Annotated in this window: 44 protein-coding genes, 1 tRNA gene and 1 pseudogene (1 of these 46 running past the window's edge); 27 read left to right on the top strand and 19 right to left on the bottom strand. The window is 53.0% G+C overall.

What is annotated here, in order from left to right:
- The 6 genes and pseudogenes from ghrB to CJP72_RS17530 all read right to left on the bottom strand — a co-directional run.
- Nucleotides 1-66, bottom strand: the start of a protein-coding gene (ghrB, locus tag CJP72_RS17555; protein ID WP_162382630.1) for a glyoxylate/hydroxypyruvate reductase GhrB. 909 nt of this gene lie to the left of the window's left edge; only the first 66 of its 975 coding nucleotides appear in the window; the start codon lies at nt 64-66; its stop codon lies off the left edge, out of view.
- Nucleotides 67-88: 22 nt separating this feature from the next.
- Nucleotides 89-1,369 (bottom strand): annotated as a pseudogene (locus CJP72_RS17550) (MFS transporter).
- A 65-nt stretch (nt 1,370-1,434) separates the two neighbouring features.
- Complete coding sequence (locus CJP72_RS17545; RefSeq protein ID WP_162382629.1) at nt 1,435-2,373, bottom strand: sugar kinase; 939 nt, start codon at nt 2,371-2,373, stop codon at nt 1,435-1,437.
- Between the two features lie 3 nt (nt 2,374-2,376).
- Complete coding sequence (locus CJP72_RS17540; protein ID WP_162382628.1) at nt 2,377-3,126, bottom strand: sugar phosphate isomerase/epimerase family protein; 750 nt, start codon at nt 3,124-3,126, stop codon at nt 2,377-2,379.
- Between the two features lie 100 nt (nt 3,127-3,226).
- On the bottom strand, nt 3,227-4,243 hold the full coding sequence (locus CJP72_RS17535; protein WP_162382627.1) for a LacI family DNA-binding transcriptional regulator: 1,017 nt from the start codon (nt 4,241-4,243) through the stop codon (nt 3,227-3,229).
- 183 nt (nt 4,244-4,426) lie between these two features.
- A complete protein-coding gene (locus CJP72_RS17530; RefSeq protein WP_162382626.1) occupies nt 4,427-5,089 on the bottom strand; it encodes an OmpA family lipoprotein in 663 nt (220 codons plus the stop codon).
- A gap of 157 nt (nt 5,090-5,246) precedes the next feature.
- On the opposite strand from CJP72_RS17530, the gene CJP72_RS17525 reads away from it, so the two are divergent.
- Nucleotides 5,247-7,580, top strand: coding sequence for a molybdopterin guanine dinucleotide-containing S/N-oxide reductase (locus tag CJP72_RS17525; RefSeq protein ID WP_162382625.1), 2,334 nt, complete (start codon nt 5,247-5,249; stop codon nt 7,578-7,580).
- Here the strand turns inward: CJP72_RS17525 and CJP72_RS17520 are convergent.
- Together CJP72_RS17520 and tag are read right to left on the bottom strand one after the other, a co-directional pair.
- Nucleotides 7,549-7,989 (bottom strand): N-acetyltransferase, encoded by a 441-nt coding sequence (locus tag CJP72_RS17520; RefSeq protein ID WP_162382624.1) that lies wholly within the window; start codon nt 7,987-7,989, stop codon nt 7,549-7,551. The two genes, CJP72_RS17525 and CJP72_RS17520, sit on opposite strands and share 32 nt — an antisense overlap.
- On the bottom strand, nt 7,967-8,548 hold the full coding sequence (gene tag / locus CJP72_RS17515) for a DNA-3-methyladenine glycosylase I (RefSeq protein WP_162382623.1): 582 nt from the start codon (nt 8,546-8,548) through the stop codon (nt 7,967-7,969). The genes CJP72_RS17520 and tag overlap by 23 nt, the downstream gene beginning before the upstream one ends.
- Before the next feature lie 156 nt (nt 8,549-8,704).
- Here tag and CJP72_RS17510 point away from each other — a divergent pair, with 156 nt between their 5' ends.
- The 11 genes from CJP72_RS17510 to CJP72_RS17460 all read left to right on the top strand — a co-directional run bounded on the left by CJP72_RS17510 (nt 8,705) and on the right by CJP72_RS17460 (nt 21,040).
- Nucleotides 8,705-9,409, top strand: a complete 705-nt coding sequence (locus CJP72_RS17510; RefSeq protein ID WP_162382622.1) for an autotransporter outer membrane beta-barrel domain-containing protein — start codon at nt 8,705-8,707, stop codon at nt 9,407-9,409.
- Between the two features lie 252 nt (nt 9,410-9,661).
- The gene (locus CJP72_RS17505) at nt 9,662-10,864 is read left to right on the top strand and encodes an L-lactate MFS transporter (protein WP_162382621.1); all 1,203 of its coding nucleotides are present in this window, start codon (nt 9,662-9,664) and stop codon (nt 10,862-10,864) included.
- A 275-nt stretch (nt 10,865-11,139) separates the two neighbouring features.
- Nucleotides 11,140-12,831, top strand: coding sequence for a kdo(2)-lipid A phosphoethanolamine 7''-transferase (eptB, locus tag CJP72_RS17500; RefSeq protein ID WP_162382620.1), 1,692 nt, complete (start codon nt 11,140-11,142; stop codon nt 12,829-12,831).
- A gap of 91 nt (nt 12,832-12,922) precedes the next feature.
- Nucleotides 12,923-12,999: transfer RNA gene (locus CJP72_RS17495), tRNA-Pro, on the top strand.
- 101 nt (nt 13,000-13,100) lie between these two features.
- On the top strand, nt 13,101-13,370 hold the full coding sequence (locus CJP72_RS17490; protein WP_162382619.1) for a hypothetical protein: 270 nt from the start codon (nt 13,101-13,103) through the stop codon (nt 13,368-13,370).
- 578 nt (nt 13,371-13,948) lie between these two features.
- On the top strand, nt 13,949-15,556 hold the full coding sequence (gene dppA / locus CJP72_RS17485) for a dipeptide ABC transporter periplasmic-binding protein DppA (protein WP_162382618.1): 1,608 nt from the start codon (nt 13,949-13,951) through the stop codon (nt 15,554-15,556).
- Between the two features lie 162 nt (nt 15,557-15,718).
- Complete coding sequence (gene dppB / locus CJP72_RS17480; protein ID WP_162382617.1) at nt 15,719-16,738, top strand: dipeptide ABC transporter permease DppB; 1,020 nt, start codon at nt 15,719-15,721, stop codon at nt 16,736-16,738.
- Between the two features lie 9 nt (nt 16,739-16,747).
- Nucleotides 16,748-17,650: a dipeptide ABC transporter permease DppC gene (gene dppC / locus CJP72_RS17475; RefSeq protein WP_162382616.1), complete on the top strand. Its 903-nt coding sequence runs from the start codon at nt 16,748-16,750 to the stop codon at nt 17,648-17,650.
- A gap of 10 nt (nt 17,651-17,660) precedes the next feature.
- Nucleotides 17,661-18,644: a dipeptide ABC transporter ATP-binding protein gene (gene dppD, locus CJP72_RS17470; protein ID WP_162382615.1), complete on the top strand. Its 984-nt coding sequence runs from the start codon at nt 17,661-17,663 to the stop codon at nt 18,642-18,644.
- On the top strand, nt 18,641-19,645 hold the full coding sequence (gene dppF, locus CJP72_RS17465) for a dipeptide ABC transporter ATP-binding subunit DppF (RefSeq protein WP_162382614.1): 1,005 nt from the start codon (nt 18,641-18,643) through the stop codon (nt 19,643-19,645). The genes dppD and dppF overlap by 4 nt, the downstream gene beginning before the upstream one ends.
- A gap of 180 nt (nt 19,646-19,825) precedes the next feature.
- A complete protein-coding gene (locus CJP72_RS17460; protein ID WP_162382613.1) occupies nt 19,826-21,040 on the top strand; it encodes a sigma 54-interacting transcriptional regulator in 1,215 nt (404 codons plus the stop codon).
- A 42-nt stretch (nt 21,041-21,082) separates the two neighbouring features.
- Here CJP72_RS17460 and CJP72_RS17455 read toward each other — a convergent pair whose 3' ends face one another.
- Both CJP72_RS17455 and megL read right to left on the bottom strand, forming a co-directional pair.
- Nucleotides 21,083-22,381 carry an aromatic amino acid transport family protein gene (locus CJP72_RS17455; RefSeq protein WP_162382612.1) on the bottom strand — a complete coding sequence of 433 codons (1,299 nt, stop codon included), beginning with the start codon at nt 22,379-22,381 and terminating at the stop codon, nt 21,083-21,085.
- Nucleotides 22,382-22,510: 129 nt separating this feature from the next.
- A complete protein-coding gene (gene megL, locus CJP72_RS17450; RefSeq protein ID WP_162382611.1) occupies nt 22,511-23,707 on the bottom strand; it encodes a methionine gamma-lyase in 1,197 nt (398 codons plus the stop codon).
- A gap of 435 nt (nt 23,708-24,142) precedes the next feature.
- On the opposite strand from megL, the gene CJP72_RS17445 reads away from it, so the two are divergent.
- On the top strand, nt 24,143-24,250 hold the full coding sequence (locus CJP72_RS17445) for a type I toxin-antitoxin system toxin Ldr family protein (RefSeq protein WP_162382610.1): 108 nt from the start codon (nt 24,143-24,145) through the stop codon (nt 24,248-24,250).
- Nucleotides 24,251-24,333: 83 nt separating this feature from the next.
- Here the strand turns inward: CJP72_RS17445 and bcsG are convergent, their stop codons facing one another.
- From bcsG to bcsE, 3 genes are read right to left on the bottom strand one after another with little or no spacing between them, the layout of a single operon-like run.
- Complete coding sequence (bcsG, locus tag CJP72_RS17440) at nt 24,334-26,013, bottom strand: cellulose biosynthesis protein BcsG (protein ID WP_162382609.1); 1,680 nt, start codon at nt 26,011-26,013, stop codon at nt 24,334-24,336.
- Complete coding sequence (gene bcsF, locus CJP72_RS17435; RefSeq protein WP_162382608.1) at nt 26,010-26,201, bottom strand: cellulose biosynthesis protein BcsF; 192 nt, start codon at nt 26,199-26,201, stop codon at nt 26,010-26,012. The genes bcsG and bcsF overlap by 4 nt, the downstream gene beginning before the upstream one ends.
- On the bottom strand, nt 26,198-27,757 hold the full coding sequence (bcsE, locus tag CJP72_RS17430) for a cellulose biosynthesis c-di-GMP-binding protein BcsE (protein WP_162382607.1): 1,560 nt from the start codon (nt 27,755-27,757) through the stop codon (nt 26,198-26,200). Before bcsE ends, bcsF begins: the two co-directional genes overlap by 4 nt.
- A gap of 289 nt (nt 27,758-28,046) precedes the next feature.
- On the opposite strand from bcsE, the gene bcsR reads away from it, so the two are divergent.
- From bcsR to CJP72_RS17385, 9 genes are all read left to right on the top strand, one after another.
- Nucleotides 28,047-28,235: a cellulose biosynthesis protein BcsR gene (gene bcsR / locus CJP72_RS17425; RefSeq protein ID WP_162382606.1), complete on the top strand. Its 189-nt coding sequence runs from the start codon at nt 28,047-28,049 to the stop codon at nt 28,233-28,235.
- 11 nt (nt 28,236-28,246) lie between these two features.
- Nucleotides 28,247-28,999, top strand: coding sequence for a cellulose biosynthesis protein BcsQ (gene bcsQ / locus CJP72_RS17420; RefSeq protein WP_162382605.1), 753 nt, complete (start codon nt 28,247-28,249; stop codon nt 28,997-28,999).
- A complete protein-coding gene (gene bcsA / locus CJP72_RS17415) occupies nt 28,996-31,614 on the top strand; it encodes a UDP-forming cellulose synthase catalytic subunit (RefSeq protein ID WP_162382604.1) in 2,619 nt (872 codons plus the stop codon). Before bcsQ ends, bcsA begins: the two co-directional genes overlap by 4 nt.
- 10 nt (nt 31,615-31,624) lie before the next feature.
- Nucleotides 31,625-33,976, top strand: coding sequence for a cellulose biosynthesis cyclic di-GMP-binding regulatory protein BcsB (bcsB, locus tag CJP72_RS17410; RefSeq protein ID WP_162382603.1), 2,352 nt, complete (start codon nt 31,625-31,627; stop codon nt 33,974-33,976).
- A 6-nt stretch (nt 33,977-33,982) separates the two neighbouring features.
- Nucleotides 33,983-35,089, top strand: a complete 1,107-nt coding sequence (bcsZ, locus tag CJP72_RS17405) for a cellulose synthase complex periplasmic endoglucanase BcsZ (RefSeq protein ID WP_162382602.1) — start codon at nt 33,983-33,985, stop codon at nt 35,087-35,089.
- Nucleotides 35,071-38,553: a cellulose synthase complex outer membrane protein BcsC gene (gene bcsC, locus CJP72_RS17400; protein ID WP_162382601.1), complete on the top strand. Its 3,483-nt coding sequence runs from the start codon at nt 35,071-35,073 to the stop codon at nt 38,551-38,553. The genes bcsZ and bcsC overlap by 19 nt, the downstream gene beginning before the upstream one ends.
- A gap of 81 nt (nt 38,554-38,634) precedes the next feature.
- On the top strand, nt 38,635-40,623 hold the full coding sequence (hmsP, locus tag CJP72_RS17395) for a biofilm formation regulator HmsP (protein ID WP_162382600.1): 1,989 nt from the start codon (nt 38,635-38,637) through the stop codon (nt 40,621-40,623).
- A 175-nt stretch (nt 40,624-40,798) separates the two neighbouring features.
- Nucleotides 40,799-42,085, top strand: a complete 1,287-nt coding sequence (locus CJP72_RS17390; protein WP_162382599.1) for a dicarboxylate/amino acid:cation symporter — start codon at nt 40,799-40,801, stop codon at nt 42,083-42,085.
- Between the two features lie 222 nt (nt 42,086-42,307).
- Nucleotides 42,308-43,804 carry a M16 family metallopeptidase gene (locus tag CJP72_RS17385; RefSeq protein ID WP_162382598.1) on the top strand — a complete coding sequence of 499 codons (1,497 nt, stop codon included), beginning with the start codon at nt 42,308-42,310 and terminating at the stop codon, nt 43,802-43,804.
- Nucleotides 43,805-43,909: 105 nt separating this feature from the next.
- Here the strand turns inward: CJP72_RS17385 and CJP72_RS17380 are convergent, their stop codons facing one another.
- On the bottom strand, nt 43,910-44,839 hold the full coding sequence (locus tag CJP72_RS17380) for a sugar kinase (protein ID WP_162382597.1): 930 nt from the start codon (nt 44,837-44,839) through the stop codon (nt 43,910-43,912).
- Between the two features lie 231 nt (nt 44,840-45,070).
- On the opposite strand from CJP72_RS17380, the gene pdeH reads away from it, so the two are divergent.
- On the top strand, nt 45,071-45,838 hold the full coding sequence (gene pdeH / locus CJP72_RS17375) for a cyclic-guanylate-specific phosphodiesterase (protein WP_162382596.1): 768 nt from the start codon (nt 45,071-45,073) through the stop codon (nt 45,836-45,838).
- Between the two features lie 594 nt (nt 45,839-46,432).
- A complete protein-coding gene (locus tag CJP72_RS17370; protein WP_162382595.1) occupies nt 46,433-47,029 on the top strand; it encodes a hypothetical protein in 597 nt (198 codons plus the stop codon).
- A gap of 67 nt (nt 47,030-47,096) precedes the next feature.
- Here CJP72_RS17370 and CJP72_RS17365 read toward each other — a convergent pair whose 3' ends face one another.
- The 3 genes from CJP72_RS17365 to CJP72_RS17355 all read right to left on the bottom strand — a co-directional run bounded on the left by CJP72_RS17365 (nt 47,097) and on the right by CJP72_RS17355 (nt 50,701).
- Entirely contained in the window at nt 47,097-48,419 is a 1,323-nt protein-coding gene (locus tag CJP72_RS17365; protein ID WP_162382594.1) for an MFS transporter, read from the bottom strand.
- Between the two features lie 273 nt (nt 48,420-48,692).
- Nucleotides 48,693-49,721, bottom strand: coding sequence for an inner membrane protein YhjD (yhjD, locus tag CJP72_RS17360; protein ID WP_162382593.1), 1,029 nt, complete (start codon nt 49,719-49,721; stop codon nt 48,693-48,695).
- Nucleotides 49,722-49,801: 80 nt separating this feature from the next.
- Nucleotides 49,802-50,701 (bottom strand): LysR family transcriptional regulator, encoded by a 900-nt coding sequence (locus tag CJP72_RS17355; RefSeq protein ID WP_162382592.1) that lies wholly within the window; start codon nt 50,699-50,701, stop codon nt 49,802-49,804.
- A gap of 119 nt (nt 50,702-50,820) precedes the next feature.
- On the opposite strand from CJP72_RS17355, the gene CJP72_RS17350 reads away from it, so the two are divergent.
- Nucleotides 50,821-51,579, top strand: coding sequence for an SDR family NAD(P)-dependent oxidoreductase (locus tag CJP72_RS17350; RefSeq protein WP_162382591.1), 759 nt, complete (start codon nt 50,821-50,823; stop codon nt 51,577-51,579).
- 59 nt (nt 51,580-51,638) lie between these two features.
- On the opposite strand, the gene CJP72_RS17345 is transcribed toward CJP72_RS17350, so the two are convergent.
- Nucleotides 51,639-52,166 (bottom strand): GNAT family N-acetyltransferase, encoded by a 528-nt coding sequence (locus CJP72_RS17345; protein WP_162382590.1) that lies wholly within the window; start codon nt 52,164-52,166, stop codon nt 51,639-51,641.
- Between the two features lie 267 nt (nt 52,167-52,433).
- Here CJP72_RS17345 and CJP72_RS17340 point away from each other — a divergent pair, with 267 nt between their 5' ends.
- Nucleotides 52,434-54,020, top strand: a complete 1,587-nt coding sequence (locus CJP72_RS17340; RefSeq protein ID WP_162382589.1) for an STY4199 family HEPN domain-containing protein — start codon at nt 52,434-52,436, stop codon at nt 54,018-54,020.
- Between the two features lie 8 nt (nt 54,021-54,028).
- On the opposite strand, the gene CJP72_RS17335 is transcribed toward CJP72_RS17340, so the two are convergent.
- Nucleotides 54,029-55,678 carry an alpha,alpha-trehalase gene (locus CJP72_RS17335; protein WP_162382588.1) on the bottom strand — a complete coding sequence of 550 codons (1,650 nt, stop codon included), beginning with the start codon at nt 55,676-55,678 and terminating at the stop codon, nt 54,029-54,031.
- Between the two features lie 1,029 nt (nt 55,679-56,707).
- Between CJP72_RS17335 and CJP72_RS17330 the strand changes: the two genes are divergently transcribed.
- Entirely contained in the window at nt 56,708-57,613 is a 906-nt protein-coding gene (locus CJP72_RS17330; RefSeq protein WP_202882580.1) for an AAA family ATPase, read from the top strand.
- Nucleotides 57,614-57,671: the final 58 nt, after the last annotated feature.

Genomic DNA, 57,671 nt, shown 5'->3' with positions numbered 1-57,671 from the left:
GTGTGCTTCCAGGCGATGCAGTAAATCGTCAGGCAACGCTTTGTAGAGAATAATGGACGGCTTCATGCGGATCTCCGTGAGTTGAAATTTACGCGTGGCGGGCGCCAACCGGCAACTGATGATTATTGGCGGGTTTAACGATTAAAGTTAGCCATACTGAGGCAAAAAGCGCCACCCCCATAAAAATGTAAGAGGCGGAAGGATTGCCGGTTGCGCCATTGAGATAGCCTACAAACCACGAACCGAAGAATGAACCCAGCGCCCCCATGCTGTTGATCAGCGCCATTGCGCCACCGGCAACGTTACGTGGCAGCATTTCGGGAATGATGGCGAAGAATGGGCCATACGGCGCATACATGGCTGCGCCCGCAATCACCAGCAGGGTATAAGAAACCCAGAAATGATTTGCACCTACGGCCCAGGAGCCGATAAAGGCAAAGGCGGCAATCAGTAGCAGCGGCCAGACAAACAGCTTACGGTTCTGTAGTTTATCGGATGCCCAGGAGGCAAGGATCATGGCTGCGGTGGCTGCCAGATAGGGCACAGACGAAAGCCAGCCGACTTCTACCATCCCGAGATTAGCGCCACCGCTGCGGATAATTGACGGTAGCCACAGCACGAAACCGTACACCCCAATACTCCAGGTGAAATATTGCATACACAAGAGGATGACATTGCGTGAACGGAAGGCCTCACTGTAGTTACGCACGGCTTTAATGCCCTGTTGCTCTTTTTCCAGTTGTGCCTGAAGTGCCGCTTTCTCTGATTCTGTTAACCAGCCAACCTGGGATGGTTTGTCTTTCACCAGTATCCACCAACAAAACGCCCAAATAACAGCGGGAAAACCTTCAATAATGAACATTTCACGCCAGCCAAGCGCCTGGATCAGGTAGCCGGATACCACGGACATCCACAGCACGGTGACCGGGTTACCGAGGATTAAGAAAGTGTTGGCGCGTGAACGCTCGGATTTGGTAAATCAGTTGCTGATATAAATCAGCATGGCGGGCATGACGGCGGCTTCTACCACGCCCAGAATAAAACGAATGGCGGCAAGCATTGGAATGTTGCTGACCATCCCGGTAAGCGAGGCGCATCCGCCCCACAAAATGAGGCAGACAAAAATCAATTTGCGCACGCTGCGACGTTCAGCGTAAACCGCGCCAGGGATCTGGAAAAAGAAATAACCGAGGAAGAAAAGGGCGCCCAGCAGGGAAGAGACCCCCTTCGTGATGCCAAGATCTTCGTTAATCCCTGCGGCGGAGGCGAAACTAAAATTCGCGCGATCAAGGTACGCCAGACTGTACGTGATAAACACGATGGGCATGATGTACCACCAACGTTTTGCTGCATTTGTTGAGCTATTCATAGGCCTGCCTATTTGGTTCAGGTTCTGACGCCTCTGCGATGTAGGGTGCAGAGAAGGGTCTGGGGTTATTCCCCTAATTGTTCACGAGTGGGTAATCCTTCGCTGTCGCCCTGAACCTGAATGGCCAGTGCGCCAATCTTATTGCCCCGGGTGACTGCCTGATGCAGTGTGCACCCTTCCAGCAGAGCGCTGATGATGCCTACCGCAAAGCCATCACCGGCACCAACGGTATCGACAACGTTGTCGACCTTCACCGGGGCAACACAGCCTTGTTCACCATCGGCAGTTTTATACCAGGCGCCGTCAGCACCGGTTTTCACCACCACGGCGTTCACGCCGTGGCGAAGGTAGAAATCGGCGATGCCTTCCGGTGTCTGTTCCCCGGTTAAGATCATTCCTTCTTTTAAGCCCGGTAACACCCAGTCCGCCTGGAAAGCGAGGTGGTTGAGTTTTTCCACCATCTCCGCCTCGCTGTTCCACAGCACCGGACATAGGTTCGGGTCAAAAGAGAGTGTTTTACCTTGTGCTTTCATGGTGCGAGCGGTATGAGCCAACAGCGCGTAAGAGGTCGCAGACAGCGCTGCCGCAACACCGCTTAAATGAAGATGGCGGGCGCTGGAGAAGTACGTGTCGTTATAGTCTTCGGGGCTGAGGTAGCTGGCAGCCGAACCTTTGCGGAAGTATTCCACAATGGGATCGGTTCCATTTTCGGTTTTAGATTTGAGCTGAAAACCGGTCACGTGATGCTCATCAAGGGTGACGCATTGCGCATTAATCCCCTCTTTTTTCAGCGAGTTCAGAACAAAACGGCCAAAACTGTCATTGCCGACGCGGCTCACCCAGCCCACCTTCAATCCCAGGCGTGCAAGACCGGTTGCCACGTTAAGTTCGGCGCCTGCGACACGTTTAATAAAGCGATCGACATCGGCCAAATCACCCGGCTGGGTCGCGACAAACATGGCCATCGCTTCGCCAATGGTGATGACATCCAGAGCATTTTTCATGCGTTACTCCTTACGTAACAAATCGACATAGCGGCGGGTTACGGCCGTTAAATCTTGTCCTTGCAGCGGGAACTCAATACCGCGCGGCACATCTGCAGGCAGTGCGTTTAACAGCGCCAGCCAGCGGGGATCGCCTACATCAGGTGCGATGGCGCGAAAACTATCCTGATAAGGCTCGGCAGCTTTGACATGGATATAGCCAATAGCGTGCGACAGCAGGCGTGCAGCTTCCTCGGGTGAGTCGCCCACCCATAACCAATTGCCCATATCGAAGGTGAGCGAGACAGGCAGATTCAGCGTCTGACACGCCGTGTTAAAGTGTTGCATTGGGCGAAGTTGCCCACAGACGGTTTGATCGTTTTCCACCACCAGGGCCATGCCGCTGTTTTCCAGCCATTCCTGCAGGCGGCTCAGTTCCTCCTGGCGCGTAAAATGCCCCAGTGAAACTTTTAACCACAGCGCTTGCAGGTGTTGAGCTTCGTTGAGCAGGGCGGGCAGTAGGGGGTTGAGCGTTCCATCCTCAAGAAACAACGGTTCCGGTGCGGAGTAACAGGCCAACAGACCAAAAATTTCAATGGCGGAAGCCAGTGTTGGCAGTGCTTTCAGTTCGGCCGGGGTCAACATTTCACGACGGATCTCGACGCCGTCTGCTCCGGCTTCCGCAATCACGGGCAGAATAGCGGCTTGTCCGCCTGCCGCATGAACATGTTCATAGCCATAGGCGGCAGTGACTACCATAATTTTTCTCTGCATAGTAACTCCAAATCTAACGCGCTTTTTAATACGCTAGATGGAACCGGTTCCAAAGAAAAGTTCAGGATTGCGAAATTATGATCGGCATCACGAAGGTTAATTAACGGGCGGTAGAGCCGCGGACGATCAGCTCGCCAGAGAAGACTTGCTCGTGGATTGTACCCGCCCCGCCTTCAATCCGGCGCACCACCTGTTCAACGGCGGCAAAACCAATCTGCCAGGTCGGTTGTTTCAGGGTGGTAATACCTACGCCTGCCAGTTCCGCCCATTCCAGCTCGTCAAAGCCGAGCAGACCGATGTCGCTGCCCCAGTTAAGGCCAATACGTTTGAGCGATCGGGCCACCTGCAACGTGAGCGCGCCATTGGCGGAGATAACGGCTTTACGCATGCCCCGGTGCTGCTGATGGAACTGGCGCAGGGTATTATCCAGTTGGTTATTTTCTGCCAACGCGACCTCGGCGTTTTCGGCAACCACGCCGGGATAACGCGCCAGCGTTGCGTGGAATGCGCTCAGACGTTCGCGGCGAGTGTTGACCATACCCAACGGTTCGCTGAGAAAGAGCAGCGCTTCAAAGCCCTGTTCTATGAGATGTTCGGTGGCGGTAGTCGCCGCTTGCGTGTTATCCAGTCCCACAACATCGCAGGCGAAGTCGGGGATTTTTCGGTCAATGAGTACCATCGGGAGCGCGGATTGTTGCAGGCGATTCAGCCCTTCTTCACGCATGCCGACCGCATTCACCACAATCCCTTCCACCTGATAGCTGCGCAGAAGGTCAAGATAGTGCAGCTCCTGATCAACTTCGTTATTGGTATTGCAGACCAGCGGGGTAAAGCCTTTTTCGCGGCATGCTGCTTCAATCCCACTCAATACGTTCACAGAATAGGGATTGGTAATATCGGCGATGATCAGACCAATCAGGCGGGTACGCCCATGCTTAAGGCCCCTGGCCATCAGGCTGGGGCGATAGTCGAGTTCAGCAATCGCTTTTTCAATTCGAGCCAGCAGCGCGTCGGACAGCAGATGCTTTTCGCCATTAAGATAACGCGAAATGCTGGTCTTACCCGTTTTTGCGGCTTTTGCTACGTCGCTGATGGTGGCCCGTGTTGATTTGCTCATCGCTGATTTCCCTGAATTTGGTGACAACACCTTAACGCGAAAACCAATGATGGCAAGTGCTTCATGCCGGATAAGAATGTAAGCCGGATAAGGCGAAGCCGCCATCCGGCGATGTGCCCGGTGGCGTTGTCGCTTACCGGGCCTACGGGATGGATGCGGCCTGTCTCCATCCGGCAACAACCATTACTGAATCGGGCTTAAGGTGATTTCGACGCGGCGGTTCTGCGCTTTGCCTTCTGCGGTGCTGTTGCTGGCAATTGGGTTTGCCGGACCCATACCGCTGGTGCGGATACGGTTTGCTTCAACGCCCTGGGTGATCAGCGAACTGGCCACTGAGTCTGCGCGTTGTTGTGACAGACGCATGTTCAGATCCTGACTACCGGTGCTGTCGGTGTAACCAATGACGTTGACTGCCGTTTTATTGTACTCTTTCAGTACCATCGCGACGCCTGTCAGGGTATTTGCACCCGCTGGTTTCAGGGTAGCGCTGCTGCTGTCGAAGGTCACATTATTTGGCATGTTCAGGATGATGTTATCGCCACTACGCGTCACACTCACGCCCGTTCCCTGCATTTTCTCGCGCAGTTTTGCTTCTTGCGCGTCCATGTAGTAGCCAATACCGCCACCTAATGCTGCTCCCGCTGCGGCACCAATCAGTGCGCCTTTACCGCGATCTTTCTTGGATGAGGAGAGGGCGCCGACGCCCGCGCCAACCAGCGTACCAATACCTGCGCCAATACCGGCTTTACCCGCTTCGCGCTCGCCGGTGTAAGGGTTTGTTGTGCAGCCAGATACCGCCAGGGCGCCGCTCACGATGGCAGCAATCACAAATACACGTTTCTTCATCTTAATTCCTTAATGACTTTTTATTCTTTACCACAGCGACCGTGGCGATTGATTATGACGCGTGAACATGAAGAAAATTCCAGGGAAGACTCTGAAATTTGTAAGTAACATTGAACGCAACAATAAAAAAGCCGCCACACCTGCAGGAGCGCCTCACTTGTCCAACGCATCATCACGCTATTCAGTACTCACCGCTGCCCACTGGGGACCCCTGCTGGTCGAGACAGATGGTAACACCGTCTTTTCGTCCCGTGGAGCGTTACCCACATCGCATCCTAACTCGCTGCAAACCGTCGTGCACGATCAGGTACACAGTAAAACCCGCGTCCGTTTCCCGATGGTGCGTAAAGGATTCCTCGCTTCGCCAGAATGCCCGAAGGGCGTACGTGGACAGGATGAATTTGTCCGCGTGAGCTGGGATGAAGCGCTGGATCTGATTCATGCGCAGCACAAACGCATTCGCGACAACTCTGGCCCGGCGTCGATTTTCGCCGGTTCGTACGGTTGGCGCTCGAACGGCGTACTCCACAAAGCGGCGACGTTGTTGCAGCGCTATATGGCGCTTGCTGGCGGGTATACGGGACATCTGGGGGACTATTCCACCGGTGCCGCACAGGCCATTATGCCGTATGTGGTCGGAGGAAATGAGGTCTATCAGCAGCAAACCAGTTGGCCGATGATACTGGAGCACAGCGATGTTGTGGTGTTGTGGAGCGCTAATCCGCTGAATACGCTGAAAATTGCATGGAATGCGTCGGATGAGCAGGGCATCGCGTATTTTGATGCGCTGCGTCAAAGCGGCAAACGACTGATCTGTATCGATCCCATGCGATCGGAAAGTGTCGATTTCTTTGGCGAAAAAATGGAGTGGATCGCCCCGCATATGGGCACGGATGTCGCGCTGATGCTGGGCATTGCGCATACGCTTATCGAAAACGGCTGGCATGATGAAGCCTTTCTGGCGCGCTGTACGACCGGTTATGAAAAGTTTGCTGACTACGTGCTGGGCGTGAGCGACGGTACCGCAAAGACCGCAGAGTGGGCTGCGGAAATTTGTGGTGTATCGGCGATGAAAATTCGTGAACTGGCAGAGATTTTTCATCAAAACACCACTATGTTGATGGCCGGTTGGGGCATGCAACGCCAGCAATTTGGCGAGCAAAAACACTGGATGATCGTCACGCTTGCCGCCATGCTTGGGCAGATTGGCACGCCCGGCGGCGGTTTTGGTTTTTCTTATCACTTTGCCAATGGCGGCAACCCGACGCGCCGCGCTGCGGTACTGGCTTCCATGCAAGGAAGCCTCAAGGGCGGCACCGATGCGGTGGATAAAATTCCGGTGGCGCGCATTGTGGAAGCGCTTGAGAACCCCGGCGGGTTTTACCAGCATAACGGCATGGACCGTCACTTCCCGGATATTCGCTTTGTCTGGTGGGTGGGCGGGGCGAACTTTACCCACCATCAGGACACCCATCGTCTGATCCAGGCCTGGCAAAAGCCGGAACTGGTGGTTATCTCTGAATGTTTCTGGACGGCGGCGGCAAAGCACGCGGATATTGTGTTGCCTGCCACGACGTCCTTTGAACGCAACGATTTAACCATGACCGGGGATTACAGCAACCAGCACCTGGTGCCCATGAAGCAGGTTGTGTCGCCGCGTGATGAAGCGCGCAATGATTTTGATGTGTTTGCCGCGTTATGCGAGCGCTGGGAGGCGGGCGGCTCCGCGCGTTTTACCGAAGGGAAAAGCGAGCTGGAGTGGCTGGAGGCATTTTACAACATTGCCGGTAAACGTGGCGCCAGCCAGCAGGTGACGCTGCCCCCGTTTGCGTCGTTCTGGGCGGAGAATACCTTCATTGAAATGGCGGAACACCCGGCCAATGCGCAGTTTGTTCGCTTCGCCGATTTTCGTCGTGATCCGCAGGCATATCCGCTAAAAACTGACAGCGGCAAAATCGAGATCTACTCCCGGCGAATTGCCGGTTACGGTTATGCCGATTGCCCGGGACACCCGACGTGGCTGGCGCCGGACGAATGGCACGGCAACGCCGAAGCGGATCAGTTACAGGTGTTGTCTGCGCATCCTGCGCATCGCTTACACAGCCAGCTCAACTACAGTTCATTGCGCGAGCGGTACGCCGTTGCCGGGCGTGAGCCGATCACCCTGCATCCACGGGATGCTCAGGCGCGGGGAATCGCCGATGGCGACACGGTGCGGGTCTGGAATCAGCGTGGGCAAATTCTGGCGGGCGCAGTGGTGACGGAGGGGATTAAACCTGGAGTTATTTGTATTCATGAAGGGGCGTGGCCAGACCTGGATTATACAGTGGGGGGAATGTGCAAAAATGGCACGGTAAATGTGTTAACCAAAGATATCCCCAGCTCGCGGCTGGGGAATGGTTGTGCAGGAAACACCGCACTGGCGCGGGTGGAGAAGTACACCGGACCGGCGTTGACGCTTACGGCGTTTGATCCGCCCGCCAACTCATGATCCACGTCGGATGCTGGGTATCTTCCTGCCATGCGCTGTCTTCAATACGAAAACCCATCGCATGGTAGAAATTCACGGCAGACTGATTTTTCTGGTACACCTCCAGACTGAGAACCGGAAAGCGCTGTTGAACGAACTGGACCAGCGCTTTACCGATCCCGCTTCTGATGGCCTCTGGCGCGACAAACAGCGCTCCCAGAAACCTCGCCTCCATCACGCTGGCAAAACCTTTCAGAATGCCGTCTTCTTCCCATACCCAGGTTTGCGCAGCAGGCAAATAGACATCCCGCACAATCTGCTCGCTTTCCTGCCAGTAGCGCGCTTCAATGAACGGGTGGGCGTACTGGGTGCTCTTCATCCATAGCGCCAGTAACGGCGCCATATCGTTACTCTGAGACTCGCGAATCATGAGATTCTCCCGGATGGCAAAAACAGCCGGTCACATGGTCATTGACCAGTCCGCATGCCTGCATAAAGGAGTAGCAGATGGTGGTTCCGACAAACTTGAACCCACGTTTTTTTAACGCCTTAGAGAGCGCATCGGACGCGGGGGTGGATGTGGGGATCTCGCTCAGCTCGGCGGCACGCGTTACCTGTGGCGGGTTATCAACAAATGACCAGACAAAATCAGCAAACGGTTCACCGTTTTGTTCCATGGCAAGGTAAGCCCTGGCATTGCCGATAATGGCCTGAATTTTTCCGCGATGGCGAATGATACCGGCATCCTGGAGCAGGCGTTCGACATCCTCTTCCTGCATGGCCGCTACGCGAACGGGGTCAAACTGATAAAAATTAGCGCGATAGTTCTCACGTTTTTTCAACACCGTTATCCAGGACAACCCAGCCTGTTGCCCCTCCAGGCAGATCATTTCGAACAGTTTTTTACCATTGGTTTCGGGGACGCCCCATTCCTTGTCGTGATAAGCAATGTAAAGGGGATCCTGATTGACCCAGCCGCAACGCTGCATATTCTTCCTCGCTTTTGACTACCGTAAATATTTCATTCGGCTCGCCTTGACGCGCCAGCTAAAAAGACAATATTTAATACAGGGCGAAGTTGCCCGATATCCTTCACACAATGACAATAATATCGCCGAATTCGGCTCTTCTCTGGAGTCGCGTTGATGATTATAAAAAAATGCAGTGGTCGCCGGGCGTTATGCGTGACGGCGAGCGTAATAGTCTGTTCGTTTTACATCAACACAGCTTATGCCTGGCAACAAGAATATATCGTTGATACCGTTTCGGGTCATACGACAGAACGTTATACATGGGATAGCGATCACCCACCAAGTTATAACGATATTCTGGCAGAACGTATTAGCGCTGCTCAGCATTCGCCTGGGCTGGAGGTCAGTCTGGCGGATGAATCGCCGATAGAATCGACCAGCGGTATGAGCATGGGCTGGAACATTCCTGTCTCGGAGCAGGTTACAACAGGGCCAATTGCCGCCCTGCATTACGACGGTTCGACCACCACGGCGTACAACGAATTTGGCGACAGCGTGACGACGCAAACGCTGACCGATCCCTTGTGGCATGCCAGTGTCAGTACGCTAGGCTGGCGAGTTAATTCGCAGTTTGGCGACGTACGTCCCTGGGCGCAAATTAGCTACAACCAGCAATTCGGGGAAAATATCTGGAAAGCGCAATCGGGGTTAAGCCGTATGACCGCAACAAGCCAGGAGAATAACTGGCTGGATGTGACCGTGGGCGCGGACATGTTGCTGAACCCCCATATGGCGGCATATGCAGCACTCTCGCAGGCGGAAAATAGCGCGAATACCAGTGACTATCTTTATACCATGGGGGTAAGCGCCAGATTTTGATCAATATAGACACGTAATTAAAACAATTTATTTACGTGTTGTATTCAATGTTTACACCGTTCTCAGCGATAGTGTGTACTAACTGACTCAAAAAAATCAGCACATCGCTTATTTGTCTCGTCATTCATTCCACAATCCAGGCATTTCATTCCGTCCTGATGGCATTTCATGCCGTTTTTTCCCTGCATAAAAAGCACTTCGTTATTGTGGTCAGCAGTGAATGACTCCATTTGTTTATGCAGGAAAACGGCCATGAAAAATTCTGATTATCAGCGCACCCGTTGGTTAACGCTTATCGGCACCATCATTACGCAATTTGCGTTAGGTTCTGTTTACACCTGGAGCCTGTTTAATGGCGCACTCTCTGAAAAACTGAATGCGCCCGTCAGTCAGGTCGCGTTCTCATTCGGTCTGCTGAGCCTGGGACTTGCGATCTCTTCTTCCGTTGCCGGGAAGCTTCAGGAGCGTTTCGGCGTGAAACGCGTCACGATGGCGTCCGGGATTATGCTGGGTGTGGGGTTCTTCCTGACCGCCCACTCTGACAACCTGATCATGCTGTGGCTGAGTGCCGGTGTGTTGGTCGGCCTGGCGGATGGCGCTGGGTACCTGTTAACCCTCTCCAACTGTGTGAAGTGGTTCCCGGAGCGCAAAGGCCTGATTTCTGCTTTTGCAATTGGTTCTTATGGTCTGGGCAGCCTGGGCTTCAAATTTATCGATAGCCATCTTCTGGCAAGCGTCGGTCTGGAAAAGACATTCATGATTTGGGGCGCTATTGCACTGGTGATGATTGTCTTTGGCGCCATGCTGATGAAAGACGCACCGAATCAGGAAGTTAAAGCGAAAAATGGTGTGATGGAGAACGACTACACGCTGGCGGAGTCCATGCGTAAACCTCAGTACTGGATGCTGGCGGTGATGTTTCTGACAGCGTGCATGAGTGGTTTGTATGTCATTGGCGTGGCGAAAGATATTGCTCAGGGTCTGGTGCATATGGATGTGGCGACGGCGGCAAATGCGGTGACGGTTATCTCTATTGCCAACCTGTCTGGTCGTCTGGTGCTGGGTATCCTGTCTGACAAAATGTCCCGTATCCGGGTCATCACGATCGGTCAGGTCATTTCACTGGTGGGTATGGCGGCGCTGCTTTTCGCCCCGCTGAATGAGGTGACGTTCTTTGCGGCTATCGCCTGTGTTGCTTTCAACTTTGGCGGCACGATCACCGTGTACCCATCGCTGGTCAGCGAGTTCTTCGGCCTGAACAATCTGGCGAAAAACTACGGTGTCATTTACCTGGGCTTTGGTATCGGCAGTATCTGCGGTTCGCTGATTGCGTCCCTGTTCGGTGGGTTCTACATCACCTTCTGCGTTATCTTCGCGTTGTTGATTATCTCTCTGGCGCTCTCCACGACGATTCGCCAGCCGAAACAAGAAAGACTCGAAGCGGTGCATGCGTAACCCTCGCACCTGATAAACATGTTGAAAAAGGCCAGCGTAATCGCTGGCCTTTCGTATTTCCTGTCTGTTGTCACTGATAATTTGTGCATTGATTCTTGCATTTTTGTAAATCTATGCTGTGATCACACACTTTGTAGACACTTTTTCCGCTTCTTGTGGTCTACTTAGCCGCGCTTGTAGATTGTCCTGATACTACTACTTCCGCATGTTCACCTGTCCGGTCAGTTTGATCGTTGCGCAGGCAGTTTTAATCCCGACTCCCAGGGTTTGTTTGCATGAGATACATTAAGTCGATAACGCAGCAAAGGCTTAGCTTCTTGCTGGCGCTTTATATCGGTCTGTTTATGAATTGTGCCGTATTTTACCGTCGCTTCGGTAGCTACGCCCAAGAATTTACCGTCTGGAAAGGACTCTCTGCGGCTGTCGAGTTGGCGGGTACTGTTCTCGTCACGTTCTTTTTACTTCGCATTCTCTCGCTGTTTGGCCGACGAGCCTGGCGTGTACTCACTACGCTGGTCGTGCTCTTTTCCGCTGGCGCCAGTTATTACATGACCTTCCTGAATGTGGTCATCGGCTACGGCATTGTGGCTTCTGTCATGACCACCGATATTGATTTATCGAAAGAGGTTGTGGGGCTGCAATTCATTCTCTGGCTGGTGGCGGTGAGCATCCTGCCGCTGTTTTTTATCTGGAGCAACCGCTGCCGCTACACGCTATTGCGTCAATTGCGCACGCCGGGTCTGCGCGTTCGCAGCGTGGCCGTTGTCGTGCTTTCCGGACTGATGGTCTGGGCGCCAATTCGTTTGCTTGATGTACAGCAGAAGAAAGTTGAGCGGGCGACGGGGGTCGATTTACCCAGTTATGGCGGCGTGGTGGCAAACTCTTACCTGCCATCAAACTGGCTATCCGCGTTGGGTTTGTACGCCTGGGCGCAGGTGGATGAATCCTCTGATAATAAGTCGTTAATGAACCCTGCCAGGAAATTCACCTATGTTGCGCCAAAAGACATCGATGACACGTATGTGGTGTTCATCATTGGCGAAACGACACGCTGGGATCACATGGGTATTTTCGGCTATGAACGAAATACCACACCGAAGCTGGCTCAGGAGAAAAACCTGGCTGCATTCCGTGGTTACTCATGCGACACCGCGACGAAACTCTCCCTGCGTTGCATGTTCGTGCGTCAGGGTGGGGCGGACGATAACCCGCAACGTACGTTGAAAGAGCAGAACATTTTTGCGGTGCTTAAGCAGTTAGGATTCAGCTCAGACCTGTATGCGATGCAGAGTGAGATGTGGTTCTATAGCAACACGATGGCCGATAATATCGCCTATCGTGAGCAGATTGGCGCCGAGCCGCGCAACCGTGGCAAGACTGTCGACGACATGCTGCTGGTTGAGGAAATGCAGCAGTCATTAAAGCGTAATACTGACGGCAAACATTTGATCATTCTGCATACCAAAGGGTCACACTTTAACTATACCCAGCGCTATCCGCGTAGCTATGCGCAATGGACGCCGGAGTGTGTTGGGGTGGATAACGGCTGTACCAGAGCCCAGATGATCAACTCTTACGATAACTCGGTGACTTACGTCGACCATTTTATTACCAGCGTTTTTGACCAGTTGCGCGATAAGAAAGCCATTGTGTTCTACGCTGCGGATCATGGTGAGTCGATCAATGAGCGTGAGCATCTGCACGGTACGCCGCGTAATATGGCGCCGCCAGAGCAGTTCCGCGTGCCTATGTTGGTCTGGATGTCCGACAAGTATCTTGAGAATCCGCAACATGCGCAGATGTTTGCTCAGTTGAAGCAGGAAGCCGAAATGAAGGTGCCGCGTCGTCATGTTGAACTCTATGACACGATTATGGGTTGCCTTGGCTTTACCTCGCCTGATGGCGGAATTAATGAGAACAGTAACTGGTGCCGTATTCCTGAAGCGGGGAAAGCCGCAGCGAACTAACCGCGCTGCTGACTTTCTCGCCGATTAGAAGGCATTTTGATACTAAGGGATTGACGGGCGCGCACCTCAGCAGTAATATGCGCCCCGCATTCGGTGATTGGCGCAGCCTGGTAGCGCACTTCGTTCGGGACGAAGGGGTCGGAGGTTCGAATCCTCTATCACCGACCAAATTCGAAAAGCCTGCTCTTGAGCAGGCTTTTTTGCATCTGTAGGCCTGATAAACGAAGCGCCATCAGGCAAAAACGCCACATCGTACCTGGCATTGCCGGATGGCGACGCAAGCGCCTTATCCGGCCTACGGGCGAAGCGCCACCAGGCAAAAACACCACGCCGTACCCGGCATTGCCGGATGGCGACGCAAGCGCCTTATCCGGACTACGGGCGAAGCGCCACCAGGCAAAAACACCACATCGTACCTGGCATTGCCGGATGGCGGCGAAAGCGCCTTATCCGGCCTACGGATGAAGCGCCATCAGGCAAGAACACCACGCCGTACCCGGCCTACGGGCGAAGCGCCACCAGGCAATTTGCGCGCCTAATCCCATCAATGACTGATCCGTACTATTGTGACAAAAGTGCGCCTCACTTCTCTCTGTGTGTTAACGATTTTGTGACATATTCCATTGCCTTTTTTGATATTTGCTTGAATTTTTTTTCGCGTTACTTATGACTGAAACCAGCATTTTCCGCTGTGCGCTTTAGCGTTCATGATATTAATCGCTCAGATATGCAGCATCTCGTCAGAAATTTTTCATAATATGCACAAACGTTAACCACTAAATGTTGCTAACTATGAAGAGATTAATTCTGGTGTTATGCGCGTAGCACAAATTTCTCTGCTGAAAATAGTGGTCCGAAGTTTTTTTAATCTTTGTTTGTGAATTCTCACCATTGCTGTAAATCGCGGTTACCTGTATTGACGTTTTCACATTCTGTTGACAGATTGTAGGGCATGAGGGGCATTTCATGGAGAATCCGCACTGCAACTCAGTCGTTTATGTGAACGGAATCCCCATCCTCTTAACGCCGACCCGGCCGGGTAAAAAACAAAAAAGGCCAGGCGGTGCAGCCCACTGCAAAGGGTAAAACAACAAAACATCACAATTGGAGCAGAAGAATGAGTATTTCCTTGAAGAAGTCAGGGATGCTGAAGCTTGGTCTGAGCCTTGTGGCTATGACTGTCGCAGCAAGTGTACAGGCTAAAACTCTGGTTTATTGTTCAGAAGGATCTCCTGAAGGGTTCAACCCGCAGCTGTTCACCTCTGGCACAACCTATGACGCCAGCTCAGTACCTATCTATAACCGTCTGGTGGAATTTAAAACCGGTACTACCGAAGTCATTCCTGGCCTCGCTGAGAAGTGGGAAATCAGTGAAGACGGTAAAACCTATACTTTCCATTTGCGCAAAGGCGTGAAGTGGCAGGACAACAAAGAATTTAAACCGACGCGTGACTTTAATGCAGACGACGTAGTGTTCTCTTTCGATCGTCAGAAAAATGCGCAAAACCCGTACCACAAAGTTTCTGGCGGTAGCTATGAATACTTTGAAGGGATGGGGCTGCCTGAGCTGATTAGCGAAGTGAAGAAAGTCGACGACAGCACCGTTCAGTTCGTGCTGACGCGCCCGGAAGCACCGTTCCTCGCTGACCTGGCAATGGACTTCGCCTCTATTCTTTCCAAAGAATATGCGGACAATATGCTGAAAGCCGGTTCGCCGGAAAAAGTCGACCTGAACCCCATCGGTACCGGTCCGTTCCAGCTGCTGCAGTACCAGAAAGACTCCCGTATTCTCTACAAAGCGTTCCCGGGCTACTGGGGCACCAAGCCGCAGATCGATCGTCTGGTCTTCTCCATTACGCCGGATGCCTCCGTGCGTTATGCCAAACTGCAGAAGAACGAGTGCCAGGTGATGCCGTACCCGAACCCGGCAGACATCGCGCGCATGAAGCAGGACAAAAACATCAACCTGATGGAGCAGGCGGGTCTGAACGTCGGTTACCTCTCCTTCAACACCGAGAAGAAACCGTTTGATGACGTGAAAGTGCGTCAGGCGCTGACTTATGCAGTGAACAAAGAAGCGATTATCAAAGCGGTTTACCAGGGCGCTGGCGTGGCGGCGAAGAACCTGATCCCGCCAACCATGTGGGGCTATAACGACGACGTTAAAGACTACGCCTACGATCCTGAGAAAGCGAAAGCGCTGTTGAAAGAAGCAGGCCAGGATAAAGGCTTTACCGTTGAGCTGTGGGCGATGCCCGTACAGCGTCCGTACAACCCGAACGCACGCCGTATGGCAGAAATGGTTCAGGCTGACTGGGCTAAGATCGGCGTTCAGGCCAAGATTGTGACCTACGAGTGGGGCGAGTATCTGAAGCGCGCCAAAGCGGGTGAGCATCAGGCTGTGATGATGGGCTGGACCGGTGACAACGGGGATCCGGATAACTTCTTCGCCACCCTGTTTAGCTGCGCTGCGGCGAAAGACGGTTCTAACTACTCTCGCTGGTGCTACAAGCCGTTTGAAGACCTGATTCAGCCGGCGCGCGCGACCGACGACCATAACAAGCGTATTGAACTCTACAAACAGGCTCAGGTAGTGATGCATGACCAGGCTCCGGCGCTGATCGTTGCTCACTCGACGGTGTACGAGCCAGTACGTAAAGAAGTCAAAGGCTATGTGGTTGATCCATTAGGCAAACACCACTTCGAAAACGTCTCTGTCGAATAATTAAAAGCAAGCCAGGCCGCGTTACGTACCGTTAAGTCGGACTAGCGTAACGCTACCTGGCGGTAATGCTTTATCTCCTTCTCGCTTGAGGGGGAGATAAGATTTGTGAGCAATACAGACGCACTGTCACCAGGCTGCGCGTCATTAGAGAGAATCCGGGTTATGTTGCAGTTCATTCTCCGACGTTTGGGACTCGTCATCCCCACGTTTATCGGTATCACTCTTCTCACCTTTGCCTTCGTTCATATGATCCCTGGCGATCCGGTGATGATCATGGCGGGTGAGCGTGGTATCTCCCCTGAGCGTCACGCTCAATTGCTGGCAGAACTCGGTCTGGATAAACCGATGTGGCAGCAGTACCTCCATTACATTTGGGGGGTTATGCATGGTGATTTAGGCATCTCGCTAAAAAGCCGCTTACCGGTGTGGGAGGAGTTCGTCCCTCGCTTTAAAGCGACGCTGGAGCTGGGCGTTTGCGCCATGATTTTCGCTACCTCGGTCGGGATTCCGGTCGGGGTACTCGCCGCCGTCAAGCGTGGTTCCATTTTCGATCACACTGCTGTTGGCCTTGCGCTGACCGGTTACTCCATGCCTATCTTCTGGTGGGGCATGATGCTGATTATGTTGGTTTCCGTGCACTGGAACCTGACGCCGGTTTCCGGGCGGGTGAGCGATATGGTGTTCCTTGATGACACCAATCCGCTGACCGGATTTATGCTAATCGATACCGCTATCTGGGGCGAAGAGGGCAACTTTATTGATGCGCTGGCGCATATGATCCTGCCTGCAATGGTGCTTGGCACCATCCCGCTGGCGGTGATTGTGCGTATGACGCGTTCCTCAATGCTGGAAGTGCTGGGCGAGGATTACATTCGTACCGCTCGCGCCAAGGGGCTTACCAGGATGCGTGTGATCGTCATTCACGCTCTGCGTAACGCAATGCTGCCTGTTGTGACGGTGATTGGTTTGCAGGTGGGGACGCTGCTGGCAGGGGCGATTCTGACTGAAACCATCTTCTCGTGGCCTGGACTTGGGCGCTGGCTGATTGACGCGCTGCAACGCCGCGATTATCCGGTAGTCCAGGGCGGAGTGTTGCTGGTGGCGACGATGATTATTCTCGTCAACCTGCTGGTCGATCTGCTGTACGGCGTGGTGAACCCGCGTATTCGTCATAAGAAGTAAGGGGCCATCATGTCACAGGTTACTGAAAATAAAGTTATTACTGCACCGGTGCCGATGACCCCGATGCAGGAGTTCTGGCACTATTTTAAACGCAACAAGGGTGCCGTTGTGGGTCTGGTGTATGTCGTCATCATGATCCTGATTGCAGCCTTTGCCAATTTTCTCTCCCCCTATAATCCGGCAGATCAGTTCCGTGATGTGCTGCTGGCACCGCCAGCGTGGCAGGAAGGCGGCACGATGGCGCACCTGCTGGGGACCGACGATGTTGGCCGTGATGTACTGTCGCGTCTGATGTACGGCGCGCGTTTATCGCTGCTGGTTGGCTGTCTGGTGGTGGTGCTGTCGCTGATCATGGGTGTGGTGCTGGGGCTGGTTGCCGGTTACTTCGGCGGTATCGTCGATAACATCATTATGCGTGTGGTCGATATCATGCTGGCGCTGCCGAGCCTGCTGCTCGCGCTGGTGCTGGTGGCGGTATTCGGTCCCTCAATTGGCAACGCCGCACTGGCGCTGACCTTCGTGGCGCTGCCGCACTACGTTCGTTTAACGCGCGCTGCGGTGCTGGTCGAGGTGAACCGCGATTACGTCACCGCTTCCCGCGTGGCGGGTGCTGGCGCAATGCGTCAGATGTTCGTCAATATTTTCCCTAACTGCCTTGCGCCGCTGATTGTTCAGGCGTCGCTTGGTTTTTCTAACGCCATTCTCGATATGGCCGCCCTTGGCTTCCTGGGTATGGGCGCGCAGCCGCCGACGCCGGAGTGGGGCACCATGCTCTCCGACGTGTTGCAGTTTGCGCAAAGTGCCTGGTGGGTCGTGACCTTCCCGGGTCTGGCGATCCTGCTGACGGTGCTGGCATTTAACCTGATGGGTGACGGTCTGCGTGACGCGCTCGATCCCAAACTGAAGCAGTAAGAGGTTCGAGATGGCGTTATTAAATGTAGACAAATTATCGGTGCACTTCGGCGATGAAGGCACCCCTTTTCGCGCTGTAGACCGTATCAGCTATAGCGTAAACCAGGGCGAAGTGGTCGGTATTGTCGGCGAGTCCGGCTCGGGTAAATCGGTCAGCTCGCTGGCGATCATGGGACTGATTGATTTTCCCGGGCGCGTGATGGCGGAAAAGCTGGAGTTTAACGGTCAGGATCTGAAGCGTATCTCTGAGAAAGAGCGACGCAACCTGGTCGGCGCCGAAGTGGCGATGATTTTCCAGGATCCGATGACCAGCCTTAATCCTTGTTATACCGTGGGTTTCCAGATAATGGAGGCCATCAAGGTACATCAGGGCGGCAACAAGAAAACCCGCCTTCAGCGCGCAATCGACCTGTTAAACCTGGTCGGTATTCCCGACGCGGCCTCGCGCCTGGACGTCTATCCGCACCAGTTGTCCGGTGGGATGAGCCAGCGTGTGATGATTGCGATGGCCATCGCCTGTCGGCCAAAGCTGCTGATTGCCGATGAACCGACCACCGCGCTGGATGTGACTATCCAGGCGCAAATCATCGAACTGCTGCTGGAATTGCAGCAGAAAGAGAATATGGCGCTGGTGCTGATTACTCATGACCTCGCGCTGGTGGCGGAAGCGGCGCACAAAATCATTGTGATGTATGCCGGTCAGGTGGTGGAAACAGGTAATGCGCATGATATCTTCCGCGCCCCGCGTCATCCGTATACGCAGGCGTTGCTGCGCGCCTTGCCTGAATTTGCGCAGGATAAAGCGCGGCTGGCCTCGCTGCCAGGCGTTGTACCGGGGAAATATGACCGCCCGAGCGGCTGTCTGCTGAATCCTCGCTGTCCGTATGCGACGGACAAATGCCGCAGCGAAGAACCGGAACTGATGCAACTGGGTGAAGGTCGTCAGTCGAAATGCCACTACCCACTCGATGATGCCGGGAGGCCAACACTATGAGTACGCACGAGGCCACCTCGCAGCAACCGCTGTTGCAGGCTATCGATCTGAAGAAATACTATCCCGTGAAAAAGGGGCTGTTTGCCCCTGAACGGCTGGTAAAAGCGCTGGATGGCGTTTCGTTTACCCTGGAGCGCGGTAAAACACTGGCGGTGGTGGGGGAATCAGGTTGTGGGAAATCCACGCTTGGCCGTCTGCTGACGATGATTGAAACCCCGACCGGCGGTGAGCTGTATTATCAGGGGCAGGATCTGCTTAAGCATGATCCTCAGGCGCAGAAACTGCGTCGGCAGAAAATCCAGATCGTGTTCCAGAACCCGTACGGTTCTCTGAACCCGCGCAAAAAAGTGGGACAAATTCTGGAAGAGCCGCTGCTGATCAATACGTCGCTCAGCAAAGAACAGCGCCGCGAAAAAGCGCTGGCGATGATGGCGAAAGTCGGCCTAAAAACCGAACATTATGATCGCTATCCGCACATGTTCTCTGGCGGTCAGCGCCAGCGTATCGCGATTGCCCGTGGTCTGATGCTCGATCCGGATGTGGTCATTGCCGATGAACCTGTCTCCGCGCTGGACGTTTCCGTACGTGCGCAGGTACTGAACCTGATGATGGATTTGCAGCAGGAACTGGGGCTGTCCTACGTCTTTATCTCTCACGATCTGTCGGTGGTGGAACACATTGCTGATGAAGTGATGGTGATGTATTTAGGCCGCTGCGTGGAGAAAGGGACGAAAGACCAGATCTTCAACAATCCCCGCCATCCGTATACGCAGGCTCTGCTTTCAGCCACGCCTCGTTTGAACCCGGACGATCGCCGCGAGCGCATCAAGCTGACCGGTGAACTGCCAAGCCCGCTGAATCCGCCGCCGGGGTGCGCCTTTAATGCGCGTTGCCGTCGCCGCTTTGGTCCCTGCACCCAGTTGCAGCCGCAGCTTAAAGACTACCGTGGTCAGTTGGTGGCCTGTTTTGCTGTTGATCAGGATGAAAATCCGCAGCAATAACTGTTGGTTATTCCCGCATAACCGGAGCCTTATGCTCCGGTTTTTTTATATTTTATTTTTGAGTCCACAATGTGAGTCCATTGGCAGAAGATTATTCCGCATGGGTTAGAATGTATGCAGATTTCGTAACGTCACAGAATTATCGGTTAAATCGCAGTTGCTAAATGAAACGGAGCAAACGTGGTCACGATACGCTGGGATATCAGAACAATCGATCGCCTGTCTATGGTTGAGGATGTCCTTAAGGAGTTTTCCTGCTGCGACATTAATATTATTTCGATGAAAGTAACACCCGGCAGGATCCTGATTAAATCGTGGTGTCGTCACTTGCAGGATATTTCCAGTGTGCGAAACCGGTTATGCCAGCGCGCAGATATTGTCAATGTTGACTGGCTTTCCGAAGATATGACCGAGCGATCTTCGTCAGAACTGGCTTGCCCGCGTTATTTCTCCGATATTATTTGCAGCAGTCCGGGCATGCAGTCGCTGATTGAAAAAGCGATAAAAATTGCCGACAGCAAATATACGGTGTTGATCCGTGGTGAAACCGGAACCGGTAAGGAACTTCTGGCGCGCGCCATTCATAATTCCGGGCAACGTCGTTTTTATCCTTGTATCCCTGTGAACTGTTCCGCACTTCCTGAAACGTTGATGGAGAGTGAATTTTTCGGCTATGAAAAAGGGGCGTTCAGCGGTGCTGACAGCAAAGGGAAAAAAGGACTCTTCGAGATGGCGGACCACGGTACGCTTTTTCTGGATGAGTTTGGCGAAATGCCGCTGAATCTCCAGGTTAAATTACTGCGTGTGTTACAGGATGGTGGTATTCGCCGGGTCGGTGGTTCACACATTATCCCGGTTAATGCACGTATTATTGTCGCCACCAACGCTAACCTGGAAGAGATGGTCGAACGGTGTCAACTGCGCGCCGATCTTTACTATCGCATTAATGTTCTTTCGCTGACTATCCCTCCGCTTCGTGAGCGGCCGGAGGATATCGCCTTGCTGATCCGCCACTTTGTCCATAAATATGCGAAGGAATTTCAGCGGCGAATTATTCTGGACAGAGCCTGTTTTTCATTTTTACTCCGTCATCGCTGGCCGGGTAATGTCAGAGAGGTGGAAAACGCCATCATTCGGCTGATGCTAATGTCTGAGTGTGATGTGATAACGATGGAAGATTTACGTTTAGTGAGCCTGCCAGTTGAAGAAAGCCCCAATATCACGCAGGGAACGGCATTCCCGTTTAAAGAACAGGTTCAGCATGCGGAGCGCAAAATCATTGAGCAGATGGTCGGTGAGAACGTCTCGTCACGGGATATTGCAAAAGCGCTTGGCGTCTCGCATACCACCGTGCTCAATAAGATCCGTAGTTATCAACTCGAAGATGTCAATTAAGCGCCGCCGCTCGCAGGAGTCACTGACGGCGCTTACCTTGAATTATTCAATCAGCTTCAATAGCGGTGACAAGCACAGCAGGATCCCGTACAGCAAAATCAGCCAGGTTCGCAGGCCACGCAGTTTTTCCAGTTGTTTGACTTTATAGATCAGGAAAAAAGGAATGATACAGGAGACAATACCATAGAGCGGACTCCCCAACTGGAAGAAAATAAGGACGGAGACCCGGAAAGAGACCCAAATAACCAGCGTAATCACAATAAAGGTATAAATTCCCAGGGTGAGCGCCAGTGGGCTAATTTTCTCAATGTTAATTACACGGCTCAGTAAATTAAGAATAATTCCTTTGATTGCTTCATGGAAGCCGAGATAAATACCAAAAAAGGCCGTCAGCACCGCGAAGATATTTAATATTGTTGATGTGATATGAATAATTTGCCCTGGGATCACCTGCGCGGCTAACGCCAGTGCGGAGATATTTTGCTCAAATGCGGAAACGGCTTCTTCGTGGCTAATCGAAAACGTAAACGAAAAGGAAAAGAATAAAATAACCGCAATCAACGTGATGTAACTAATACGGTGTGTACGGATTGCCATTCGGGTTGCCAGCACTCTGTCGGCTTCTCGTTTCCGGTAGGCGATATTCATTGGGTTTAGCACCTGAATAAACACCGCAGAGAAGAAGCAAAAAGGAACCGTCAGCAAAACGTCACGGAAGAAGACTGACGCCTGTGGGAATGCAGTTATGTTACTGAAATTCCAGTGTGGAATCATAGCGAAACCAAACACGATAATGATGCCAACTTTCACCACCACCATCGGTCCTGAGATTTTAAACAGTAACTTTTCACCGCCAGAAGCAATGGCGACAAGGAGGGAAAAGATTGCCACTTTGTAGAGGACGGATTGTGAGAGGTCTGCATCTGTCAGACCAAATGTTTTAATATACGATGCGCTGTCAAATACAACGGATAATGAGTAGATAAAGATACCGTGGATAATCATCAGGAAGTAAATTACTCCCAAAAATACTCCCCAGTTTTTACCCAAATAGTGGCTGATAATGTCTGTATAATCGTTACAGGTTTCACTTTCAGATAATGTCTTTAAATAAATGTCCTGCACAATATAGGTCGCAGGGTAGGCAATAATAAAGGCGACGATAAATACCCATATTCCGGTCAGACCGATTTGCACGGGCATCAGTACGGTTCCCGCGCCAATAGCCATACCGATGCATAATAACACCCAGCCAAAATCATATTTTGTAAACGGTAATCTTTTTGAGGATGATGTAATAGTTGTTTTATTGTTACTTAATTGTATTGTGTTGTCCTGCATAGAGCCCCCTGCCCAAAATACACATCATCCTCCGGGGTGCTTCATGGCGAAGGATGAGGCGTATAGCCAGGCTGTTTGTGCCTTGATTTCATCCCCCTGGACCGGTGATGTCGGCCCAGGGCGTCATGGTCAGAACGTTGCCTTTCTGATAGCGTTTTCAAGGTCGTTAATAATATCTTCTGGATCTTCAAGACCCACAGAAAGACGGATAAGTCCGTCGGTAATACCTGCTTTTAGCCGCTCCTCTGGTGCAACAGGCGAATGTGTCATAGACGCAGGATGCTGAATGAGGGTTTCGGTATCACCGAGACTGACCGCGAGGAGGCACAATTCTACAGAATTGATCATTCGTCTGCCAGCCTCGAGTCCGCCTGCAATTTCAAAGCTGATAATGCCGCCCGGCAGGTTCATTTGCCGTTTGCCAAGCTCGTACTGCGGGTGTGATGGCAATCCGGGATAGTAAACACGGGTGATTGCCGGGTGATTTTCCAGAAAACGGGCGGTTTTTAGCGCGTTTTCACAGTGGCGTTCCATACGGATGCCCAGCGTTTTAATACCGCGTAGCGTCAGCCAGGCGTTGAAGGGACTCATACAGCCGCCGGTGATGTCTTTAAGACCCACAAAACGGGCCTGATCGATAAACTCCTGCTTGCCGACAATGACACCGCCAATCACGTCTCCGTGACCGTTGATGTATTTGGTCACGCTGTGTACCACGATGTCTGCGCCCAGTTGCAACGGCTGCTGGCAATACGGCGACATGAATGTATTGTCGACGACCAGCAGGGCGCCATGCAGATGCGCAATTCCGGCGGCCGTTTCAATGTCGACCAGCGAGAGTGTCGGGTTCGCGGGTGTTTCGATATAGATAACCCGGGTTTCCGGGCGTATCGCCGCACGAATTTCGTCGGGCCTGGCGGCATCAACAAAGCTCACGTTGATGCCGAACTTCGGCATGCTGTGCGACAAAAAGGCGTGGGTGCAGCCATAAATCGCACTGGCGGAAACGATATGGTCGCCTTGCTGGCACAGTGTAAGCAGCGTGGTGGTGATAGCCGAAATACCCGAGGCCGTCGCCAGCGCCGCTTCGCCTCTTTCGAGCACCGCCAGTTTTTTCTCCAGCGCATCGGTTGTCGGGTTGCCAAGGCGAGTGTAAATGTACCCAGACTCTTCGAGAGCAAAGCGGGCGGCGCCTTGTTCGGCACTGTCAAAAACAAATGTTGAGGTCTGAAATATAGGTGTACTGAGCGCACCAGTGGAAGGGTCGGGTTGTTGTCCCGCGTGAACGATCTGGGTGTTGAATCCGTAAGTACGACAGTCAGTCATGATATCTCCTTTGATTCGAAACAGAACAGCTCATACTCAGATAGCAATCGCTGTGCCATGAAAGGAGTTCTTTAATATCAGTGCATTAGAAAGTTTTATATCTGGGCTGGTGTCAGGAAAGTTGCCAGCTGGCAAAAATCTTTCCAGCCCTGGAGTGGCTGACTGGCATGGAAATACTGTAAATGCGAAGCGTCACGCAGTGTGGGGAGTGCGGGATGATAAGGGCTGGGGGTTGCCGTAGAATCTGCATCAAGCCGGGCTTGCCCGGTGAGGCGCAATGTTGCGGGGGCTTGATCCCCGGCGGCATCGGTTGCTGGAAAGAGAAAACCCCCGCACGTTGTTTGGTATAAACCTGGCAACAAAACGGGGGCTAACTTGACTCCAGACAAGTTGAGAATAGCCGCGAACAGTTGCCATTGCAACAAAGGCGGCTCTATGACGCTCATGCAGTTGGGCACAGCCTTCTGGCACGATCTGGCAGCTCCGATCATCGCTGGCATTATTGTCAGCCTGGTAGTGAACTGGCTACGTCACCGGAAGTAATGTGTCTTGTGGGTGTCTGCCTGCCGTGATGGCAATATGCGCCCGAACCAGGCCGCAGGGGAGACTCTGCGGCCTTTTTCGGTTTACTGCGGATAAGGTACCCAGTCGCCGCCGTTCAGGCGCACATAAGGTTTACCCTGATACTGAATCACCACCGCGTTGGCATTCTCGGAGACCGGTGCGGTCTGCGGCAGTCCACCCGTTAGCTGGTTCCAGTTAACGTTGTCTTCCGTAAACAGCTTCCCATCAAGGGCGCGTACCACCAGTTCGGAAATAGCCAGGTAGCTGCTTGGCTGATTTATATCGATCGGCGCGCCCTGGTGAGGGGCTTTCATCCCGAAGAATTTCACCGCAGCCGGTACGTTGGTAATCGCAGGGCTAGGGATATCACGCAGACCGGAGACCTGCATTCTGTCGCCCTTCAGCGCACCGCCATGTTCGGGCACCATTACTACCATCACTTTACGGCCAGATTTCTCCAGCTCGGTGAAGAAAGCATCCAGCTCATCAAACAGTTTTTGGGCGCGAACTTTGTAATCCGCCGTTTTGCTGACGCCAGGGAAGTGGTTCCCGTCATGCAGCGGCAGGGTGTTGTAGAACGTTGCGCTCCGTGAGTTTTGATCTTTCTCGGTCGTTTCCAGCCAACGATCGAGAACGGCGGTATCGTCATAAACTGGGGAGCCATCAAAGCCCAACAGTGTGACAGGCAGACCTTTCTGGTCCATAAGCTCGCTCTGCATACCGCCATTCTCACGCACTTCTTTCAGGAAGCCGCCAAACTCGCCGTTATGCCCCATCATCAGATGTTGTGTGAAGCCCAGCTTCGACAAATTATCGAACAGGTAGCAGTCATTGCCTGCTGGTTGATACAAGTTTGTATGTGAAGGTTGACCGCAACTGGCGCGCAGCAGGCGAATTGCCGCTGGGCCGCTGTATGAGGTCGCGGAGTTAAAGTGTTTGAACAGGATGTCGAAATGCGCCCACAGCGGATGCGATGCCAGACCTGCGGCTTCGACATCAGACCAGGAGAGTGAACAGATGTTGATCACCAACAGTTCGAACGGTTGAGCATCTGCAGGAAGTGAGCTAGGGAACGGCGTTTTCCGCTTCGCTTCGGCATTGTAGAAAGTATTCAGCCAGGCGGTCAGATTCGCCGTGGTTGGTGGTGCCGTCTGGGCCGGAATATCACCCACGACGGGCGTATCGCCTGCAGTTGCTACGGTTGCTGCCGCAGAGCCGCCGGTGGTTGTGACCGTGCTGGTAGGTTGACCTGCTGGCCACAGAGAGAAATTCGGCCCCGCCAGTGTCAGCACGTTCAGCCAGACGAGGATTGCGACAACGAAAACCGTCACCCGAATCCATTGCGACAGAAACAGCCAGGCGATCAACAGAACGAATATCGCGCCAATCATCTGCCAGTTGATAAAACGGGTCACCAGATCGAGCATATAGTCGGCGCTAAATCCGGCAACCTGCGAACCCTGGCTCATGATGCTTTCCGGGCCGGGTAGCCAGGTATCATGCCAGAAAAGCGCAAAACCAATCGGAATAGCAATCCAGTGGCGAAGGCGATGCAAACTGTACTTTGGTATTGGCATGAGCAAAAAGGCCATGAATACCAGGTTTTGTAATGGGTGGAAATTGAGATAGCCGGCCCAAAGCAGACCGAATTTCACCAGAAAGTAAAAATTCCAGCCAGAAAGCCCGCGCCAGTATTGCCATAACGGCGAAGGCATTGATGAGGATTGAGTATACTGAGTCATTTGTTGTCTGCCTTGACTTTCGAAGCGCGGCGCAAGGTTCCGGCTGGTTTTACATAGCGAGGTTTGGCAAATAAAAGCCGGGTGGTGTCCCGAATACGGTGAAGCGAATGGCGTGCCAGATAGCCCAGCGGGAAGAAAATCAGTGCGCAGAAGATAATGATTTGAATGATATCATTGATATTCATCATGATGTTCGCTCCATAGCATCATCCTGCAGTCGCAAGGGTTTCGGAATACGGCGCCAGGCTCGCCCATCGTGTTCAGCATTCAAAACGGGGTTCGGCCCTTGCGTCAGCGGCAGCGGTTTGCCCCACATCTCTGGCAACAATAAGCGCATTTGCACCAGTTCGGCGCTGATGAGGTTGTCTTCGAACCAGACCATACGGTTGGAGAAAATATCGCCTGTCGGCAGCGGGAAAATATGGTTCAACGCGGTGTCCAAATCATTAACCCGGCAGAATGACAGAAACAGCACCAGACGATTGCCGCCAATGGTCATGATGTCGCCAGTGCGGTTCGGACGACATAATGTGAGCGCCTGCTCGACACGTATGCCAGGCACCGGTCGCAACGCCACCATGACGCCTTTCCCATCCGCAGGAAGCAGTGTATTGGCCATCATGTTATGCACCGCTTCGCAGAAGACATCCCATTTTTGAAAACCACGCAGTTTCAGCGGCTGCGTCATGGAGAGAAGTGTGGTGATGTCTTCCGGTACGTAACGGCTAAATTGTTGCCCCTGAACGCTTTCAATTAACGTCAGGCAGCGAGAAAGCGGCGCGTTCCACGGCACGACCATGTTGGCGCCGCAGCCTAATAACAGGCGTTCGTCGGTGGCACGTAAACTGGCGGTGTTTTCCCGTACGATGATTTTCAGCGCGCTGCCTCGCTGGCGACGCAGGGTATGAATGTTGCGCGCCATGGGTTCGATTTGGTTATTCTGAGCCAGAGAGAAAATGATCGTCGCCGCCTGAGCGGTACGCGCTTCGTTGAATAAGGTTTCGTTATTGTCGAAAAGCACCCAGTGCTCAGAGAGCGGTGGGGCACCTTCGAGTACGGCAACATTGCCGAGGATCCGTTTTTCGTCGCTACGAGGCTGGATCTCCGCTTCTTCCTGTTGAGCCAGTTCCCAGCGATTATCCTGATGACGCAAGATGAGTTGCTGACGTGCGCTGACCCCTTTTTCATTGCACCAGAATGCGATATCGAACAGATGCTGATCGCCCTGAAAACGTAAACTGGCAAGACCAAAAAGAGATCGATATTCTCCCATCAGCAATGATGACTGTTTGTCATTATTGTTTCCTGGGTTAATGACCAGAAGTGAACAGTGATGGAGTTGGGTCCATTTATTCATTTTTACCAGCCACTGACGCAGACGTTCAGAAGATATATTTTGCCATGCGTTATTTGCGCAAATAAGAATGAAAAGATAATGAGTGGGCTGGAGGGAACAAAGCAAATCGCGGGGCAATGAGTATAGTCCCTTTTCAGAGTTCGGCATGGAAAATAACTGAATTTTTTCCGGGCCGTGAGCCTCATCTAATTTGACCGATTTTTCCAGATCGTTCCCCATGCAAATGACCGCGACTTTCGCGTTGCCCGTTTGAGACGCAATCGTTTGATTCACCAGGCTGATGGCATCTTCAGTGCGATCAGCGTTAAGCCACCAGACACCGCCGGCTGGCATATGGCGCAGTTCATCCCATAATGATGAGATACCGATAGAAAATACGGGGTCCACAGTGTCCCTCTTGTCACTATTTTATCTGCTTATCAGTTTACTAGCGAAAGCACAGAAATAAACCTAACATTGAAATTAAAACGTATCAGATTTAGCATGTAAATCCATCCGTCAGGCAGGAAGCCTTGTAACATCAGTCTTTGATTTTTCATTATCATTATAAATTGAGCACCAGGAAGTTCAAAAAATGAACGATTTTCTGTGCTGAAGATTAACGATGGGAAGGGACGGAGTGCAGCCAAAAAAATGTCTGAAGCGTGGCGAGTATATTCAAAAGGGATAAATCAGAATGTATAACAATGAACCAGGTACTCAGTCTGATTCAGCTTTGGGCTATACCTTCCAAAATGATTTTCTGGCCTTAAGTCAGGCATTTTCGCTGCCTGAAATAGATTACACCGATATTTCCCAACGCGAACAGCTCTCTGCGGCGATTAAACGCTGGCCGTTGCTGGCTGAATTTGCGCAACAACAATAAGGGAGCCGTGGATGGCTATTCTGGGATTGCAGGGCGTGCGCGGTGGTGTCGGTACCACGTCGATCACTTCGGCACTCGCCTGGGCGTTGCAGATATTAGGGGAAAACGTACTTGTTGTGGATGTCAGTCCCGACAATTTGTTGCGCCTGTCATTCAACGTGGACTTTGTTCACCGTGAAGGGTGGGCGAGGGCGATACTGGATAACCGCGACTGGCGTGATGCTGGCATGCGCTATACCTCACAACTCGACCTGTTGCCATTTGGTCAACTGAGTGCGCAAGAGCGTGAAAACCTTCAGGAGTGGCAAGATCGCCTGGGCGGGGTCTGCGAGGGGATCTCCGCGCTGAAAGAGAGCGGGCGCTATTCCTGGATCCTGCTGGATCTTCCTTCTGACACTTCACCGCTCACCCGTCAGTGGGTGAATCTTTGCGATCACACGCTGGCCGTGGTGAATGCAGACACGAATTGCCATATCCGTCTTCACCAGCAGGCGCTGCCTACCGGTGCGCATATTCTGATCAATGACTTACGCATCGGCAGTCAGTTGCAGGATGACCTGTACCAAATTTGGCTGCAAAGTCAGCGTCGCCTGCTACCGATGATCATTCACCGGGATGAAGCGATGGCGGAGTGCATGGCGTCGAAGCAACCGCTGGGAGAATATCGCAGTGATTCGCTGGCGGCGGAGGAGATACTGACGTTGGCAAACTGGTGTCTGTTGCATTATGCCGGTCATAAAACGCCTGTCGGGAGCCCATCATGAGTCTCCTGTCCCGGTGGTTGCTCATTCCGCCGGTTAACGCGCGCCTGAGCGAGCGTTATCAGGATTATCGTCGTCATGGCGCGTCATGTTTTAGCGCAGCGATGGGCTGTTTTTGGGTGATTTTGGCATGGGTGTTCATCCCACTTGAGCATCCGCGCTGGCAGCGTATTCGTGGCCAGCATAAAGCGCTGTATCCGCATATTAACGCCGCCCGCCCGCGCCCTCTGGATCCTGCCCGCTACGCCATTCAAACGCTCTGGTTGATGGCGACTTCTCAGCGAAAAGAAAAAAGCGAGCCGCGCTGGCGGTCGTTTGCCCGTTTGCAGGGTGTGCGTGGCCGCTACCATCAATGGATGGATGCGTTGCCTGAGCGCGTGAGTCAACGCACGCTCCACCTGGACTCGAAAAAAGAGTTGGGGCATCTCAGCACTGGGGCGCGTCGCTTCATTTTGGGCATTATCGTGACGTTTTCGCTGATTTTGGCGGTGATTTGTATTACCCAGCCGTTTAACCCGCTGTCACAATTTATCTTCCTGATGCTGCTGTGGGGGGTGGCGTTGTGGGTCCGCCGACTGCCAGGACGTTTCTCTGCCCTGATGCTGATCGTGCTGTCGCTGACGGTGTCTTGCCGTTATATCTGGTGGCGCTATACGTCGACGCTGAACTGGGATGACCCGGTGAGTCTGGTTTGTGGTCTCGTTTTACTGTTTGCCGAGACTTATGCCTGGATCGTACTGGTGCTGGGTTATTTCCAGGTGATTTGGCCGCTTAATCGTCAGCCTGTTCCATTGCCAAAAGAGATGTCGCAATGGCCGACCGTCGATATTTTTGTGCCCACTTACAACGAAGATCTCAGTGTGGTGAAAAACACCATATATGCGTCGTTGGGCATCGACTGGCCAAAAGATAAGGTGAAAATCTGGATTCTGGATGATGGCGGGAGAGAAGAGTTCCGCCAGTTTGCTCAGACCGTAGGGGTGGAATACATTGCTCGTCCTACCCATGAACACGCGAAAGCCGGGAACATTAACAACGCTCTGAAATATGCGAAGGGCGAGTTTGTGTCGATCTTTGACTGCGACCACGTGCCAACGCGCTCGTTCCTGCAAATGACGATGGGCTGGTTCCTCAAAGAGAAACAGCTCGCGATGATGCAGACGCCACACCATTTCTTCTCGCCGGACCCGTTTGAACGCAACCTGGGGCGTTTTCGCAAAACGCCGAACGAAGGGACGCTGTTCTATGGGCTGGTGCAGGATGGCAACGATATGTGGGATGCCACCTTCTTCTGCGGTTCGTGTGCGGTTATCCGTCGTAAACCGTTAGATGAGATTGGTGGCATTGCCGTAGAAACCGTGACTGAAGATGCCCATACCTCGCTGCGTTTACACCGCCGTGGCTATACCTCTGCTTATATGCGTATTCCGCAGGCGGCGGGGTTGGCGACAGAAAGTCTGTCTGCGCATATCGGGCAACGTATTCGTTGGGCGCGTGGGATGGTGCAAATCTTCCGTCTGGACAACCCGCTCACCGGCAAAGGCTTAAAACTGGCGCAGCGATTGTGTTACGTGAACGCCATGTTCCACTTTTTGTCCGGCATTCCCCGGCTTATCTTCCTCACGGCGCCGTTGGCCTTCTTGCTGTTACACGCCTATATCATCTATGCCCCTGCGCTGATGATTGCGTTGTTCGTGTTGCCGCACATGGTCCACGCCAGCCTGACCAACTCGAAGATCCAGGGGAAATACCGCCACTCGTTCTGGAGTGAGATCTACGAAACGGTGCTGGCATGGTATATCGCCCCGCCGACGATGGTGGCGCTGATTAACCCGCACAAAGGGAAGTTTAACGTGACGGCAAAAGGCGGACTGGTTGAAGAAGAGTACGTGGATTGGGTTATTTCGCGGCCCTATATCTTCCTGGTCTTGCTCAACCTGCTCGGTGTGGCGGTGGGCGTTTGGCGCTTCTACTACGGCCCTGAAAACGAAATCCTCACCGTGATCGTCAGCCTGTTATGGGTTTTATACAACCTGATTATTCTCGGCGGCGCGGTGGCCGTTTCTGTGGAGAGCAAACAGGTCAGACGGGCACATCGTGTTGAGATCTCAATGCCCGCCGCCATTGCCCGTGAAGATGGCCATCTGTTCTCGTGCACTGTGCATGACTTCTCCGATGGCGGTCTGGGGATCAAGATCAACGGCAAGGCGCAGGTGCTGGAAGGACAGAAGGTGAATTTGTTGCTTAAACGCGGCCAGCAGGAATATGTCTTCCCGACGCAAGTTGTGCGCGTGATGGGCAATGAAGTGGGGCTGCAACTGATGCCATTGACCACGAAACAACATATTGATTTTGTACAGTGCACGTTCGCCCGGGCAGATACCTGGGCGCTTTGGCAGGACAGCTTCCCGGAAGATAAACCTCTGGAAAGTCTGCTGGATATTCTGAAGCTGGGCTTCCGTGGTTATCGACACCTCGCGGAGTTTGCCCCGTCTTCCGTCAAAGTAATTTTCTGGTCTCTGACGACGCTGGTTTCCTGGATTGTGTCGTTTATTCCACGTCGCCCAGAGCGGGGCGTGGCGGTACAACAGCCGGATCAGGTTATGGCTCAACAATGATGATAACGCGATGAAAAGAAAACTTTCCTGGATTTGTGCAGTGGCAATAGGGATGAGCACTTTCCCTTCTTTCATGACGCATGCGACGCCTGCAATGCAACCACTGGTAAATGCTGAGCCAGAAGAGGCGCCAGCTGTGCCTGCGCCGGCAGATGAAAATCAGCCCGTCGGACAGGTGATGCCAGGCGTGGTGGGGGCAAACGCGCCCATTGTCGAGCAGAAGGCGCCTTCCCGCGACGTGAAGCTCACCTTTGCGCAAATTGCGCCGCCGCCGGGCAGTATGGTTCTGCGTGGCGTCAACCCGAACGGTGGTATTGAGTTCGGGATGCGCAGCGATGAAGTGGTTTCGAAAGCGGTGTTGAACCTCGAATACACCCCATCGCCGTCGCTGTTGCCGATTCAGTCTCAGCTAAAGGTTTACCTGAATGATGAATTGATGGGCGTATTGCCTGTCACCAAAGAGCAACTGGGTAAAAAAACGCTGGCCCAGATGCCGATCAACCCGTTGTTTATTACTGATTTTAACCGGGTGCGTCTGGAATTTGTTGGGCATTACCGTGATGTCTGTGAAAATCCGGCCAGCAGCACGCTGTGGGTGGATGTCGGCCGCAGTAGCGTACTGGATCTGACTTACCAGACACTGCCGGTAAACAACGATCTCTCGCACTTCCCGATCCCGTTCTTTGACCCGCGAGATAATCGTCCTGTTACCTTGCCGATGGTCTTTGCACAATCACCGGATAAGGAACTGCAACAGGCGGCATCGATCGTCTCCTCCTGGTTTGGTTCACGTGCGGGCTGGCGCGGTCAGCACTTCCCGGTGATGTATAACAAACTGCCCGATCGTAATGCGATTGTCTTTGCCACTAACGACAAACGCCCGGACTTCCTGCGCGATTATCCGGCGGTGAAAGCACCGGTTGTCGAGATGATGAACCATCCGGATAACCCGTATGTGAAACTGCTGGTGGTCTTTGGCCGTGATGACAAAGACCTGTTACAGGCCGCGAAGGGGATCGCTCAGGGGAATATTCTGTTCCGTGGCAATAGCGTGGTGGTGAATGAAGTGAAACCACTGCTGGCCCGTCAGCCTTATGACGCGCCGAATTGGGTGCGCACTGACCGCGCGGTGACCTTTGGCGAGCTGAAAACCTATGAAGAGCAGTTACAGTCAACAGGGCTGGAGCCTGCGCCGATCAACGTGTCGCTGAACCTGCCGCCGGATCTGTATCTGTTACGCAGTACCGGTATTGATATGAACCTCAACTACCGTTACACCACGCCGCCGCAGAAAGACAGTTCGCGGATGGATATCAGTCTGAATAACCAGTTCCTGCAAGCGTTTAACCTGAACAGCGCCCAGGAAAGCAATCGCCTGTTGCTGCGTCTGCCGGTTCTGCAAGGGCTTCTGGACGGTAAAACGGATGTCGCGATTCCAGCGTTAAAACTGGGAGCGATGAACCAGTTGCGCTTTGATTTCCAGTATATGAACCCGATGCCAGGGGGATCGGTTGATAACTGCGTCACTTTCCAACCGGTACAGAATCATGTCGTGATCAGCGACGATTCCACTATCGACTTCTCGAAGTATTACCACTTTATTGCGATGCCGGATCTGCGTGCTTTCGCGAATGCGGGTTTCCCGTTCAGTCGTATGGCTGACCTGTCTGAAACGATCATGGTTATGCCGAAAACCCCGAACGAAGCGCAGATGGAAACGCTACTGGATGTGACCGGGACGATAGGGGCGCAAACCGGCTTCCCGTCGATTAACCTGAATATCGCCGACGATAGCAGCCAGATTCAGGGTAAAGACGCCGACATCATGTTAATCGGCACCATCCCCGATAAGCTCAAAGATGATAAGCGAATCGATCTGCTGGTACAGGCGACGCAGAGCTGGGTAAATACCCCGACACGTCAGACCCCCTTCCCGAGCATTATGCCGGATATGGCCGATCGCGTGGCGGATGTGCGTACAACCCTGACCTCCTCTGGCCCGATGGCGGCCGTGGTGGGCTTCCAGTCACCGTTTAACGATCAGCGAAGTGTGATTGCATTGTTGGCCGATAGCCCACGCGGTTATACGTTACTGAACGAAGCGATGAACGACAGCGGAAAACGGGCGGCGATGTTTGGTTCTGTTGCGGTCATTCGTGAGTCCGGTGTTAACAGCCTGCGAGTAGGGGATGTTTACTACGTCGGCCATTTACCGTGGTTTGAACGTCTGTGGTATGCCCTGTCGAACCACCCGGTCCTGCTGGCCATTCTGGCGGCGGTGAGCGTCGTGCTTCTGGCCTGGGTGCTGTGGCGTCTGCTGCGTATCATTAGTCGCCGTCGTCTTGATCCGGACAATGAGTAATTAACGATGAACGCGCTTCGTGGATGGACGTTAACGGTGTTAATGGTCGCCGCCGTGAATGTCCAGGCCGCCTGCACATGGCCTGCCTGGACACAGTTCAAAAAAGATTACATCAGCCAGCAAGGGCGGGTAATCGATCCCAGCGATGCGCGTAAAATCAGCACCTCTGAAGGGCAAAGCTACGCGATGTTCTTTGCCCTCGCCGCGAATGACCGCCCAGCGTTTGATCTCCTGCTGGAGTGGACGCAAAACAACCTGGCGCAAGGTTCTTTACAGGAGCATCTGCCAGCGTGGCTTTGGGGGCAAAAAGACCCGAAAACGTGGAGCGTGCTGGACATTAACTCTGCATCCGACAGTGATATCTGGATTGCCTGGTCGTTGCTGGAAGCTGGCAGGCTGTGGAAAACGCCGCGTTATACCGAAATCGGCACCGCGCTGTTAAAACGCATTGCCCGTGAGGAAGTCGTCACCGTGCCGGGGCTGGGCTCCATGCTGTTACCGGGGAAAGTCGGTTTCGCGGAAACGGCAAGCTGGCGCTTTAATCCCAGTTATTTACCGCCGCAACTGGCGCAGTACTTTACCCGTTTTGGCGCGCCGTGGACTACGCTGCGTGAAACCAATCTTCGCCTGCTGCTGGAAACAGCCCCGAAAGGCTTTTCGCCTGACTGGGTGCGTTATGAGAAAAATAAAGGCTGGCAGTTGAAGCCGGAAAAAACGCTGGTCAGCAGCTACGATGCCATTCGTGTCTATATGTGGGCGGGCATGCTGCATGATGGCGATCCGCAAAAAGCGCGTCTGCTCGCGCGATTTAAACCGATGGCTACCCTGACAACAAAAAATGGCATTCCACCGGAGAAAGTGGACGTCGCCAGCGGCAAAGCACAGGGCAATGGCCCGGTAGGCTTTTCTGCCGCTCTGCTGCCTTTCCTGCAAAACCGCGATGCGACAGCGGTGCAGCGACAGCGTGTGACCGACAACTTTCCTGGCAGCGATGCCTATTACAGCTACGTGCTGACCCTTTTTGGACAAGGCTGGGATCAGCATCGTTTTCGCTTCACCCTTCGCGGTGAGTTACTACCTGACTGGGGCCAGGAATGCGCAAGTTCACATTAAGTTTACTCAGTTTATCGCTCGGTCTGACATTAATGCCGATGGTTCATGCTGCGCCTTCCGCGCAACAGCAATTGCTGGAGCAGGTGCGACTCGGCGAAGCCTCGCACCGTGAAGATCTGGTGCGCCAGTCGTTGTACCGTCTGGAACTGATGAACCCGAATAATCCGGACGTGATTGCCGCCCGTTTTCGTTATTTACTGCGTCAGGGCGATATTGCAGGGGCACAGAAACAGCTCGACCGACTCTCCCAGTTAGCGCCGAGTTCTACCGCGTATAAATCGTCCCGCACGACCATGCTGCTCTCCACGCCGGAGGGAAGACAGTCCTTGCAGGAGGCGCGCCTGCAGGCCACCACCGGGCATCCGGAAGAAGCGATTGCCGCTTACGATAAGTTGTTCAAGGGGAATCCACCAGAGGGTGAGCTGGCGGTCGAATACTGGACGACGGTGGCAAAATTACCCGCGCGGCGTAACGACGCCATTAATCAGCTCAAAAAAATCAACGCCAGCAACCCAGGCAATAACGGTTTACAAAATACACTGGCTCAGTTGCTATTTGATGACGGACGGCGCGAAGAAGGGTTTGCGGTATTAGAACAGATGGCGAAATCCAGCAGCGGACGCAACGCGGCGGCGAATATCTGGTATAAACAAATCAAAGACTTGCCAGTAAGTGAAGCCAGCGTGCAGGCACTGCAAAAGTATCTGACGGTGTTCAGCGAAGGCGACAGCGTCAATGCGGCGCGCGAAAAGCTGAATGAACAACAAAAACAGCTGGCCGATCCGGCTTTCAGAGCCAGAGCCCAGGGGATGGCTGCGGTTGACGCCGGACAAGGCGGCAAAGCCGTGACGGAATTACAGCAGGCCGTCAGCGCAAACCATGACGATAGCGAAGCCGTTGGCGCATTGGGGCAGGCATATTCACAGCGTGGCGATCGCGCACGCGCCGTGGTGCAATTTCAGAAAGCCCTTGCGATGGATCCGCAAAGCAGCAGCCGTGACAAGTGGGAAAGTCTGCTCAAAGTGAACCGCTACTGGCTGTCGATTCAGCAAGGTGACGCCGCCCTGAAAGCCAATAATCCGGACCAGGCAGAACGTCTTTATCAGCAGGCGAGAAACATTGATAACACCGACAGCTATGCGGTGCTGGGGCTGGGCGATGTGGCGATGGCGCGTAAAGATTACGCTGCCGCTGAACGCTACTATCAACAAACGCTGCGCATGGACAGCAGCAACAGTAACGCGGTGCGCGGGTTAGCGAATATTTATCGGCAGCAGTCTCCGGAGAAAGCCTCGGCATTTATCGCCTCGCTTTCCGCCAGCCAGCGTCGCAGCATTGATGACATTGAGCGCAGCCTCGAAAACGATCGCCTGGCACAGCGGGCAGAAGCGCTGGAAAATCAAGGAAGCTGGGCTCAGGCCGCTGAACTGCACCGCCGCAGACTGGCAATGGATCCGGGCAGCGTTTGGGTCACTTATCGCCTGTCACGCGATCTCTGGAACGCCGGGCAGCGCAGCCAGGCCGATGCGCAGATGAGCGCGCTGGCGCGCCAGAAACCCAATGACCCAGAACAGGTCTATGCCTACGGACTTTACCTCTCCGGTAATGATCAGGATCGTGCGGCAATGGCGCATATTAACAGCCTGCCGCGTAGCCAGTGGAACAGCAATATTCAGGAACTGGCAGACCGGCTGCAAAGCAACCAGGTGCTGGAAACCGCTAACCGTCTGCGTGATAGCGGCAAGGAACGGGAAGCGGAAGAGTTACTCCGACAGCAACCGGCCTCCACTCGTATTGATTTAACACTTGCCGACTGGGCGCAGCAGCGCCGTGAGTATGCGAGCGCACGCGCTTCCTATGAGGCGGTTCTGGCTCGTGAGCCGAATAACGTTGATGCCCATCTTGGTTTGACGGAAGTCTATCTCGCTCAAGGGGATAAAGAGGCGGCACGCGCTGAACTGGCAAAATTGCCTGCTACAGACGCCGGAGAAACGCCGTCTATCAACATGCAGCGTCGTATTGCGCTGGCGCAGATGCAGTTGGGCGACACCGCGAGCGCGCAGCAAACGTTCAATAAAATTGTGCCGCAGGCGAAATCGCAGCCGCCGTCGATGGAAAATGCGATGGTTCTGCGAGACGCCGCGGCTATTCAGGCGCAGGCGGGCGAACCAGAGCAGGCGCTTGAGACTTACAAAGATGCGATGGTGGCCTCGGGTATCACACCAACGCGTCCAGAAGATAACGATACTTTTACCCGTTTGACGCGCAATGACGAGAAAGACGACTGGCTGAAACGCGGCGTACGTAGCGATGCGGCGGATTTATATCGTCAGCAGGATCTCAACGTCACCCTTGAACATGATTACTGGGGATCGAGCGGTACCGGCGGTTATTCTGACCTGAAAGCGCACACCACCATGCTGCATGTGGATGCGCCGTATTCCGACGGACGCATGTTCTTTCGTACCGATATGGTCAACATGAACGTGGGCAGCTTCTCGGATGATGCCAGCGGGAATTACGATGACAACTGGGGCACGTGTACCTTGTCCGACTGTAGCGGCAACCGCAGTCAGTCGGATCGTGGCGCCAGCGTCGCCGTTGGCTGGGCGAATGATACCTGGAGCTGGGATATTGGCACCACGCCAATGGGCTTCAATGTCGTTGATGTCGTCGGTGGCGTGAGTTACAGCAACGACATCGGTCCGTTGGGCTACACCCTGAACGCGCACCGTCGTCCTATCTCCAGTTCGCTGCTGGCTTTTGGCGGGCAGAAAGATGCGCCAAGTAATACCAATAAAACATGGGGTGGCGTCCGTGCAGACGGCGGCGGAATCAGCCTCAGCTATGATAAAGGCGAAGCGAACGGTGTCTGGGCGTCGCTGACCGGCGATCAGCTCACCGGGCAGAATGTGGAAGATAACTGGCGTGTACGCTGGATGACCGGCTACTACTACAAAATCATTAACGAGAATAATCGTCGTGTCACCATCGGTCTGAGCAACATGATTTGGCACTACGATAAAGACCTGAGCGGATACTCGCTGGGTCAGGGCGGTTACTACAGCCCGCAAGAGTATCTCTCCTTCGCCGTGCCGGTGTTGTGGCGCCAACGCACAGAAAACTGGTCGTGGGAGCTGGGCGGGTCCGTCTCATGGTCGCATTCGCGCACCAAGACGATGCCGCGTTATCCGCTGATGAATCTCATCCCAACAGAATGGCAGGAAGAGGCTGCTAATCAAACCAACGATGGTGGTAGCAGTCAGGGCTTCGGTTACACGGCGCGGGCGCTGATCGAGCGTCGCGTCACCTCGAACTGGTTTATCGGAACGGCGGTAGATATTCAGGAGGCGAAGGACTACACCCCAAGCCATTTCTTGTTGTATGCGCGTTATTCTGCCGCAGGCTGGCAGGGCGATATGGATTTACCGCCGCAGCCGCTGGTGCCTTACGCTGACTGGTAAGTTTTCAGATACCGCCTCTCTTAATGCCGCCACGATCAGGTATACTCTGGCGGCTTTTAAAGATATTCCTGGAGAGTCAATTTGCGCGTCAGTCGCTCGTTAACAATTAAGCAGATGGCAATGGTTGCAGCTGTTGTCATGGTGTTCGTTTTTATATTTTGCACCGTTTTGCTGTTTCATCTGGTACAGCAGAACCGCTATAACACGGCTACGCAACTGGAAAGCATCGCTCGCTCTGTTCGGGAACCTTTGTCTGCGGCAATTCTCAAGGGCGATATCCCCCAGGCGGAATCTATTCTTGTCAGTATTAAACCTGCCGGGGTGGTCAGCCGCGCCGATGTCGTGTTGCCTAATCAGTTTCAGGCATTGCGTATCAGTTTTATTCCCGAGCGCCCGGTACCGGTCATGGTCACTCGCCTGTTTGAGCTGCCGGTACAGATCTCGCTGCCGGTTTACTCGCTTGAACGCCCGGCAAACCCGCAGCCGCTGGCGTATCTGGTGCTCCAGGCCGACTCGTTCCGCATGTATAAGTTTGTCATCAGTACCGTCTCCACGTTAGTAACCATTTACTTACTTTTGTCGCTGGTGCTCACCGTTGCCATCTCCTGGTGTGTAAATCGCCTGATTCTGCATCCGTTGCGTAATATCGCTCGTGAGCTCAATGACGTTTCGCAACAAGATCTGATTGGGCATCAGTTGACGCTGCCGCGTCTGCATCAGGATGATGAAATCGGCATGCTGGTGCGCAGTTACAACCTGAACCAGCAGATTTTGCTGCGTTACAATGAAGAACAAACAGACAACGCGATGCGTTTTCCGGTTTCAGAGTTGCCGAATAAAGCGTTCCTGATGGGGATGCTGGAGCAGGTAGTGGCGCGCCAACTGACGACAGCACTGATGATTGTGACATGTGAAACACTGCGCGATACCGCGGGCGTTCTGAAAGAGACGCAGCGGGAAATTCTGCTGCTGACGCTGGTGGAAAAGATGAAATCCGTGCTGGCGCCGAGAATGGTGCTCACTCAGGTGAGTGGTTACGACTTTGCCATCATCGGACACGGCATCAAAGAGCCGTGGCATGCAATAACACTAGGTCAGCAAGTACTCACTATCATTAATGAGCGACTGCCGATCGAAAGCATACAACTGCGCCCCAGTTGTAGTATTGGCATCGCGATGTTTTATGGCGATTTGACCGCGGAACAGCTGTACGGTCGTGCAGTGTCCGCCGCATTTACCGCGCGGCGCAAAGGCAAAAATCAAATTCAGTTCTTTGACCCGAAACAGATGGAACTGGCGCAGCAACGTTTGACGGAAGAGAGCGACATTCTTAGCGCGCTGGATAATCACCAGTTCGCCATTTGGCTGCAGCCACAGGTGGATATGTCCAGTGGCAAGGTGCTGAGCGCAGAAGCGTTATTGCGTATGCAGCAGCCGGATGGGAGCTGGGAACTGCCTGAAGGGTTGATTGAACGTATTGAATCCTGTGGCCTGATGGTGACCGTCGGTCATTGGGTGCTGGAAGAGTCCTGTCGCCAGCTTTCGGCCTGGCAAGAGCGCGGCCTGATGATGCCGCTTTCTGTGAATCTCTCCGCGTTGCAACTCATGCACCCGAGTATGGTGTCGGATCTGCTGGAGTTGTTAAACCGTTACCGCATTGAGCCGGGCACATTGATTCTGGAGGTGACGGAAAGCCGCCGGATTGACGACCCTCATGCGGCGGTGGCGATCTTACGCCCATTACGTAATGCGGGCGTCCGTATTGCGCTGGACGATTTTGGTATGGGATACGCGGGGTTACGCCAGCTTCAACACATGAAGTCGCTACCTGTCGATGTGCTCAAAATCGATAAAATGTTCGTTGATGGGCTACCGGAAGATAACAGCATGGTCACCGCAATTATCCTGATGGCCCGCAGCCTTAATTTGCAGATGATCGCCGAAGGTGTAGAGACGCAAGCGCAGCGTGACTGGCTGGCGCAAGCGGGTGTCGAAGTGGCGCAAGGTTTCTTATTTGCCCGCCCTGTTCCTGCTGAAGTGTTTGAAGAGCGCTACCTGAAAGACGCATAGTCTGATTACAAAACTTAAAAAAGGCCTGACTTGTGCGAGCCAGCTCAAACTTCTTAACATTTTTGTTTCAATTATGATCCAGGTACATTTCTGTCATGTTGTCGGGGTGTTATTTTAAGGCCGCAGGTCAATCATAACCTCACAAGGCCTGTGGTTTTTACTTCAAGGACACCCTATGAAAACCTCTTTATTTAAAAGCCTTTACTTTCAGGTCCTGACAGCAATTGCCATTGGTATCCTCCTTGGCCATTACTATCCTGAATTAGGCGCTCAAATGAAACCGCTTGGCGACGCGTTCGTTAAGCTCATTAAGATGGTCATCGCGCCTGTTATCTTCTGTACTGTCGTGACCGGCATTGCAGGTATGGAAAGCATGAAAGCCGTTGGCCGCACAGGCGCGGTTGCGCTGCTGTACTTTGAAGTCGTCAGTACTGTTGCGCTGATCATTGGCCTCATCATTGTTAACGTGGTGCAACCTGGCGCCGGGATGAACGTCGATCCGGCCACACTGGATGCCAAAGCTGTCGCGGTTTACGCTGAGCAGGCGAAAGACCAGGGGATCGTGGGCTTCCTGATGGATATCATTCCGGGTAGCGTCATTGGTGCGTTTGCCAGCGGTAACATCCTGCAGGTATTGCTGTTTGCCGTGATGTTCGGTTTTGCTCTCCATCGTCTGGGCAGCAAAGGACAGATGATTTTCAACGTGATTGAAAGCTTCTCGCAGGTCATTTTCGGCATCATCAACATGATCATGCGTCTGGCGCCTATCGGTGCGTTTGGCGCAATGGCCTTTACCATCGGTAAATACGGCGTGGGGACGCTGGTGCAGTTAGGGCAGTTGATTATCTGCTTCTATATCACCTGTATCCTGTTCGTGGTGGTGGTACTTGGCGGGATCGCCCGTGCAACCGGCTTCAGCATTTTCAAATTTATTCGCTACATCCGTGAAGAGTTGCTGATTGTTCTGGGGACTTCTTCTTCCGAGTCTGCGTTGCCGCGTATGCTCGACAAGATGGAAAAACTGGGTTGCCGGAAGTCGGTCGTCGGGTTGGTTATTCCTACCGGCTATTCATTCAACCTGGATGGTACATCCATCTATCTGACTATGGCGGCGGTGTTTATCGCGCAGGCGACGAACAGCCATATGGATATTTTCCATCAGATAACGCTATTGGTTGTGTTGCTGCTCTCCTCGAAAGGGGCGGCCGGGGTTACCGGAAGTGGCTTCATCGTTTTGGCTGCGACTATCTCCGCCGTCGGGCATTTGCCGGTTGCGGGTCTGGCGCTGATCCTCGGTATCGACCGCTTTATGTCTGAAGCCCGTGCGCTGACCAACCTGGTTGGTAACGGCGTGGCAACCGTCGTGGTCGCCAAATGGGTGAAAGAACTGGACCACAAAAAACTCGACGATGTGCTGAATAATCGTACGTCGGAAGGCAAATCGCACGAAATATCCTCTTAATCTCACCTCTAATGCCCGCAGTCCCTTCCAGGACTGCGGGTGTTTGCGCATAATTGACCCCTGCACCAGAACCGCCTTATCGGGCGGCTTCGGTTTTTTTACACTTCATCCGCGACATTTCCATGTTCTTGCGGTCTAACACGAAGTGTTTTTAACGTCATATTCAGATAAGCCTTTTCAGGATTGTCTTTTTATTACCAGGATTGTTGATCAGGGGTTCACATGCAGGGCACAAAAATTCGACTTCTAGCAGGCGGTTTGCTGATGATGGCCGCTGCCGGCTATGTGCAGGCTGATGCGCTCCAGCCCGATCCAGCATGGCAACAAGGGACGCTGGCAAATGGTTTGCAGTGGCAAGTCTTAGCCACTCCACAGCGCCCCAGCGACCGAATTGAGGTTCGCCTGTTGGTCAATACTGGTTCTCTCGCCGAGAGTACACAACAGAGCGGTTTCAGCCATGCTATCCCGCGTATTGCGCTGACGCAAAGTGGCGGCCTGGAGGCCACGCAAGCACGTTCACTTTGGCAGCAAGGGTTTGATCCTAAACGTCCGATGCCGCCCGTTATCGTTTCTTACGATTCCACGCTGTATAACCTCAGCTTACCGAATAACCGTAACGATCTGCTTAAAGAAGCACTTTCTTACCTGGCCACCGTCTCAGGTAAGCTGACGATCACGCCGGAAACGGTGAACTACGCGCTGAGCAGCGAAGATATGGTCACGACCTGGCCCGTGGATACCAAAGAAGGTTGGTGGCGCTATCGTCTGAAAGGCTCGGTATTGTTAGGTCATGACCCCGCTGACCCGCTGAAACAACCGGTTGATGCGGAGAAAATTCAAGATTTCTACCAGAAATGGTACACCCCGGACGCGATGACGCTGATTATTGTCGGCAACGTGGATGCGCGTTCGGTTGCTGAGCAAATCAACAAAACCTTCGGTGAATTAAAAGGTCAGCGCGAAACACCTGCGCCAGTACCGACCCTTGCGCCGCTACGTGCGGAAGCGGTCAGCATTATGACGGATGCAGTACGTCAGGATCGTCTTTCTATTATGTGGGACACGCCGTGGCAACCTATCCGCGAATCTGCCGCATTACTGCGTTACTGGCGCGCCGATTTAGCCCGTGAAGCGCTGTTCTGGCATGTTCAGCAAGCGCTGAGCAAGAACAACGCGAAAATTGGCCTTGGTTTCGACTGCCGGGTACTGTTCCTGCGCGCCCAGTGCGCAATCAACATTGAGACCGCCAACGACAGGCTGAATGCGAATCTGGGGATGGTGGCGCGTGAGTTGGCGAAAGTTCGCAACGATGGCCTGCCAGAAGAAGAATTTAACGCGCTGGTGGCGCAAAAGAGTCTGGAATTGCAGAAGTTGTTTGCGACCTATGCGCGTACCGATACTGACATCCTGATCAGCCAACGCATGCGTTCGTTGCAAAATCAGGTGGTGGATATCGCCCCTGAGCAGTATCAGAAACTACGCCAGGACTTCCTCAACAACCTCACTGTTGAAATGCTGAATCAGGATCTTCGCCAGCAGTTATCGCAGGATATGGCACTGATCCTGCTGCAACCGAAAGGCGAACCTGAGTTCAATATGAAGGATCTACAGGCGACGTGGGATCAAATCATGGCGCCTGTCACCTCAGCGGCAGCCACAACCAGTGTAGAAATGGATGAGTCGCATCCGGAAGTCACTGATATTCCGGCAGCACAGTAAACAGGTAGGTCGGATAAGGCGTTAACGCCGCCATCCGGTAATGGTGTGATGTCTGATGGCGCTACACTTATCAGGCCTACGGTCTTGTAGGCCTGTTAATGAGCATTACTGAGGCATTGCGTCGCGTGGGATGATCGCCCCGCGATGCTGGATGACGGTGCTGGCCGTCAGATGTCCGCGTTTTGCCGCATCCGTTGCGGTGCCGCCGATCAAACGCACCGCCAGATAGCCTGCGCTGAAGGAGTCGCCCGCAGCGGTCGTGTCAATCACTTTCTCTTTCGGCAGTTTCACCGCCGCGACGTCGATCAACTCTTCGCCCTGAATCGAGACCAGGCAAGAGTCCGCACCGCGTTTCACGACCACTTCCTGTACGCCTGCCGCATGGGTGCGTGCAAACACGTCCTCAACCGGTTTTTCCCCCCACAGCGCATCTTCATCATCCAGTGTCAGGAAGGCGATATCGGTGCATTCCAGCATTTGCTGATACACCTGCTGTGTTTCTTCAATGCCCGACCACAGACGAGGGCGGTAGTTGTTGTCAAAAATGACTTTTCCGCCGTTGGCGCGACATTCGCGTAGCAGGCTCAGCAGCTTCTCGCGGCTGGTTGGGCTCAGGATCGCAAGACTGATGCCGCTCAGATACAGATAATCGAATGTCGCCAGGGTTTCGCAGATCGCGGCAGACTGCTCGCTCTCCAGCCAGAATTTCGCCGCCGCTTCATTACGCCAGTAGTAGAAAGTGCGCTCGCCGGTGCTGTCGGTCTCAATGTAGTAGAGGCCCGGCAGGCGGTTGTCCATGCGTTGCGTCAGGGAGGTGTCGACGTTTTCACCCTGCCAGGAATCCAGCATTTGTTGGCTGAAGTTATCAGTACCCAGTGCGGTGACATAGTGAACGGATAATGCCGCAGAATCGACCTGACGGGCGATATAAACGGATGTATTCAACGTGTCGCCACCGAATCCGCGCTGAACGTCTGCGCCTTTCTGTGACAGCTCAATCATGCATTCGCCAATCACGGCAATCTTTTTGGACATAGTCGAGAACCTGCTCTGAAAATAGTAGCGGTAGTGTGCGCTGTGGGTGTTTAGTGGTCAACCATATTAAAACAACGTTCCATTATTTTTTTGAGCCAACACGTGTTCTGTGCTGATTTTTTGGCGATCTGTTTTTATTTTGCGAGGGACTGAACATAAAGTTCTCCGCTTAAACGCCGATAACCTTTGACGAGTCCGGGCAGTCACACTCTCACACACAGGACATCTGAGATGATAAAGCAGGTTATCCAGCAGCTAAGCATTCCTGATGCAAGCATCGAAAGCTTGCAGGAGCGGCGCTTTTGGCTGCAGTGCGAGCGGGCTTATACCTACCAACCGATCTATCAGACCAGTGGGCGCTTGATGGCTGTCGAACTGCTGACAGTGGTGACACATCCTGATAATCCCGCGCAACGTCTGGCCCCGGATCGTTATTTTGCTGAAGTGGCGGTACGACACCGTATTGAGGTTGTCAAAGAGCAACTTTCCCTGCTGGAAAAGAATGAACGATTTTTCAGACATCATGATTTGCTGGCCTCGGTGAACGTCGATGGCCCGACGCTGATCGCCCTGCGCCAACAGAGCGATATCCTGAGGATGGTTGAACGTCTTCCCTGGCTGCGCTTCGAACTGGTAGAGCACATCCGTTTGCCAAAAGATTCATCGTTCGCCTCGATGTGCGAGTTTGGTCCGCTCTGGCTGGATGACTTTGGGACCGGAATGGCAAACTTCTCCGCGCTTAGTGAAGTACGTTACGACTACATCAAAGTCGCCAGGGATCTGTTTGTCATGCTGCGGCAAACCACAGAGGGGCGAAATCTGTTCACTTTACTGCTGCAACTGATGAACCGTTATTGTCACGGCGTTATTGTCGAAGGCGTTGAAACACTGGAAGAGTGGCGCGATGTGCAGAACTCGCCAGCGTTTGCCGCGCAAGGCTATTTCTTGTCGCGCCCGGTCGCGCTGGAGACGCTCGAAGAGGTGATTTTGACGCTGTAATAATAGGGGCTCCCGTAATGTCGCGTGGTTGACGCGATATTTCTGACCCTGGGTACAAAATCAATGTACTGATAGATCACAGATCTGCGTCTTTCTGAACACTTCGGATGAATTCAACCAGAGTCATCTCATTTAATGATGGATGCGTCTTCTCACGATAATATTCCCGGCGCCTGTTGTTGAGTTTATCATAGCAGACTGCTATTAATGACATTCTCAAATGTTGGCTGTCTGGTTTTATATAGATGATGATGTGGCGGACAAGAAATCATTAACACGTAAAAGCCTACGGTTACATTTTAAATATATAATAAGAAAGAGTCAGGTTGCATCAGGAATATATGTTCATCCTTTTACAAGGAACAGACATCTCTGCCGGAAGATGCAATAGGCACTTAGTCGTTTACGTCATAGAAAACTCATTCCAATCTACTATATATCAGCATTTGTTTTAACTCTATAGATTAACCATTCACACCATTTTTTAGCGTGCTATTTGATTATTTTATTAAATATCAATGGTATTTATGATGATGGGTATGTTTATGGCCTCACGTGCATGAACCGAAAAAATCCGTGGTTGGAGATACGGCAATGACAGACCAAAACGACAGTTTTCTTAGAGATGAATACTTAAAGCTGCAGGATCAATATGAAGATTATGACCGAAGAGCTTTGCTTATAAAAGGCTGGATAGGGGCAGGATCTATTGCAGGGTTTGCATTAGGAACCAATGGTGATAAGCCAATAACCTTTCTGACACTTTTTTCAATCGCACTAATTGCCTGTTGCTTTTGGTACCTTGAAGCAAAATGGAAGACATTTCAGTATGCGATCGCCAGCCGTATCAGAGTGATTGAAGCACATTTTCGAAATGACCCGGATATTTTATTTAAAAACCCAGCGCCATTTCAGATTTATAATTGGTGGTTTAAGTCTTATGCAAAGAATAACCCTATTTATAAGTATGAACAGTATTATAAGCCGGTAAGTCGTCTTGCTCGCTTAAAAAAGGCCGCTTTTCAGGATTTTGTTCACCTGCCTTATTCCCTCATCATTGTACTCTGCATGCTAATGGGGGTCATTGAACTGTTCTCCAGTAAGCCAGCCCCCTTACCATGTAAACCCGTTGTGGTGGTCGCGCAACCATTAGCCCCGAACGCCAGCGTTGTGTGCTTACCTGGCTCATAATTCAGAGGTCATGTTGCCCCTGGACGAGAGAGTCCTGGGGCAACATGTCGCTTATCCGGCAATCACATTACAGCGACTGGTGGCGCGTCTCATGCGTTAACAGGAGTGCTATCAGCGTCAGCCCCGCCATTGATGCCAGGTAAAGACCGACCGCCGCCAGGCCGTAGTTTGCCTGTAACCACGCGGCAATGTAGGGGGCGACAGAGGCACCGAGAATCGACGCAACGTTATAAGAGAATGACGCACCGGTGTAACGCACCTCAGTCGGGAACAACTCTGGCAGCAGCGCGCCCATCGGCCCGAAGGTCAGCCCCATCAGACTCAACCCCAGTAACAGGAAGGCGAAGACCAGCATCGGATGACCGGAACCCAGCAGCGGTTTAAAGGCGAACAGCGCAAACAGAATGATCATCGTGGTGATAATGACCATGCTTTTACGACGGCCAAAGGCATCTGCCAGTAGACCCGCAACCGGCACCATCACACCGAATCCGATAACGGCCATCATCAGCATCCACAATACGTCGTTACGCGACATACCGAGACCCACAGGGGCGGCAGCGGTACTGAAGGTCATGGAATAGACGGTCATGATATAAAACAGCGTATAGGTTGCCAGCATGATAAATGTGCCGAGCACCGTGACGCGCACATGTTTTGTCAGCAGGGTTCCCAGCGGAATTTTTACCTGCTTTTTCGCGGCGGCGACTTTCGCGAATACGGGCGTTTCGTGCAAAGAGACCCGCACATACAGACCAATAATCACCAGCACCGCAGAGAAGATAAACGGTACGCGCCAGCCCCAGCTCATGAATTGCTCATCGGTCAGCAACCAGGAGAGCAGGAGGAACGTACCGTTGGCAAAGAAGAAACCGATAGGCGCGCCCAACTGGGGGAAGGAACCGTACAGCGCGCGTTTGCGCGGCGGCGCGTTTTCCGTCGCCAGTAATGCCGCACCGCCCCATTCACCGCCAAGCCCCAGCCCCTGGCCAAAACGCGCCAGCGCCAGTAATAGCGGGGCGAAAATCCCAATCGTCGCGTAGCCGGGCAGCAGACCAATGATGACAGTGGAGATCCCCATGGTCAGCAGTGAAGCCACCAGTGTCACTTTACGGCCAACGCGGTCACCAAAATGGCCGAATACGGCGGAGCCAATTGGGCGCGCCACAAAGGCGATAGCGAAGGTGGCAAGCGACTGCAGCGTGGCTGCCGTCGGATCGCCCTGTGGGAAGAAAATATGGGGGAACACGATCACGGCGGCGGTGGCGTAAATGTAAAAGTCGAAAAACTCAATGGCGGTGCCGATGAGTGATGCGATGACGACTTTATTACGCGAATTGACCGGCGTGTGTTCCTGCTCGTTGTCGAGTGTTGTGGCGGTTGCTTGCATAGTATTTTCTTATTTTTTGGCGAACGAATGGCCATATTACGCACAGCAAAAGAGACATTTCAATATGTAACAAAACGGGGTTTTGCGCAAAAAAGCGGCAAAAAGGGGATAATTTTTAGGTCAGCGATTTCGCTTCTATGAAATGCTTCACATAATTTTAAACTTAGATAATAAAACTGGTTTTTGGTTAAATAAAAGTTAAGGACTGGATTTATATTCTGAAATGGTGGTCAGGGCTGATATTTTTTGTTTTTCATCAGCCCTGTGAATGGTTTAGCGGTGCGTTTTGCCTGGCATCCGTGGATCGTCTTTGTATTGCGCGGTGGCAATCCAGGCCGCGCAAAAGAGTGTCAGGCGGGCGAAGAAATAGAAGAACGCCATCAGACCCAGCACCGAGCCAAATGCCGCGCCGGAAGGGGATTTTACCAGCGCGGGCAGTGTCCACGTCATGATGATTTTGATGACTTCAAAGCCGATGGCGGCAATCAATGTGCCACGGAACAGCGCTTTTTTGCGCGGGCGATGGCGCGGCAATCGCCAGAAAATCCAGAAGAACAACAGGTAGTTGGCAAAGATTGAAATGGCCAGCCCGATCAGCCGCCAGGCAGGTTTTAGCCATTCGATACTGTCGAGATACAGCGCCGAAATAATCATCTGCTGGGCGGACCCGGCGATAGAAGTGATGGAGAGGGTGACGATCAACGCAGCCAACAGGCCGATCAGGGAGATAAAGTCACGCAGGTATTTGATCCAGATTTTTTCCTGATCCTGCGGTGTGCGTTCCCAGACGTCCCGCGACTGGGCGCGAATCGCTTCCCGCAGGTTCCCCATCCAGTTGACGCCGGAATAGAGCGCGATCCCCAGACCGACCAGACCGACAGTGGTACGTTGCTGAACGGCGGTATTGATCGTGCTTTTCAGCGTAGCGGCTAACGTGGGATCGCTGACGTTTTGCAGAATTTTTTCGAAGATATCCTGGAGCAGTGTAGGGTGCGACGCGAGAATAAAACCGGCGGCGGCGAACGACACCATCAGAATGGGGATCATCGACAAAAAAGAGAAGTAGGTAATGGCCGCGCCGAACTGGTTTCCCATTCGGTCATTAAAACGTTCTGCGGCACGGATCAGATGGGCAATCACTGGCTGGCGTTGGATCTTTTGCGCGGTCGTGGTGACGGTTTTCAGCGTCTTGCGGGCTTTGCTGCTTTTCTCTGACGCGTCACGCGCGGTAGTTTCTCCTTTTTGAATCGGGTCGTGCTCCTGTTCCTGATTCGGGCGTTTTACGTCATTTTCCTGCATCATCAGGTCGATAGTCCTTCTTTTGTCTACTATCGGGTTAGTATAGCCTCTCTGGACGACTTCCCGAAAAGTGTGGCCAGCCGCTAATCGACATAGTCTTTCATCACCCCGGTTAACCATTCCATAAACAGATGAACCCGGCGGGAAAGGTTGCGACGGTGCGGATACAGCAGTGAAACCGGCATGGGGTCGGCGCGATATTGCGGTAACACTTCAATCAGCGCGCCTGCACGCAGCGCATCACGCACCCCAACGCGCGGCACCTGAATGATGCCCAGCCCTGCCAGGCAAGCGGCATGGTAGGTCTCGGTGCTGTTAACCGTTAATATGCCGCCCGTTTTAATCCACTGCGTGCCATTTGCCGTGGCGACTTCGAAACCCTGCGGTCGCGTTCCCAGATTCAGTGAGTAGTGCACCACCGCATGCGAGGCCAGGTCTTCCAGACTCTCCGGATAGCCAAAGCGCGCCAGATACGGGGGGCTGGCGCAATTAATAACCGACAGCTTCCCCAGCGGGCGGGCGATCAATCCAGAATCTTTCAGCGTGCCAACACGCACCACGCAGTCAAAACCCTCGCGAATTAAATCGACCATGCGGTCGCTGCTGCTGAGTTCCAGTTCAATTCCCGGATACTGATGCAAAAATTGAGGGAGTTGCGGCATAACCAGGTTTTTGGCGACGCCCACCGGCATATCAACCCGCAGTTTACCGCTGATGCTTTTTGGGTCGTGCTGAAACAGACCGTCCAGCTCATCAAGATTGCTCAACAGATCTTTGGCGCGCTCGTAATAAACCATGCCGTCCTGCGTGAGCTGAACACGCCGCGTGGTTCGGTGCAGGAGCTGTGTCCCGAGCAGGTTTTCCAGCGCCTGAATCTGGCGAGATACGCTACCTTTAGGAAGGCCGGATGTCTCGGCGGCGCGCGAAAAACTCTCCAGTTCCGCGACGCGGATGAACAACTGCATTGCGTGAATTTTATCCATCCCGATCGCCTATTGTTGTTCTGTGTGAAACAGTGATGCGCATCTGGCTATATTTATTGTTTTTCTATCACCTAATAAGCTCTTTCTCAATCTTCACAACACCTGAAATGAGGTTTCTTATGACACAACGTATCGCATTAGTGACCGGCGGCAGCCGTGGACTGGGAAAAAACGCGGCGTTGAAGTTGGCGGACAAGGGAACGGATATTATTTTCACCTGGAATAGCCAGCAGCAGGCGGCTCTGGATGTTGTCGCTGAAATTGAGCAAAAAGGAAGGAAAGCGGTGGCAATACAGCTGAACGTCAGTGATATTGCCAGTTTTACGACATTCACCCGCGACGTTAAAACACAACTGAAAAGTGTCTGGAATCGCGAGACGTTTGATTATTTAGTGAACAATGCGGGTATCGGTCGATATGCCTTGTTTGCAGACACGTCAGAAGAGATGTTTGATGAATTAATGAGCATCCATTTTAAAGGCCCTTTCTTCCTGACTGAGCGCCTGTTACCGCTGATTAAAAATGGCGGACGGATCCTGAATGTCTCAACGGGGCTGACCCGTTTTGCCCTGCCAGGGTATGCCGCCTACGCCTCAATGAAAGGGGCGATGGAAGTGCTGACGCGCTATCAGGCCAAAGAGCTGGGAGAGCGTGGGATTACTGTGAACAGTATTGCCCCCGGCGCGATTGAGACCGATTTTGGCGGCGGTAGAGTGCGGGATAACCAGGAGGTGAATGCCTACGTTGCGTCGCAAACGGCGTTGGGACGCGCCGGTTTGCCGGGGGATATTGGTGATGCCATTGCCGCATTGCTCAGTGACGAACTGGGGTGGATGACGGCGCAACGGATCGAGGTATCCGGCGGTATGTTCCTGTAAACGTGGGATGCGATCCGGCGGGTGGAATTGCCCGCCGGACTAGCAGCGGCGAGTGAACATCAACGCCACTCATGCTTTAACAAGCCAAAAAGCCAGTCATCCTGCCAGCGTTGCTGTAGCCAGTAACTTTCGCGCAGCGTCCCTTCCAGCACAAATCCCGTTTTCTCCAGCAACTGGCGAGAGGCCTGATTGCCTGCGGTGACGCAGGCTGTCAGCCGCCGCAGACCGCCGTTGGAAAAGGCATAGTCGCAGACGGCACGTAAAGACTCTGTCCCATAGCCCTTTCCCTGAGCCTCGGGAGCCAGCAGGAACCCGGCTTCGGCGCAATCTTGACCACGATGAATATAACCGTTGATGCCGAGCGGTTTGCCCGTTTCGTTGTCGCAAAGGATCAGACATAGCCAGTGCGGACTCCCTGGCTGCCATTCAGGTAATCGGGAGTCGAACGCTTCGCGAATGTCTGCTTCGCTACGTGCATCGGCGACATAGCGCATCACGTCAGGGTGTTGCTGTAGCGAGAGAAAAAAGGGCCAGTCGGCGGGCTCAATCGGGCGACAGGTCAGGCGAGAGGTTTTCAATACCGGCACAAACTTACCTCCGAATAATTTTCTCAATGTTCACGTCGTGGTCACTGTTAAATATGGTTAACTTGTTATATCTATAAAAACAAATAATTAAAATGAATATCGCGAACTTCCCTGGACGTCACACCGTTCACTTAAGCCCATGAATGAGGGGGAACACCGGGATTTGGTTCCCGCGGGACGCCAAACCCGGTGGTCGTCCCGGATATCTCGGTTTTAAACTCACGCTGTTACCATCCCTGGAAGGCGTTTTTTAGATTAAGGACGATAATGACGAGCCGTGTGTTACAGACGACAGGCACCACTTTTGAACACTGTCTGGGTATTATCCGCCATGCTTCGGTAGACATTTTGCTGTTGTTAGGGGTCCATGCCTCCGAGGGGAAAGATCCGCGCTGGTTTCTTGAGCAACTGGATCAGGCCCGTTTGAACCTCGGCGGCTGGAATGCCGTCGCAAAACGACTGCATATGAATGACGCGCAACTCAGCCAGTTTACCCTGCGGCTGCGTCATCTCCAGCAATGCGTACCGCAATATGAAAGCGGCCAGGCCGTGAGTGAAAATCAACTGATTGCCGCCCTGCGTTTTGTCACTTCGCTGGAGCAATTGCGCCAGTGCCAGCCGCTGCTGACGTATCTCACTGACGTAGACGCGAGCGATGAAAGCCAACAACGGCGGGCAGAGCGCCAGCTTCGGGCAATTGAGCTGGTCTTAAAAGGACTGGTGGCGCAGGTATGGCCGGACAGCCAGTCACTGAATGCGTATTTAAAACAGCACTTTGGTGCCGACCGTCTCAGGCGCTGGATAAAGCAGGGCGACGGCCAGGAGGCGCTCAGTGGAATGTGTTTTAGTGAGCTGGCGCTGATGGTGGTCGATAAAAAGAACTTTGCCCGCCACTACGCCGGGGTGTTCAACGATACTTCAGTACTGACGCTGTTTGTTGAACCCCGTGCGACACTAAGACAATTTCTCGACGACTGTCGACAGGCGCGTAACGGCGTGATTGCTGGAGAACCGATTACGGCGGCGCAGTTGACGCTGCTGTCCTGCCAGTATCAGCATATTACCCGTCCGGTACAGCGGGCGTTTGAGCGTGGGCGCACGCGGGTGAATCCCGCCGCGTTGCTGATTGTCGATGACGCGCCACTGGAACAATACTGGGAACGCGCACGGCATCTTAATCACCAGGCGGGTGGCGAGCAGCAAGAGATCGGTGAAACGATAGAACTCCCGCGCAAACGGCCGCAGCGTACCGCTGAAGAGCGGGAACAACTGATCTCCGGCACACTGTGGGGCGCCGTTGGCGTCATGGTGCTGGCGATACTGGGGGGCGGAATGTGGTTATTCAGTTCGCAGGAGCCGCCAGCAGCGCCGGGCGTTGAAAGCGTGAAGAATGAGCCGAAACGGGAAGCCCCTTCCCCGCGGGAAAGCATTACGCAGAAGGGGATCACCTGGGATGCCTTCAACATGCGTGCGGCTATCGACAGGAATGACACGCGTGTTACAACGCTATTTTTACAGGGTGGGATGAACTGGCAGTTAGCCTGGACCGAGCAGGCCTTCTCGCTGGGCAATACTGAAGTGCTGCAGCTGTTGCTCCGTTATCCCTCACTGATGGATGAGCCTAAACCCTGTCGGCGGTTTATCAATACGCTGGGGCACGCCATGTCGAACGGCGCGTCGTTGACTGCCGAACACGCCCTGTATCTGCAACGTTTTTGTACGGTGCCTGCGGTCGTTGCACGCCAAAAACACGAGGCAGAGCAGGCGACATTACGCGCCCGTGCTGAACCCAGCGCGGACAACAAGAAATGGCTAAAGATTCAGACCGCCATTTATGAGGAGATTCGTGGCTAGCAGGGGAGCTACGGCTCCCCGTATAACCCAATCAGGCGACGTACCACGCCGTTGGTCCAGCCGAACCCATCCTGTAGCGGATATTCGCCGCCGCCGCCTTCACGCGGTGTGCCGCCCGCGATATGGTATTTTTCAATAAGTTTATGATGGTGCTGGTAAAAATGGTTCACCGTCTGTAACCAGCTACGGGCGATTTCGTCACCGAGAGCATCATCGCCATACATCTTGAACCCCTGGACCGCCATCCACTGTAACGGCGCCCAGCCGTTGGGTTTATCCCACTGTTCGCCGGTTTCGTATTCGGTTGCCATAATCCCGCCGGGCGTCAGTAAGCGGCTGCGCACCGCACAGCTCAGGCGGTCGGCCTGTTCATGTGTCGCCATGCCAACATACAGAGGCACAATGCTGGCGGCGGAGAACAGGGCCATCTGCTCGCGCCGCCAGTCGTAGTCCCGATAGCAGCCATTTTCGTTATCCCACAGGTAACGGTTCACGGCGGCACGACGCCAGCTTGCCTTTTGGCGAAAAAGAGCCTCGGTGTCCCGGTCGCCTTTCAGCGCAGAAATATTGGCAATGGCGCTCTCCAGTTTGAACAAAAAGGCGTTGAGATCGACAGGAATAAACTGAGTGGTGCGAATGCTTGCCAGGCGCTCGGTGTCACGCAGCCAGCGGGACGAGTAATCCCATCCGGAGGCCGCACCGGCACGCAGATCGCGATACACCTCATTGGGAGGGCGACCGGAATGTTTGGCGGTTTCCACATCCTCCAGCCACGACTCGTCACGTGGCGTGTCGCGATCGTCCCAGTAGCGGTTAAGCAGCGAACCGTCGGGCATACGGACAACATGACGATACGCCTGGTTAAGCACCAGTGATTCCGCGCCGTCCATCCAGAATGCGTACTCCATCTTCAGATGGTCGAGGTAGCGCCGTGCGCCGCGTACGCCATCTTCTTCGAACAGTTCGACCATCAGGGCAAACACCGGTGGCTGCGAGCGACTCAGATAGTAGGTGCGGTTGCCGTTCGGAATATGGCCGTAGTTCTCAATCATCCAGGCGAAGTTGTCCGCCATACATTTCAGGAGATCACCGCGACCGCTTTCCGCCAGCCCCAGCATGGTGAAATAGGAGTCCCAGTAGTAGGTCTCGCTGAATCGCCCGCCCGGTACAATGTAGGACTGCGGTAACGCCAGCAACGAAGACCACGGAATGTGGTCCTGCGGCTCACGCGTCAGCACGGGCCAGAGCTGGTCGATATGCTCTTTCAGCGAGTTTTCCGGGTTAGAGACATATTCTGTGGAGGACACATCCGGCAACCAGAAGTGGTTTTCAACAAACTGTCGCAGGTTGAAATCCCGGTGTCGTCTGACTTTCCGGTAGCGGATCAGGATATCGAGCGGATCCATCTTTGGCGCGCAGTCCGGGAAGGTTTTGCTGTCGGCAAAGATTCGGGCAGATTGCACATGCTCGAACAGTTCAAGGTAACGATCGGCGGGTGTAAGCGCGTCGGAGGCGGGAAGCCCCTCAATCATCTCGGGTTCCGGTTCTGCCTCGATCATTTCATCCAGCTTTAACTCGCACGGATCCGTTTCATAAATCAGATCAACATCGATCGTCAATTCCTCGGAGGGGACGTGTTGCCGTTTCTGGTTGAGCATAATGAGAAGGACCTCCGGATTGCGTCGTAAAGGAAACGGGGGTTGCCCGGCTGTTTTTTAAGCGTAGACATTCGCTTCGGTGTGTGGGGTGCAAAGTGTGCGGTAGTTCACATTTATAGCGGAGGGGAAGGTGCGCATATCTCTGTCAACATGATGATTTCTAAGACGTTATTGCCAGGGGGAGTTATGACAGCAGCGGACAAAAATTCAGAGCATTCGTTTGAAAGCGATTAATGAAGGTTAAAAAAATACCCCTCCGGGGAGGGGCATTCGAATTAACGCATCGTAACGCAATACCCATACACGATTTAACTGTAGAAAAACTGGAAAACCTTGTGAGAGAGGGCTTCTGGGCAAGAAGGGACTTTTCCAGAGTTTCGTGTCCGGCGATTTCCATCCTTCTTGTGCTTGGTTAACTCGATTCATTAGAGACCATAACTCCCTTGTGCACAGATTACTTATGTCGTTTTGCTTTTGACTTAGGTGCTAATCAAGATAACGGCGTCTATCAAAAAAATTTTGTACCTATTACATACTGAATTGCTGATTTCGGAATACTATCATTTGATTGAGAGGCTTCCTGTTTGTTTAGCTGCTTATTTTTGCTCTTTTTAATAGGCTTTTTTACTTCCTATTAGTCCATAAACAACTGACTGAGAAGGTTGGAGATTGTAGTAGCAGACAATCTAATCTGTTTTAATTGTTTTTTAGGCGTACGCTTGGTTTTTCCCTAAGTCAGTGGTGAAAGGGGAGAACCCGGAGTGAGGGTTGTAGAAACTGAAAAATGTACTTTGGGTATTTGCATTCACTTGATTACTCATTTGCATTTTACTTGACTGCCTGTTTGCATTTCACTTGGTCATCTTCAACAAAAAATGCAGACATAACCCTGCTCAATTGACAGGCAGCTTTGAGCGAGGTGCGGACGTTTAGAGCAGTGCCTCCATTTTAGTCTCTTTTGATTGCTATAGGCGACAAGATATATTATTGATGGCAAATTGATATTACTCAGGCTTTCAAGGACGGCCCATGTACATCCAGCACATAGAGATATCTAATTTCCGAAAGCTACTTTCTGTGCGAATTGACTTCGCTAATGAGACCACGCTGCTTGTAGGTGCAAACAACAGCGGCAAATCCTCTGCCATGCTGGCACTCCGGAGATTTTTGGTTTCTAAGGCTTCAGCTTTTCGGCTCCAGGATCTGACTCTTTGTCATCTCGCCAAGCTGGATGAGATTGGTAAAGTGTGGGAGAACGCGCCGGAAAACTTTGAAATCCCTACAGCCAAGGACTGGGCTGACTGGCTCCCTAGTCTGGATATCTGGGTGTCGGCAGATCAAGGGGAGTTCCACTACATCCGGGATCTCATACCCAACTTTGCGTGGCGCGGGGGGCTAGTGGGAATGCGTTTTCTGCTTGAACCTGATGATATGAATACGCTGTACACGGACTATCGTAAGGAGCGCACGAGGGTTGTAGAGCTTGAGGATGCTCTAGAGAAAGAAGAACCACCCGGTAGGCCGCTAAAGCTATGGCCGCAGAGCCTACATGATTACCTGAGCCGTCGGCTGGGAGATAAATTCAAAATACGTTGGTACCGCCTAGATCCGCAACAACTTAAAAAGCCTGACAAGTCGACTAGAATGGCGCAAATGCAGCAATTGAGCCCTACTGCCCAGCCCTTGGAAAGCAATCCTCTCAGTGGATTAATTCGAGTACATGAAATCAATGCACAGCGGGGATTCGGCGACCATTCGGACGACAAACAAGTAGATCACACTAGACCCAGCGGCGCTCAAAAACTCTCGGAACAACTCAGATCTTATTACTCCCGACACCTTGACCCAGGTGACAGCCCAGATGTCTCAGACCTCGAAGCGTTGCGGGCGATAGAAGCAGCCCAGTCGGCATTCGATACGAAGCTAGGTAGCTGATCCTACCCGCGAATAGTGGACACGCGATTAAGTGAGTAAACTCTCAACCAGAGGTGAC

Origin of the sequence: Citrobacter sp. NCU1, from assembly GCF_010231475.1 — a bacterium.
GTDB lineage: Bacteria > Pseudomonadota > Gammaproteobacteria > Enterobacterales > Enterobacteriaceae > Citrobacter_D.
The sequence above is the reverse complement of the archived record's forward strand: the minus strand, read 5'-3'. Positions and strand labels throughout refer to the sequence as shown.

Coding starts and splice junctions, on each gene's coding strand:
- dppA (WP_162382618.1), top strand. CDS start 13,949: ATGAGTATTTCCTTGAAGAAGTCAGGGATGCTGAAGCTTGGTCTGAGC.
- dppC (WP_162382616.1), top strand. CDS start 16,748: ATGTCACAGGTTACTGAAAATAAAGTTATTACTGCACCGGTGCCGATG.
- bcsF (WP_162382608.1), bottom strand. CDS start 26,201: ATGATGAATATCAATGATATCATTCAAATCATTATCTTCTGCGCACTG.
- CJP72_RS17505 (WP_162382621.1), top strand. CDS start 9,662: ATGAAAAATTCTGATTATCAGCGCACCCGTTGGTTAACGCTTATCGGC.
- CJP72_RS17380 (WP_162382597.1), bottom strand. CDS start 44,839: ATGTCCAAAAAGATTGCCGTGATTGGCGAATGCATGATTGAGCTGTCA.
- tag (WP_162382623.1), bottom strand. CDS start 8,548: ATGCAGCGTTGCGGCTGGGTCAATCAGGATCCCCTTTACATTGCTTAT.
- CJP72_RS17540 (WP_162382628.1), bottom strand. CDS start 3,126: ATGCAGAGAAAAATTATGGTAGTCACTGCCGCCTATGGCTATGAACAT.
- CJP72_RS17455 (WP_162382612.1), bottom strand. CDS start 22,381: ATGCAGGACAACACAATACAATTAAGTAACAATAAAACAACTATTACA.
- bcsG (WP_162382609.1), bottom strand. CDS start 26,013: ATGACTCAGTATACTCAATCCTCATCAATGCCTTCGCCGTTATGGCAA.
- CJP72_RS17355 (WP_162382592.1), bottom strand. CDS start 50,701: ATGGATAAAATTCACGCAATGCAGTTGTTCATCCGCGTCGCGGAACTG.
- bcsB (WP_162382603.1), top strand. CDS start 31,625: ATGAAAAGAAAACTTTCCTGGATTTGTGCAGTGGCAATAGGGATGAGC.
- CJP72_RS17335 (WP_162382588.1), bottom strand. CDS start 55,678: ATGCTCAACCAGAAACGGCAACACGTCCCCTCCGAGGAATTGACGATC.
- CJP72_RS17530 (WP_162382626.1), bottom strand. CDS start 5,089: ATGAAGAAACGTGTATTTGTGATTGCTGCCATCGTGAGCGGCGCCCTG.
- bcsR (WP_162382606.1), top strand. CDS start 28,047: ATGTATAACAATGAACCAGGTACTCAGTCTGATTCAGCTTTGGGCTAT.
- CJP72_RS17545 (WP_162382629.1), bottom strand. CDS start 2,373: ATGAAAAATGCTCTGGATGTCATCACCATTGGCGAAGCGATGGCCATG.
- megL (WP_162382611.1), bottom strand. CDS start 23,707: ATGACTGACTGTCGTACTTACGGATTCAACACCCAGATCGTTCACGCG.
- CJP72_RS17365 (WP_162382594.1), bottom strand. CDS start 48,419: ATGCAAGCAACCGCCACAACACTCGACAACGAGCAGGAACACACGCCG.
- bcsA (WP_162382604.1), top strand. CDS start 28,996: ATGAGTCTCCTGTCCCGGTGGTTGCTCATTCCGCCGGTTAACGCGCGC.
- CJP72_RS17385 (WP_162382598.1), top strand. CDS start 42,308: ATGCAGGGCACAAAAATTCGACTTCTAGCAGGCGGTTTGCTGATGATG.
- dppB (WP_162382617.1), top strand. CDS start 15,719: ATGTTGCAGTTCATTCTCCGACGTTTGGGACTCGTCATCCCCACGTTT.
- bcsQ (WP_162382605.1), top strand. CDS start 28,247: ATGGCTATTCTGGGATTGCAGGGCGTGCGCGGTGGTGTCGGTACCACG.
- pdeH (WP_162382596.1), top strand. CDS start 45,071: ATGATAAAGCAGGTTATCCAGCAGCTAAGCATTCCTGATGCAAGCATC.
- yhjD (WP_162382593.1), bottom strand. CDS start 49,721: ATGATGCAGGAAAATGACGTAAAACGCCCGAATCAGGAACAGGAGCAC.
- CJP72_RS17510 (WP_162382622.1), top strand. CDS start 8,705: ATGATTATAAAAAAATGCAGTGGTCGCCGGGCGTTATGCGTGACGGCG.
- bcsC (WP_162382601.1), top strand. CDS start 35,071: ATGCGCAAGTTCACATTAAGTTTACTCAGTTTATCGCTCGGTCTGACA.
- CJP72_RS17370 (WP_162382595.1), top strand. CDS start 46,433: ATGACAGACCAAAACGACAGTTTTCTTAGAGATGAATACTTAAAGCTG.
- CJP72_RS17340 (WP_162382589.1), top strand. CDS start 52,434: ATGACGAGCCGTGTGTTACAGACGACAGGCACCACTTTTGAACACTGT.
- bcsZ (WP_162382602.1), top strand. CDS start 33,983: ATGAACGCGCTTCGTGGATGGACGTTAACGGTGTTAATGGTCGCCGCC.
- CJP72_RS17330 (WP_202882580.1), top strand. CDS start 56,708: ATGTACATCCAGCACATAGAGATATCTAATTTCCGAAAGCTACTTTCT.
- CJP72_RS17520 (WP_162382624.1), bottom strand. CDS start 7,989: ATGATTCGCGAGTCTCAGAGTAACGATATGGCGCCGTTACTGGCGCTA.
- CJP72_RS17390 (WP_162382599.1), top strand. CDS start 40,799: ATGAAAACCTCTTTATTTAAAAGCCTTTACTTTCAGGTCCTGACAGCA.
- dppF (WP_162382614.1), top strand. CDS start 18,641: ATGAGTACGCACGAGGCCACCTCGCAGCAACCGCTGTTGCAGGCTATC.
- CJP72_RS17490 (WP_162382619.1), top strand. CDS start 13,101: ATGGCGACGCAAGCGCCTTATCCGGCCTACGGGCGAAGCGCCACCAGG.
- dppD (WP_162382615.1), top strand. CDS start 17,661: ATGGCGTTATTAAATGTAGACAAATTATCGGTGCACTTCGGCGATGAA.
- CJP72_RS17535 (WP_162382627.1), bottom strand. CDS start 4,243: ATGAGCAAATCAACACGGGCCACCATCAGCGACGTAGCAAAAGCCGCA.
- CJP72_RS17445 (WP_162382610.1), top strand. CDS start 24,143: ATGACGCTCATGCAGTTGGGCACAGCCTTCTGGCACGATCTGGCAGCT.
- CJP72_RS17350 (WP_162382591.1), top strand. CDS start 50,821: ATGACACAACGTATCGCATTAGTGACCGGCGGCAGCCGTGGACTGGGA.
- eptB (WP_162382620.1), top strand. CDS start 11,140: ATGAGATACATTAAGTCGATAACGCAGCAAAGGCTTAGCTTCTTGCTG.